The organism is Amycolatopsis sp. NPDC043887 (genome assembly GCF_056435665.1).
In genome coordinates this window covers 123523-178792 of record NZ_JBWKEB010000007.1, presented here as the reverse complement: position 1 = coordinate 178792, position 55270 = coordinate 123523, and the positions used below count along the sequence as shown (strand labels likewise).

The window sequence follows — 55270 nt, the reverse complement described above, 5'->3', positions numbered from 1 at the left end:
CCGTCCGCGCGGACCTCGGCGTAGTCGCGGACCCGGCGCAGCAACCTGTTCGCGATCCGGGGAGTGCCCCTCGATCGGCGCGCGATCTCGGCGCAGCCATCGCGGTCGATGGGGATCTCCAGGATCGTCGCCGCCCGCCGGACGACGAGTTCGAGTTCGCTGTCGCTGTAGAACTCCATCTGGCCGGTGAAACCGAATCGGTCACGCAGCGGACCGGTCAGCGCACCGGATCGCGTCGTGGCACCGACCAGTGTGAACGGCGCGATCTCCAGCGGGATGCTGGTGGCGCCGGGCCCCTTGCCGACGACGACGTCGACGCGGAAGTCCTCCATCGCGAGGTACAGCATCTCCTCGGCCGGGCGGGCGATGCGGTGGATCTCGTCGATGAACAGGACGTCGCCGGGCGCCAGGTTCGACAGCATCGCGGCCAGGTCGCCCGCGCGTTCCAGCGCTGGTCCGGAGGTGATGCGGATGGCGGCGTTGAGTTCGGCGGCGACGATCATCGCCATACTCGTCTTGCCCAGCCCCGGCGGACCGGAGAGCAGGACGTGATCAGGCGGGACACCCCGGCGTCGCGCGCTTTCCAGGACGAGTTCGAGCTGTTCACGCACCCGTGGCTGGCCGACGAACTCTTCCAGCTTGCGAGGGCGCAGCGTGGTCTCGACCTCGCGTTCGCCGGTCTGCGGCAGCGCCGAAAGCGTCTCGTCGTCGGCGTCGAATTCCGTCACGGCCTCATAGTCCATGTGGCCGGTTACCGCTTACGCCCGAGGGTGGCCAACGCGGCGCGCAGCACGGACGAGGTCGTGTGGCCTTCGCCCTCGCCGAGCACCTTGTCGACGGCCTGTTCGGCCTGTTTGGCCGGGAACCCGAGACCCGCGAGCGCCTCGACGACCTCGCCCCGCAGCGCGCCGGGCGCGACGACCGCCGGGGAGCCGTCCGTCGGCCCCGCGAGCGCGGTGACCTTGTCCCGGAGTTCGAGCGTGAGCCGCTCGGCGCCCTTGCGGCCGATGCCGGGCACCTGGGTGAGCACGGTGATGTTGCCTTCGACCAGCGCGGAGCGCAGCTTGTCGGGATCGAGGACGGCCAGTGTCGCGAGCGCGAGCCGCGGACCGATCCCGGAGACCGTCTGCAGCAGGCCGAACAGTTCGCGGGCGTCCGCGTCGGCGAAACCGAACAGCGTCAAGGAATCCTCGCGGACCACGAGCGCGGTGTGCAGCATCGCCTCCTCGCCACGGCGAAGCGTCGCGAGGGTGGCGGGGGTGGCCTGCACGGCGAAGCCCACTCCCCCGACCTCGATCACGACGTGGTCGAGACCGATGGAGAGGATTTCACCGCGTACCGAGGAGATCATCGAGCCGCTCCCTGCGTCTTTGCTTGTTTGGCCGCGGCGGCGAGCCTGGCCTTGTGGTTCTTGGCGATCTCGGCGGCCCTGGCCTCGGCTTCGGCGAGCCGGACCCGCATCGGTTCGCGCCACAGATGGCAGATGGCGAGCGCGAGCGCGTCCGCGGCGTCCGCCGGATGCGGTTTGACCTCGAGGCCGAGCAGCCGCATGACCATACCGGTGACCTGCGCCTTGTCCGCGCGGCCGGAGCCCGTGACGGCGGCCTTGACTTCACTTGGGGTGTGGAACACGACCGGCAGCCCGCGTTTGGCCGCGGCGAGCGCGACGACACCGCCCGCCTGCGCGGTGCCCATCGCGGTGCGCACGTTGTGCTGCGCGAAGACCCGCTCGACGGCGACGGCTTCGGGCTTGTAGCGATCCAGCCACCGCTCGACGGCATCGGAAATCCCCAGCAGGCGTACGGAAAGATCGGCGTCCGGCGGGGTGCGCACGACGTCGACGGCCACGGCGCGGACGGTGCGGCCCGTGCCGCCGTCGACCACTCCGAGCCCGCACCTGGTCAGACCGGGGTCGACCCCGAGTACCCGCACGCGTTTCCCTCCGCCGCTCCAGCGAACATCCGTTCGAGGCTGAGGCTACCCGGAGCCACCGCCGGGCAAGATGAGGACATGCCGAGCCTCGACGAGTTCACCGTTCATCTGGGTCTCCAGCCGCTGCCCGTGGAAGGTGGCCGCTGGGCACAGAGTTGGCGCGACGAGACCGCTTCGGCGATCTACTATCTGCTGGCGCCTCCGGAAACGTCGGCGCCGCACCGGCTGGACCGGCTGGAGATCTACGCGCACCACGCCGGGGCGCCGGTGCGGATGCTGCTGTTGTTCCCGGACGGGCGGATCTCGCGGCCGGCGCTGGGGCCGGACGTCGCGGCCGGTCAGCGTCCGCAGGTGGTGGTGCCCGCCGGGGTGTGGCAGGCGTCGGTGAGCACCGGTGAGTGGAGCCTGGTCGGGACGGTGGTGGTACCGCCTTATACGGACGACTGCGTGGAGTTCCGGTCCGCGGCGGCTTTGGCCGCTGAGTGGCAGGAGGCGGCTGAGGATCTGGCGCCCTGGCTGGAGCACCCCTGAAATCCGTGAAGGCCTCCTTCACTACCTTCAGGGTAGGTAAGGAGGCCTTCACGGACTTGCGATCAGCACGCGCAGTGGTGACTCAGGGGCCATCGACGCCCGGCTTCCAGCTCTCCGGGTCACCGGATTCGGTCAGCACCGGCTGGTACCGCGCGAAGCCCTCGGGCGCGTCCGGATGCCACGGGAAGTGCCCGTCCGGTGTGGCGACGATCAGCTGCAGCGCCGGGAAGTCCCCGTCCGGGTAGATCAGGAACGCGCTCCCGAAGTACTCGGGATAGTGCCCCTTCGCGACCCGTTCGAAGACCACCGGCGCGCCCTCGAAGAAATCGTCGTACTGCTTGCCGACCTCGAAGATCTCGCCGGCGGCCGCGCGGTCCACGTAGGCGTCGAGCAGGACCGGCCCCATGTTCCCGGGCAGTCCGATCACGACCGCTTCCGCGACGTTGTGCAGCGCCCAGGCGCACGCGGTGAAGCAGAAGGCCGCTTCCTCCTCGTCGCCTTCGACGGCGATGACCGCGTTCCCTCTCGCCTTCGCCTGCGCCTCGATCCACTGGATGAGTTCGGTTTCTTCGGCGGTGAGGGCGTCGGCTTCGGAGGTCGTCACGCGCGACATTGTGCCCCACGCGAGCGCCCGCACCTAGCCCCGGGACCGATTTTCCGCGGCATGGCGGGAAAATCGATCAGCCGACTTCCGCCATGACCTCGTCCGACACATCGAAGTTCGCGTACACGTTCTGCACGTCGTCGCAATCCTCGAGCGCGTCGATGAGCTTGAAGACCTTCTTCGCGCCCTCGACGTCCAGCGGGACACTGACCGACGGCAGGAAGGTGAGATCCGCGGACTCGTACTCGAAACCGGCTTCCTGCAAGGCTTTCCGGACCGGGACGAGGTCGGTCGCCTCGGAGACGATCTCGAAGTTCTCGTCGAGGTCGTTCACCTCCTCGGCACCCGCATCGAGCACGGCCATGAGGACGTCGTCCTCGGCCGCGTCACCCTTGGGCATGATCACGACGCCCTTGCGGTTGAACATGTAGGCGACCGAGCCCGGGTCGGCGAGCGAGCCGTTGTTCCGGGTGAGCGCGGTCCGCACCTCCATGGCGGCGCGGTTCTTGTTGTCGGTGAGGCATTCGATCAGCACGGCCACCCCGTTCGGGCCGTAGCCCTCATAGGTGATGGTCTGCCAGTCGGCGCCACCGGCCTCTTCACCGGCGCCGCGTTTGCGGGCGCGCTCGATGTTGTCCTGCGGGACCGAGTTCTTCTTGGCCTTCTGGATGGCGTCGTAGAGCGTCGGGTTGCCGTCCGGGTCGCCACCGCCGGTCCGGGCCGCCACCTCGATGTTCTTGATCAACCGGGCGAAGAGCTTGCCGCGCTTCGCGTCCAGGTTGGCCTTCTTGTGCTTCGTGGTGGCCCACTTGGAGTGGCCGCTCATCTCTCCTCCATCTACTCCTGTGCCCGCCGCTGAGCACAGTGTCGGTTTTGCTTAAGCCTGCCGCACGAGGTCGACGAACAGCCTGTGCACGCGTTCGTCCCCGGTGAGTTCGGGGTGGAACGACGTGGCGAGTACCGCCCCCTGCCGGACCGCGACGATCCTAGCGGCCGCGTCGTCCGAGCCCGGCATTTCGGGGACACTGGCGAGTACCTCGACCCCGTCGCCCGCCTTTTCGACCCACGGGGCCCGGATGAACACAGCATGCACCGGGCCGCCTTCGACGCCGGTGAAGTCGAGGTCGGCTTCGAAGGAGTCCACCTGCCGCCCGAACGCGTTGCGCCGGACGACGACGTCGAGCCCGCCGAGTTGCCGCTGATCAGGCCGCCCGTCGAGGGCTTGGCGGGCGAGCAGGATCATCCCGGCGCAGGAGCCGAACGCGGGCATCCCGTCCGCGATGCGCTCGCGCAGCGGCTCCAGCAGTTCGAAGGTCTCCAGCAGCCTCGACATGGTGGTCGACTCGCCGCCCGGCAGCACCAGACCGTCCACTTCGGACAGTTCGCTCGCGCGGCGGACCGGCAGCGCACGCGCGCCGGCGCGTTCCACCATCGCGGCGTGCTCCCGCACGTCGCCCTGCAGTGCGAGCACGCCGACCACCGGCCGTGCCCCCGTCGCGATCGCCACCCGACCTCCCGAAAGACCTTCCCCTTAGCTTAGGCGCCTCGAGGAAGGACCAGGTCAGGGGACCCCGGCCAGCCGCAGCAGGGCGGCGGTCGCGGCCGCCGCGACGACGACCAGCGCGAACGGCGCTTTGCGCCAGGCGAGCACGCCGCCGACCAGCACCCCGGCGGGCCGGGCGTAGCCGGCGAACTCGTGTCCCTCGGTGAGCGCGGCGACCGCGACCAGCGCGGCCAGCAGGACGACGGCCGAACGCGCCATCAGTTTCTCGGCCTTGGGCGACACGGTGAACCGCGCCTTCAGGACCGGTCCGGCGAACCGGAAGGCGAAGGTCCCGGCCGCGAGCACGCCGCCGGCGATGATCAGGTCCAGCGGGTCCATCAGTGCACTCCCTCGGGTTCACGTTCGGCGGGTTCCTTCGCGGCCACTCCGGCCAGCACGCCGACCAGCGCGAGCAGCACCGGCAGCCCCGCGGGCAGGAACGGCGTCGTGGCCAGCGCGACGGCCACGCCGACGAGCACCGGCAGCCGGGCGGCACGGTCGCGCAGCGACGGCAGGACCAGCGCGAGCAGGACCGCCGGGAAGGCCGCGTCGAGACCGAAGGCGTCGGTGTCGCTGATCGCAGTCCCGGCGTAAGCCCCGGCGAGGACGCCGACGTTCCAGCACACGAACAGCCCGATTCCGCACACCCAGTACGCCGCCTTGCGCCGCTCCTCGTCTCGCTGGGCCAGCGCGAACGCGACCGATTCGTCGATCATCAGGTGGCTGCCGACGATCCTCGACGACCATCGTTTGCCAAGGACGTCGCCGATCGCGAAGCCGAACGGCAGATGCCGCGCGTTGGCGAGCAGCCCCGCCGCGACGGCCGCGACCGGGCTGCCCCCGGCGGCGATGATGCCGACGAACATGAACTGCGAGGCGCCCGCGAAGACCAGCACCGAAAGCAGCATCGGCGCCCAGATGGGGAAGCCGGAGCCCACCGCGATCGCGCCGTAGGAGATGCCGACAATGGTGTCGGCGAGGCAGACCAGCCCGATGTCGCGGAGAAGATCGCGCCCCAGGACACGAGTGGTTGTTCGCCATATCGAACGCATAGCGTCATACAATGAACGAACGCAGCCGTGTTCGTCAAGGCGAACGCAACGACCGATGGAGCGAACGCATGTCCCCGACCGCGTCCGACGGCGCACCACTGGACGTCATCGCCATGTCCCTGCGCCGGGAACGCGCCCGCACCGGGCTGTCCCTCACCGAGGTCGCCAAACGCGCCGGCATCGCGAAATCCACGCTCTCGCAGCTGGAGTCCGGGACCGGGAACCCGAGCGTCGAGACGATCTGGGCGCTGTGCGTCGCGCTCGACGTCCCGTTCTCCCGTGTGGTCGAACCCGAACGCCCCCGCGTGCAGGTCATCCGCTCGGGCAGCGGGCCGACGGTGTTCGCCGAACACGCCGACTACGCCTGCACGCTGCTCAGTTCGTGCCCGCCCGGCGCCCGGCGCGACGTATACCTGATCCGCGCCGAGCCCGGGAAACCGCGACTCTCGGATCCGCATATGAGCGGCATCGTCGAGCACATCGTCCTCAGCGCGGGCCGCGCCAAGGTCGGGCCGCTGGACGAGCCGGTCGAACTGCTGCCCGGCGACTACATCTGCTACCCCGGCGACGTCCCGCATATCTTCGAGGCGCTCGAACCGGGCACGTACGGCGTGGAGATCGCCGAGTACACCTGATCAGGCGGGCTCCTCGGCCTTCTCCTCGGTGACATCGGCAAGCTTCCAGCCGCCCTTCCGCCGCAGAACCAGGACGTAGTACGCGATCGACAGCAGGGCGACGCAGGCCGTGACGATCAGGCTCGGCCGTCCCACCGCCGGGTCGAGCAGGTTCTGGTAGACCACGAACACCAGCACGGCCAGTGCCAGCACCGGCGCGACCGGGAACCACGGCATCCGGTACTCGGCGTGCGCGGTGGCGCCGGTGCGCCTTCCGACGATCGCGCCGAGACAGAGCGCCGCGTAGACCGCCACGATCGACGTGCTCGTCACCACCAGCAGCAGTTTCGGGTCGACGAAGCAGAGCAGCGCGGCGACCAGTCCGGTGCCGACGGTGGCCACCCACGGCGTCCCGAACTTCGGGTGCACCGCGGCCAGCGCCCGGTTGACCGGCCGGGGCCACGCGCGGTCGCGGCCGCTGCTGAACAGCATCCGCGAGCTGATCAGCACGATCGCCAGCACCGCGTTGATGATCGCGAGCGCGACGGTCAGCCCGAGCACCGTGTCGAGGGTTCCGCCGCCACGCGAATCGATGAAGTAGGACAGCATGTTCCCCGAGGCGAACAGCGCGTTCAGGTCGGGCGCGCCGAGCAGGACCGCGGTCACCGGGACCAGCTCGGCGAGCACGGTGATGCCCAGCGCGAGCAGGATCGCCCGGGCGATCCCCCGCGAGGCGTCCTGCGTCTCCTCGCCGAAGTACACGGCCGAGCCGTAGCCGTTGTAGGCGAAGATCGCGACCGACGTGGCGATCGCGATGGCACCGACGGTGGCCGGACCACCGTCCGAGGCGACCGGATGCGCCAGCAGATCGGCGAACGACCGCGCCGGGTTCAGCAGTCCGAGCGCGCTGACCACGATCAGCGCGAGGATCTCGATCGCCAGGAAGATCCCGGTGACCCAGGCGTTGAGCTTGATGTCGAACACGCCGACGACGGCCGCGACCACGCAGGTCACGGCGGCGATGACCGAACCGGGCACGCCGGGCAGGAGCACGCCGAGGTAGGTGCCGACGCCGAGCGCGATCACCGCGACGATGAGCACCTGCGTGATGATCATCAGACCCAGTACGGCGAACCCTGGCAAGCGGCCGAGAGTGCGGGTGACGATCGCGTACTCGCCGCCCGCCAGCGGGAACGCCGACGCGAGTTCGGCGTAGACGAAGGCCATGAAGACTCCGACCACCGCGGCCGCCACGAAGCTGTAGAAGGCGCCCGTCCCGGCACCGGAGATCACCCCCGGCGCGATGATGAACACCGACGAGGCGGGACTGATCGCGGAGAGCGTGATGAGCAGCGTGCCGAGGGTGCGCAGACCGCGGCGCAGGGCGGGAGTGGACACGGCCGACCTCCTACAAGGTAGGTTCCTTGAATCTCCTTCGAAAAACCGTTGAGCACGCATCAAAGGCCCTCCACCGTGTGACGTCAAGAGCTGATCGCGCGCAGCTCTTGTGTTTTTCGAACAAGATTCGAAGAATGAACGCATGGCGAGACCGAGCAAGGCAGCGGAGCGGCGTACCGAGTTGATCGAGGTGGCCAGACAGGCCGTCCTCGAACGCGGCGTGCTGAACCTGCGGTTGAGGGACGTCGCCGAGGGCGCGGGCCTGTCGCCGGGTTCGGTCCTGTACTACTTCCCCACCCTCACCGCTCTGCTCCAGGAGGTGCAGCGCGAGGCGGTGGCGCGGTTCTGTTCGGCGAGAGAGCAGGCCGCGGGCGCGAAGACGACCCCGTCCGGCCGGCTGCTGGCGATGATCCGCAGCGGCCTGCCCACCGGCCCTGACGACGAACTCTGCGTACTCCTCTACGAGTTGGGCACGATCGCCCGCCGTGATCCCGTGTACGCCGCACGGCACATCACGCTCTACGAGCAGCAGGTCCGGATCTACACCGGCATCCTCGAAGCGGGCGCCGCCACCGGCGAGTTCACGCTGACCGCGGACGCGGTGTCGATCGCGCGGAACCTCGTCGCACTGGAAGACGGCTACGGCCTGCACCTCACGCAGGCCGTGCCGACGCTGGAAACCGCCACCGCCGAAGCGATGCTGCTCTCCTACGCCCGCACAGCCACCTCGAACCCCTTGGAGGACCGTCCATGACCCGCGCCCGCGATCTGGGTGTCCCGCTGCCCGGCCGGACCGGCGAGCACAACGCGCTCACCGACGTCCCCGGCGTCGAGATCGGTTTCACGACCCTCGTCGAAGGCGAATCGGTGCGCACCGGCGTCACCGCCGTCCTGCCGCGCGGACGCGTGGATTTCGCCGTGCCGTGCGCGGCCGGGACGTACGCCCTCAACGGCAACGGCGAGATGACCGGCACCGCGTGGCTGGCCGAGACGGGTTCGCTGACCCTGCCGGTGCTGATCACCTCCACGCACGCCGTCGGCGCGTGCCATCGCGGCACGATCGACTGGGTGGTACGGGAACGGCCCGACGTGGCCGCCGAATGGCTGCTGCCGGTGGTCGCCGAGACCTGGGACGGCTATCTGAACGACAGCACCGCACCGACTATCCACAGTGGACACGCCATCGCCGCGATCGACGCCGCGCGCACGGGTCCGGTCAGCGAAGGTTCTGTCGGCGGCGGTACCGGGATGACCTGTTACGGCTTCAAGGGCGGAACCGGCACGGCCTCCCGCGTCGTGTCCTACGGGGACGACGAGTACACCGTGGGAACGTTGGTACAGGCCAACTTCGGCTCACGTCGCGAACTCACCGTCGCGGGCGAGCACGTCGGCGTGGAACTCGGCGCCGACAACCCGATGGAGGCGGACTGGGCGGCGCCGTCCGGCGCGGGATCGGTGATCGTGATCGTCGGTACCGACGCTCCCCTGCTGCCCGGCCAGTGCACCGCGCTCGCCCGCCGTGTCCCGCTCGGCCTCGCCCGCACCGGCACCGCGGGGTCGCACTTCTCCGGCGATCTCTTCCTGGCGTTCAGCACGGCGAATCCGGGAGCGCTCACCAGCCGGTTCCCCCGGACCGAGGAGGCCGAGTACGAAAGCCTGCGGTTCGTCCCGTGGGGCAGGCTCGACCCGTTCTTCGAGGCCGTGGTGCAGGCGACCGAAGAAGCGGTGCTGAACGCCCTGTTCGCGAACGAGGAGATGACCGGTCACCGCGGCCACCGGGTCCCCGCACTGCCGACGGGGCGGTGGCGCACCACCAATTGACAGGTAAGGCAGACGTGTCGTGATGAAGCCGGCGACAGGACCGGCACTTCAAGAACCTGGCGCGACTTGACTGTCCACAAGGGACATAGAACCAGGTTCAGGCGTCCGTTTTGGGCACTTCGCGCAGGGTCGTGAGTGGCAATGAGGGTTCTAACCCGAAACGCCACTCACGACCCCTGCACCGAACTCCGCATAGGGGAATCAATCGGACATTCGGTCGCCAGAGGCTGTCCCCTGTGGACACTCAGGCGAAGAAGCCGTTCACCGCGGAAGCTCGATCACGCCATATTCGCCTTACCGCGCAAATAGCTAGGTCCCGATCAGCACCTTCGCGGGGGCCCGCGCGAGATCCAGCCGGACCCGCGAGGCACAGATCTCGTCGGAAAGCGAGTCCAGCAGTTCTAGCGCGCGGCGCAGGCAGGACATCGCGCTCCGCCGGTCTTCGCGCCGCAAGTACAACTGGCCCCGCCTGCGCAGGATGAGCGCCGTGCGGTGCGGGTCGTTCAGCTCGGCGCACAGCCGTCCGGCTTCGTCCAGCGCCGCCTCCGCCTCGTCGAGCAGGCCGAGCTCCGCGCTCGCGACGGCGTACGAGGTATGGGCGTGCGCCATGCCGAGGACGTCACCGATCTCGCGGAAGAGCGCCAGTGCCCGCCTCGCGGTCGCGCGCGATTCCTCGGGCCGTCCGGCGGCGCGGGCGAGGACGCAGAGTCCGGTCAGCGCCCTGGCCCGCCCGGCGGAGTCGCCGATCCGCTCGCTGATCCGGCAAGACTCGGCGAGCGCCTCACCCGCCGCACTGAAGTCGTCCCGGTACAGGTCGATCTGGCCGATCCCCCTCAGCAGCGCGGCTTCCCCGCGGGCGCACCCCGACTCCCTCGCCGCGGTGAGCGCGCACCGATGGCACCGCGACCATTCCGCATACAGTCCATTGTGGTCGAAGTAAGACCCGGTCACGACGGCGAGTTCCCAGGCGAGCTCGCCCAGTCCGGCATCCGCCGCGTGCGAGACGGCGGCCTCCAGCGCGGGCAGTTCGCATCGGAACCACGAAAGCGGTTCAGTCACCAGCGTTTCGTCGAGCGAGGTCCGGGTCGCGCCGCCGGGCTCGGGCCGCAGAACGCTCCGGGACAACCGATCCGCGGCCTTCTCCGCGAGCCAGAGCCAACCGCCGAGCACCCGCTCGATCGTCTCCGCGCGTACCTGTTCCTGCTCGGCCGCGACCTGCTCGACGGCGAACGCGCGCAAGAGGTCGTGCAGGCGGTAACGGGGTGCGCCGGTGGCCCGCGGAACCGGCTGGACCATATGCCGATGCCGCAGGTCTTCGAGCGCGCGGGACGTCGCCTCTGGCTCGCCGCCGTCCGCCAGCGCCGCCGCCCAGACCGGGAAATCGGCCGAGGGCAGCAGACCGAGTCTTCGGAACTGCCGCTGCCGGTCCGGCGTCAGTTGCCGGTACCCGAGGGACAGGCTGCCGCGGACGGCCAGATCCCCGGTGCGCAGCCAGTCCAGCCGTCGCCGTTCGACGGACAGCTCGCCCGCGACGTCGGCGAGCCGCCAGCCCGCACGGTCGCCGATCCGGCTGCCGGCGATCCGCAAGGCCAGCGGGAGCCCGCCGCAATGGTCGAGAACCTGCCGGGCGGCGACGGGGTCTTCGTCGATCTCGGTGAGCTTCGAGAGCAGGGCCTCCGCGTCCTCCGGTGGCAGGAGACCGACCGGGACCTTGCGGCCGAGTTCGAGTCCGGCCAAGGAGAACCGGCTCGTGACGATCACCGCGCAGCCGCCGGACGCGGGAAGCAACGGGCGCAGCTGCGCCTCGCCGGCTGCGTCGTCCAGGACCAGCAGCACGCGACGGCCGTGGACCAGGCTGCGGAACAGGCAGGCGCATTCGTCGACGTCGGCCGGGATCTCGTCGGCGGGAACGCCGAAGGCACGCAGGAAACCGGCGAGTACGGCTTCCGGCGGCCTCGGCTCGTTCGTGGTCCCGCGCAGGGCCGCGAACAGCCGCCCGTCGGGGTAGTCGTCCGTGACCCGGTGCGCGAGCCGGATCGCCAGCGAAGACTTCCCGACCCCGCCCGCGCCGGTCAGCAGCAGCACGGGCGGGGTGTCGCGGCCGCCGTCCTTGCCCAGTTCCCCAAGCAGGTCCGCGATGAGCGCGTCCCTGCCGACGAAGTCCGGGATCCCCGGCGGCAACTGGCTCGGCACAGCGGGTTCCTGGTACGCGGGATACTCGCGGGTGGCTCTGCCCTGACCCTCACGCAGGATCTCGCACTGCAACGCGCGAATCGACGGCGAAGGCTCGACGCCGAGTTCGTCGACCAGCCTGCGGCGCCATCCGGCGTAGACGTCGAGCGCCTCGGCCACCCGGCCGGCGCGGGCGAGCGCGGTCATCAGCTGCCCGCAGACCCGTTCACGGAACGGGGCCGCGGCGAGCAGGTCACGCAGCCCGGGAACGAGCCTGTCGTGTTCGCCGAGCCCGAGTTCGGCGTCGGCCTTGTCTTCCAGCACCGAAAGGCGCTCTTCCTCCCAGTGCGCGACGACCTCGGCCGCCGCCGGGATCCCGGCGAGCACCGGCCCGCGCCAGAGTCCGAGCGCGTCCCGGAACCGTTGGGCCGCCTCGAGATGGCAGCCACGGGCCAGCAGTCCGCGACCCTGGGCGGTGAGGCAGGTGAACCGGCCGGCGTCGGTCTCCTCGGGCCCCGCGTCGAGAAGATATGCCGCCCCCCTGGTGAGAATCGGCGTTCCACCGGTCGACGCGCGCAAAGCCCTGCGAAGACCCGATATCAGACCCTGGACCTGAACTTTCGCCGAAATCGGTGGCGTCTCGCCCCAAAGCTCGTCGATTATCCGGTCGAGGGGCACCGGGCGTCCAGCCTCGATCAGCAGGAGCGCGAAGACCCGGCGCGCCTGCGGTGGGCCGAGTGGCAGGTCTGCGCCCTGCCACTCGGCCGCGGGTTCACCGAACAAACGATAGAAATGATTCTTTTCCTTCACCGTTTCTCCCCCAGTATTCGAGACACCCATTCCCGAGAGTGTCACAAATATCCGAGGGTGGCGTCCGGCATTCGAAGGAACGTCCTACTCAGCAGGCACTGGCCGAGGTGTAAATTCTCAACGAACTCGCCTGGTCGTTGTCGGCGTTGCCCACGTACGACGATCGGGCTCCCGCCTGCATGCAGCGACTGGTCCCGCTACCGATGTTGTAGTACCAGCGGGCGTCGACTCCGCGTCGGTTGTGCCAGGACGACATCTGGTCGTTGAATCCGTAATCGACCAGATTTTTCAGCCCCGGGTCCCGGAACTGCAATCGCCGTCCGCCGAAGTCGCGATGCTCGTACAGGCACACGTAGTTCGCTTGGCAGTTGCTGGCCGCGCTGGGCGACAGCGACAGAGTGGTCTCCCCACCGTTCCAGACGATCTGGTCCCCGACGACCTTCCATCCCGGAGCGAGCTTCGCCACGTCGACTCCGGCAGACTTCAGGGCGGCCGCCCCGTCTGTCGCGGCCGAAGCGGGTGTCGCGACGAGTGCCGTCGCGATCGCGGCGGCGCCCAAGGCCGCGGAAACGAACCGAAGTTTGCGCATTTGTCCTCCTTGATCCGGGCGTGCCCTCCGCACGCCGGGATCAAGGTCCCGTGATCCGCTACCCGATGCTTAAGCGGTCGAAAAGGGAACGAGGTGCGTCCGCTTAGATCCGCAGGTGACCGGTCAGACCCAGTCCGCCTCGATGCCGCGGGCGCGCAGCGTCTCCAGCGCCTCGTCGTTGCCCGTGTAGAGCAGGGTCATCGACTTCAGATGGGGAAAATGCTCGACGTCGGCGAACTCGTCGACGTCGAACAGGGAGTCTTCGCCGTCCCAGTTCGGCGCGATCTGAAGGTAGATCTCGTTGCCGCCGTCCATCTCGATCTCGGTGATCTTCTCCGCGAACTCAGCGGGGACCTCGAGCGCCGCGAAGTAGGCCAAGGCCTCAGGGACCGCCTCGACGCTGCCGGCGTCGTAGGTGAAGCCCTTCTCGGCGGCGTACTGCCCCAGGTCGAACTTCGGCAGGAGTTCCTGGTTGTACATCAGCTCTTGGACGACCGCGAGCTTGAAGTTGGGATCGGTGAACCGGATCGACTGACTCATGTCCGGACCTTATAAGCCGGCCCGTCCGCATGGTCCGAAATCGCCGAATCCCCAGCGCCCGGTGATCACGATCTCGTCCACCTGATCCCCGGCCAGTCCTGGTTGCCCGATGGGGCAAGGTCCGCCCGGTCGGATCGGCGGGACCGCCGGCCAAGCGGCCGCGGCACTGAGGGGCTCGACTCTCCTCGGCCTCGAAACCGATCCTGGCTCCGGCTATGATCGACTCGTGGTGCGATTCCACGGTGCGGCCGTACAGTCGGCCGGTTCCGCCGACGGGGTGGAACGACCCGGCGCGATTCCGGGACCAGGCGGTGACACCCCGCGTCCCCTTCGTCCGGCCGTCGCCGGACTTCCCGGGGTACGGCGTCAAATGGGGTGATGATTCATGTTCACTGGGCGAATCGGCGAGCTGGGTGCCGTCGAACAGATCAAGGGCGACGTGCTGCGTGTGCGGGCGCCGAAGAGCGCAAGCCGCGTCCGCGATGGCGGATCGGCATGCGTCAACGGGGTACGGCTCACCGTACGGCCGGTCGACGATGCCTTGGAGGCGGTGCTCTCCGCGGAAACCCGTCACAGGTCGACGTTCGACACGCTCGCGGCCGGGGACGCAGTCAACGTCGAGACGCCGCTTCAGGTCGGCGATCCGCTGGACGGCCATTTGGTACAGGGTTACGTCGACGCCGTCGGCAAAGTGATCCGGATCGACGACGAAGGCGGCTCCCGCCGGATCTGGCTCCGGCCGCCGCAGCGTTTGCTGGACAGGCTGCTCGCGAAGTCCCCGATCGCCCTCGACGGTGTCAGCGTGACCATCGCCGAGGTCCTGCGTGACCGGATCTCGGTCGTGCTGCTCCCGATGACCCGCTCGGCCACCACACTCGGCGATCTGAAAGCCGGAGACCGGGTGAATCTGGAACTCGACCTGGTCGGCCGTTTGGTCGAGAAGGCACCACCTTCGGCTGTGGGTAAGGCTTTGCCCCAGCTGCCGTGGGCCGGTCACGTCGACGGACGCGCCGGTGTGGAGAAGGTGCTGCGCCAGCTCGCCGCCGGTGGCGGTGTCGTCGTGTGGGATCCGGAGACCGAGGGCGAGGGCGACGTGATCTTCGCCGGCGCGCGGCTCCGCCCGGAGTCGTTCACCTTCCTGCTGACCAAGGTCTGCGGCTTTCCGGCGGTGCCGTGCGCGCCGGAAGTGCTGCGGCGCCTCGAGATCGCGCAGATGCCCGGCGAAGGCGACCGGCAGGGAACGGCGTGGTCGATACCGGTCGACCTGGCCACGGGAACAGGAACCGGCGTTTCCGCTGCCGAACGTGCCGCCACCGTGCGGAAGCTGGCCGCCCCGGACGCGACGGCCAAGGACTTCCTGCGTCCTGGACACGTGTTCCCGCTCGCCGCGCGGCCAGGCCTGCTCGCCGAGCGGTCCGGGCACACGGAGGCGACGGTCGCGTTGTGCACCGCCGCCGGCCTTCCCCCGGTCGGCGTGTGCTGCGAAGTGATGAACCCCGACGGCACGATGGCAGGCAGCGCCGACCTCGAAGTCGCGGCACTGCGCTGGGGAATGCCCATGGTGGATTTGGCCGACCTGAAAGCGTGGCTTTGATGACCGCACTGACCCTCGAAGACGCCCGGAAGGGCCTTGCCTCGCAACCGTTCAGCGTTCTTCTCGGGGCCCGGGTTTCCTCATTCGGTAACGGTGCCGCGACCCTGGAACTCGACATCCGCGAGGACCTGTTGCAACAGAACGGATATCTCCACGGCGGCGTACTCGCCTACGCCGCGGACAACGCGATCACCTTCGCGGCCGGGACCACACTGGGTCCGGATGTCCTCACCGGCGGCTTCAGCATCAACTATCTGCGCCCGGCACAAGGAATCCGGCTCGTGGCGGAAGCGCGGGTCCTGCACAGCGGCCGACGGCAGGCCACCTGCCGCTGCGACCTCTACGTGATCAGCCAGGACGGGACCACGACACTCAGTGCCGCGGCACAAGGCAGCGTGCTGACCAGAAACGGCCCCACCCCCTGATACACGCGGAACGGCCCGGCGCTCATCGAGGAGCGCCGGGCCGTCCCGTACAGAAGCCGAGTCTTTACCAGCCACGCTCGGAAAGGCGGTGCGGCTCGGGCACGTCGTCGACGTTGATCCCGACCATCGCTTCACCGAGACCGCGCGACACCTTCGCGATGACGTCCGGGTCGTCGTAGAAAGTGGTGGCCTTGACGATCGCCTCGGCGCGCTGCGCCGGGTTGCCGGACTTGAAGATGCCGGAGCCGACGAACACACCTTCGGCACCGAGCTGCATCATCATCGCGGCGTCGGCCGGGGTCGCGATACCGCCCGCGGTGAACAGCACGACGGGGAGCTTGCCCTTCTCCGCGACCTCCTTGACAAGGTCGTACGGGGCCTGAAGTTCCTTTGCCGCAACGTAAAGCTCGTCCTCGGGCAGCGAGGAGAGGCGACGCAGCTCCGCGCGGATCTTGCGCATGTGCGTGGTCGCGTTCGAGACGTCGCCAGTGCCGGCCTCGCCCTTGGAGCGGATCATCGCCGCGCCCTCGTTGATCCGGCGCAGCGCCTCGCCGAGGTTGGTCGCACCACAGACGAAGGGCACGGTGAAGGCCCACTTGTCGATGTGGTTCTCGTAGTCGGCCGGGGTGAGCACCTCGGACTCGTCGATGTAGTCGACGCCGAGCGACTGAAGCAACTGGGCCTCGACGAAGTGGCCGATGCGGGCCTTCGCCATGACCGGGATCGAAACGGCCTCGATGATGCCGTCGATCAGGTCCGGGTCGCTCATCCGGGCGACGCCGCCCTGCGCGCGGATGTCCGCGGGAACCCGCTCGAGCGCCATCACGGCGACAGCGCCGGCGTCCTCGGCGATCTTCGCTTGTTCGGCGGTGACCACGTCCATGATCACACCGCCCTTGAGCATCTCCGCCATCCCGCGCTTGACCCGGGCCGTGCCGGTGAGCGAGGTGCTGGCCGTGTTCGTGGAGTCGTCAGACACTGCTGGACCTTTCGGAAAGCGCACGAGGTGGGGTGACGCCTCCGAGCGTAGGCCGGTTTTGGACCTCTGAAGCAGGCCAGTTCGCGGCGATTTCAGCAGTCCACTGGGTGATCTGGCCCGCATTTGGTCCTCTGGATGCGGTACTTGCGCGCTCAAGTACCGCATCCAGAGGACCAAACGCGAACGGGAGCTAGCGGGCCAGGCCCTGTTCGAAGGCGAACAGGCCGTCCGGGTCGTACTTCCGCGCCACCCGGCGCAGGCGCGGCAGGCTGTCGCCGTAGTACGCCTTTGCCCACTCGGGCATCTCTGGGTCGATGTAGTTGACGTACCCGGCCCGCCCGTATTCGCGGCCGAGTTCGTCCCGGACCCGGCCGATCACCTGGCGCGCGTACGCCTCGCCGCCCTCCAGGCCACGGATGATCTGGACACTGCCCAGCGCGGACCGGTGCGGGAAGCACGACTCGCTCGACGGCACCCGCGCGATCGCGCCGCCGTACGCGTCCACGATCGAGTACAGATGGGGATCGCTGCTCAGCAACGTCGCGAGCGCGTCGGGGTCGGGCACCGGATGGGTCAGCATCCGCGAAGTGGCCACATATTCCCCGCGCTGCGCGACCGCGGCCGGGAAGGCGGACTCCTGCGCGTAGGTCCGCATGGTGGCCAAGTGGCCTTGCTCGGCCACTTCGCGTTTGAGCGGCTGGATGCCGACGCGGCGGACCAGATCGTCCAGCAACGGGTTCACGTGCGCGGCGGAGCCCACGAAACAGCCACCGCAGTTCGCGGCCGCGGCGCCGAGGCCCATCCCCGACCACAACTCGTCCGGCATCGCGGGCTGCCACTCCTGCCAGGCCGCGACCAAGGCCGCCAGCGCGGCCGGAGGGAAGACCAGGTTGAAGTTCGTCAGCGTCCTGGCCGCCGCCGTGCGGAAGGTGAACGACGTGACGATGCCGAAGTTGCCGCCGCCACCGCCACGCAACGCCCACAGCAGGTCCGGCGCGGTCTCCTCCGACACCGGGCGTACCTCGCCGTCCGCGCCGACGAAGCGGACAGATTCCACATTGTCGCAGGTCAGCCCGTACTTACGGGCCAAGACGCCGATCCCGCCGCCGAGGGTCAACCCGGCGATTCCGACCTGGGGACAACTGCCGGCGGGCAGCGCGCGACCCGCCGCGGCCAAGGCCTCGTACACCTGGCCGAGCCGCGCGCCCGCCCCGATCGCCGCGCGGCCGCCGGGCAGGATCTCGACCGTGTTCAGCCGGGACAGGTCGACGACCAGCCCTTTGTCCACAATGGAATAGCCGGCGTAACTGTGCCCACCGGAGCGGGCCGCGATCGAAATCCGCTGCCTGGCCGCGAAATCGACGCAGTGTCGCACGTCGTCCTCATTCGCGCAGACCGCGACACCGGCGGGCAGCCGATGGTCGTAGAGGCTGAAGAACCCGAGCCTCTTTTCGTCGTACCCGGGGTCGCCGGGCCGGACCAGCTCACCCGCCAACCGGGCGCGCAACCGTTCCCACTGACCACCGCCCCCGGGAGGCTCCGCGGGCACCGCCGCCATCACCGGGACCGCCCCCGCCAGCCGCAACACCGTTCGCCTGTCGAGCTCCATCGCTCATCCCCCACCGTCGGATTCGCCTCCGGGTGTCCGCCATCGAGCATAACGGCGCGTCGACATTCGGGGGTTCCCTCGCCGGCCGCCTTGCCGCGACGCCTCTCGCGGGTGTGTGATCGAGGACACATCTGTACGCGGCATCGTGTGGTGAGGAGACCGGCATGGCCGACAAACAGAGCAAGAACGGAGACTCCGGGGCCGCCGTCGCTGTGGACGACCCGGCGAAGGTCCGCAACGTCGTCCTGGTCGGCCCGTCGGGATCAGGCAAGACGACACTCGCCGAAGCGCTGCTCGCCGCGTCCGGCACGGTGACCCGGGCGGGCTCGGTCGTCGAGGGCACCACGGTATGCGACCACGACCCCGCGGCGGTCCGGCAGCAGCGGTCGGTCGGCCTCTCGGTCGCGCCGGTGCTGCATCACGGCCACAAGATCAACCTCATCGACACCCCCGGATACGCCGATTTCGTCGGCGAGCTGCGCGCCGGGCTTCGAGCCGCCGACGCCGCGCTGTTCGTGGTCTGCGCGGCGGAAGGCGTCGACGCGGCCACGATCGCGGTCTGGGAGGAATGCGCCGCCGTCGGCATGCCGAGGGCGGTGGTCGTCTCCCGGCTGGACCATCACCGCGCCGACCCCGAAGGCGAGATCGCGGCCTGCCAGGAGGCTTTCGGCGCCGGAGTCCTGCCGCTGTACCTGCCCTCGCGTGACGGGCTCGTCGGGCTCATCACGCGCCGCTACTTCGACTATTCGAATGGTTTCCCACCCCAGGTCGGCGAGCCGGACGAGGCCGATTTCGCCCGGATGACCGAGGCCCGCAACGAACTTATCGAAGGGGTCATCGCCGAGAGCGAGGACGAGTCACTGATGGACCGATACCTCGCCGGCGAGGAGATCGCCGAGGACACGCTGATCGCCGACCTCGAAACCGCGGTCGCCCGCGGCTCCTTCCATCCGGTGATCCCCGTGTGCGCGACCACCGGGGTGGGACTCGCCGAAATCCTCGACGGGATCGTGCGCGCCTTCCCCTCGCCGCTGGAGCACGTCCCTCCGGAGGTCACCTCCCCCACCGGCGAACCGCACGCCGGACTCCGGGCCGATCCCGACGGCCCGCTGGCGGCCGAGGTGGTCCGGACCGCTGTCGACTCCTACGTCGGCAGGGTGTCGTTGGTGCGAGTGTTCTCCGGGACGCTTCGCCCCGAACGGCCGGTGCACGTCTCGGGCCACGGGCTCGCCGAACGAGGGCACGAGGATCACGACGCCGACGAACGGGTCGCGCATCTGTACTCGCCGCTCGGAGCGAACCTGCGCGAAGTCCCGTATTGCGTCGCGGGCGACCTGTGCGCGCTCACCAAGGTCGGCTCGGCGGAAACGGGCGACACCGTTTCCTCACCGGACGATCCGCTGATCATGAAGCCCTGGGCGATGCCGGAACCGCTGCTGCCGGTCGCCGTCGTCGCGAAGACCCGCAGCGACGAAGACACTTTGGCGCGCAACCTTTCCCGGCTCGTCGCGGGTGATCCGACGCTCCGGCTGGACCGCAACGCCGAGACCAACCAGCTCGTGCTGTGGTGCATGGGCGAGGCCCACGCCGACGTCGTGCTGTCGCGGTTGCGCGCGGGAGGCGCCGACGTGGACACCGAGCCCGTCCGCATCAGCCTGCGTTCGACCTTCGCCGGTCCGGGCCACGGGCACGGACGGCACGTCAAGCAGTCCGGCGGCCATGGCCAGTTCGCCGTCTGCGACATCGAGGTCCAGCCGCTGCCGAGGGGGTCGGGCTTCGAGTTCGTGGACAAGGTCGTCGGCGGCTCGGTGCCGCACCAGTTCATCCCGAGCGTCGAAAAAGGGGTCCGGGCCCAAGCTCAGCGAGGGATCGTCGACGGCCATCCGCTGATCGACATCCGGGTGACACTCGTCGACGGCAAGGCGCACAGCGTCGACTCGTCGGACGCCGCGTTCCAGACGGCGGGCGCGCTGGCGCTGAAGGAGGCCGCCGCGGCGGGCAAGATCGCGCTGCTCGAACCGCTCGAAGAGGTGGCGATACGGCTTCCGGACGAGCATCTTGGCACCGTGCTGGGCGATCTCTCGTCCCGGCGCGGCCGCGTGCTAGGTACCGAATCAGGTGAAGGCGGACGCACGGTCATCCGCGCCGAGGTCCCCGCGGTCGAGCTCCTGCGCTACGCGATCGACCTGCGTTCGCTGACCTCGGGCACGGCGACGTTCACCCGCAGGCATGCCCGGTTCGAGCCGATGCCGGAAGGGGCGGTGGCCTACTGACGCCGCGTTTAGTCCTCTGAATGCGGTACTTGCGCATGCAAGGACCGCATTCAGAGGACTAAACGCTGGCCTACTGAAACTCGAAGCCGCCCGGTCGCCCGTTCCGGTCGGCCAGCAGACCGGCCAGGGTGGCGACGGCGATCTCGGGCGGCGTGCGTGAGCCGATGTTCAGCCCGACCGGGCGATGGACCCGGGCGATCTCGTGGTCGGGAACGTCCAATGCCTTGAGCGCGGCGACGTGCGGGCCGGCGTGGCGCGGATTGCCGAGTACGCCGACCCACCTGGTGGGGCGGTCCAGCACGGCCTTGAGGACGTCGCCGAGCTCGGGCCGGTCGTGATCGGTGACGACGACGTCGGCGTCCGGACCGAGGTCCGGCACCGTCGTGAGGGCGTCCAAGCCGTCCCCGACGTCGGTCACCCGTGCGCCGTCCGGCTCGAACAGCAACGTCTTGAAGCCGAGGTCCTTGCCGTAGCGCAGGAGGAACGACGCCACGGGCGTCGCGAACACCGCCACCAGCAGCCGCTCGCTCATGGGCTCGTCCTCCTACAGCTCGGGTTCGGCGATCTCGAAGTATTCCGGAAGCCGGGCGGTCCCCGCGAGGCCGAAGTACCGGACCTTCCGCCGCCGCCTCAAGTGCAGGGTGTCCCGGACGGCGTCGTTGTGCACGCGCCGCGCGATGACGACGCGGTGTTCGGCGTCGGTCAGCTCCTCGGCCAGCGGCGTCGGCAGGGCCGCTCGGTCGACGCGTGCCAGCCGCAACGTCAGCTCGCTTTCCTCGGCTTCGCGATCCGGCCTCGGCGCCCGCTCGGCACGCTCGGCCAGCGCGCGCAGCTCCTCGTCCCCCAGGATCGCCGCGGCCGCCCTGGCGACGACGGCGCGCCGCGCGAGGGCGGCGTCGAGCGCCGCCCAGCCCGCATCCGTCCGGACGTGCAGCCTGTCCAGCCTGTTCGCCGTCGCGAGCAGGAAAAGCCCGCCCAGTACGACGATCGCGGCCACGAGACCACCGATCCACACCCAGGTCGTCATCGGCTGAACTCACGTTCACCCGCGCCGACGCGCCGGGGATCGGCGGCGATCGCGGTCTCGTAGACCCGCAGCACCTGCGTGGTGACCACGGACCAGTCGAACATCGCGACGCGTTCCCCGGCGGCCGCCGCCAGCGACACCCGGCGGGCCGGGTCACCGAGCAGTTCGCGGAGGCCGTCGGCCAGCGCCGCGGCGTCGCCGGTCTCGGTCAGCATTCCGGCCTTGCCGTCGTCGAGCACCCGCCGGAACGAGTCCAGCCCGCTCGCCAGCACCGGCGTGCCCGCCGCCATCGCCTCGGTCAGGATCATCCCGAAACTCTCGCCGCCCGTGTTCGGCGCGCAGTAGACGTCGACGCTTCGCAGCGCCCGCGCCTTCGTCTCGTCGTCGACCTGGCCGAGCAGGTCGATATGCGGCGCCAGCTCAGGGCCGGCCTCGCGGCGGAGCTGATCGGCGTCGCCACGGCCGACGACCAGCAGGCGCAGCTCCTCGAACTCCGGCAACAGCATCCGCAACGCCTCCAGCAGTACTCCCATGCCCTTGCGGGGCTCGGTGTACCGCCCGACGAACCCGACCGTGCCTCCCGCGCGCGGGTAGCCGTCCAGCGGGAGCGCGCGGGAGAAGAAGTCGACGTCGACGCCGTTGGGCACCTCGACCGCATCGCCGCCGGCGTGTTCGACCTGGACCCTGCGGGCCAGCGCCGAAACCGCGATCCGCGCGGTGATCTTCTCCAGCAGCGGCCGCAGCACCGGCTGGAACGCCGCCAGTGTGCGCGAACGCGTCGTCGCGGTGTGGAAGGTCGCCACGATCGGGCCGTCCGCGACCTTCAGCGCCAAGAGGGAAAGACTCGGCGCGGCAGGCTCGTGCAGGTGCAGGACGTCGAAGTCACCGTCGCGGATCCACCGCCGCACCCGGGCGTAGGACACGGGGCCGAACTGCAACCGCGCGACGGAGCCGTTGTACGGGATGCCGAGCGCCTTCCCCGCCGGGACGACGAAATCCGGGACGTCGGAATCCTCGTCCGCCGGAGCGAGGACGGAGACCTGATGCCCGCGTGCCAGCAACGCCTTCGCGAGATCGATGACGTGTCCCTGCACGCCGCCCGGTACGTCGAACGAGTACGGGCAGACGATCCCGATCTTCATGACCCGCGCCTGAGCCATCGGCTCAGCTCGCTTCGCCGAGGGTAGCCTGTTCCCCGGCTTCGAAGTCGGAGAGCCAGAACTTCTGCATCATGTGCCAGTCGGCGGGATGCGCGGCGATGTCCCCGGCGAAGATGTCCGCCAGCGCCTGCGTGGCCGCCGGCACCTCGGACCGGTTCGTCACCCGGATCCGCGGATGCAGCCTGATCTGCCAGCCGTCCTCGGTGAACCAGCAGCCGGCCGGGATCAGCGCGGCACCGGTGGTGGCGGCCAGCCTGGCCGGCCCGCCCGGCATCCGGGTCTGCTCGCCGAAGAACTTGACCGGCACGCCGGAATTCGTCAGGTCCCTGTCCCCCACCAGGCAGATCGCCTTGTTCTCCCGCAGCCGCTTGAGCAGCACGCGCATCGCGGAGCTGTCGCCGGTCAGCGGGACGATCTCGAAGCCGAGCGATTCCCGGTAGGACACGAACCGCTGGTACAGCGATTCGGGTTTCAGCCGCTCCGCGACCGTGGTGAAACCGCCGAGATAGTCCGCGAGCCAGACGCCCGCGGCGTCCCAGTTCCCGCTGTGCGGCAGCGCCATCACCGCGCCGTTGCCCTCGGCGAGGGCGGCGTCGAGGTTCTCCACGCCGGTGATCGACTGGGCGACCTTGCGGCTGACCTCCTTGTGGTCCATCGAGGGCAGCCGGAACATCTCGTGCCAGTAGCGGGCGTAGGAGCGCATCGCACGGCGGGTCAGCTCGTCGAGTTCGACGCCGTCGGCCTGCGGCACCACCCTGGCGAGATTGCGCCGCAGCTGGCGGACGCCGCCGCCGTCCCGCCGGACGGCCAGATCGGCGCCCAGCCCGAAGGTCACCGCGCCCGCCGACTCCGGCAGCCAGCGCGCGAGCCGCCACCCCGCCGCGTAGCCGAAGTCACTGAGCCGCTGGGAGAACCCGCTCATGCTCCGCCCTCCGCGGCGGGTGGCCCGGCCGCTTTGGCGGCCCTCGCCGCCTTGGCCACCGCGGCCGTCCGCTGCAGCAGGGTGATCACCGAAAGCACCGCGAGGAGCCAGAGCGAGATGTCCACGGTGTACGGAACGCCCAGACCGTGCAGCCCGGTTCCCACGAGGGCGATGATCAGGCGTTCCGCGCGTTCGACGAGCCCGCCGTCCGCCTCCAGCCCGGAGGCCTCGGCGCGGGCCTTGACGTACGAGATGACCTGCGCGAGCACCAGGCAGATCAGCGCGGCGGCCGCGGCAGGGCGGTTGTCGTCGTGGACGAAGCACCACCACGCGATCGCGGCGAACAACGCGCCGTCGACCAGCCTGTCACAGGTCGCGTCGAGGACCGCCCCGAACGCCGTGCCGTACCCGCGGGCGCGGGCCATCGCGCCGTCGAGCAGGTCCAGCATCGCGAAGCCCCAGACCGTGAAGGTGCCCCACAGCAGCATGTCGTTGGGAAAGAACCCGAGCGCGCACAGCACCGCCCCGGCCGTGCCGATGACGGTCATCGCGTTCGGGGTCAGCCCGGCGCGCACGAGCACCTTCCCCATCGGGTCGGTGACGCGGGAAACGGAGGCGCGCGCGAAAATGTTGAGCATCGGTTCTTCAGGTGCACCTAAGCAGCAGGGTCGGGTGGCCTCCCGAAGCCTATCCACCCGCACCGACACTCGTCGTCGCGCCCGCCCCCGGACCGGGTTCCGGTCAGTCCGCTTTGGCCAGTTCGGCCGAGTCCTCGAGGTCCGCGAGGGTCTCTTCCCGCATCGCCAGTTCCGCCTCGGCGGCGGCGCATTTCGGCGACAGCCGCCCCAGGACGGCGGCGCTGATCTCGCCGAGCGCCTTCACCTGTTCGGGGGTCAGCGGGTCGAAGAGACTCTCGCGGACGGCCTCGACGTGCCCGGGCGCGGCCTCCTCCAGCGCGGCGAAACCCTCCGGGGTCAGCACCGCCCAGGAACCGCGCTTGTCGGTGGGACACGACTCACGGCGGACCCAGCCGTTCGCCTCGAGCCGCGCGACCGCGTGCGAGAGCCTGCTGCGCGACGCTTTCCGTGCGTCGGCCAGTTCGCTCATCCGTAGCCGCCGGTCCGGCGCCTCGGACAGGGCGACGAGCACTTCGTAGTACGTGTGGGGCATGCCCGCCTCGTGCTGAAGCTGGCCCTCCAGGTGCGCTTGCAGCATTCGCGTGGCCGCGGAGAAGTCGCGCCAGACTTTTTGCTCCTCGTCGGAGAGCCATCGGGGTTCGGACATGCCACCCATTCTACCCCTGGTTGAACGCTCAACCAAATTGCGCTACAGTCATGGTTGAGCGCTCAACCAGACGAGGGTTCACCACGAACGCACCCAGACTTTTTGGAGATCGACTCTCATGACCACCACCGAGATCCCGGGCTACGTCGCAGGCAAGTGGACGATCGACACCGCCCACTCCGACATCGCCTACACCGTGAAGCACCTCGGCCTGGCGAAGTCCCGGGGCAACTTCACCGCCTTCACCGGTGAGGTCGTCACCGCCGACAACATCCTCGACTCGTCGGTCACCGTCGAGATCGACGCCTCGTCGGTCGCCAGCGGTGTCGACGGGCGCGACACGCACCTCAAGTCCGAGGACTTCTTCCACGTCGACGAGCACCCGGTCATCACGTTCCGCTCGACCGGCATCCGCGAGGACGGCGGCGACTACGTCATCGACGGCGAGCTCACCTGGCGCGGCAAGACCGTCCCGGTCTCGCTCGAGGCCGAGTTCAACGGCATCGGCACCAACCCGGCCAACGACAACGCCACCACCCTCGGCGTCTCGGCCACCGCGACCGTGAACCGTCGCGACTTCGGCATCGGCCCGGAGGGCAACGCCTTCCTGTCGGAGAAGGTCAAGATCGACATCGAGCTGCAGGCCGCGCTCAACGCCTGAAGCCCACCCGTTCCGGGTGACCACGGCGGCACGTGAGGACCACGGCGGACCGTGTCGTGAGTGGCGATTCGGGTTATTGAGGGGTACGGCAAACGTGCCGGGCGCGGTGGGCGGACAGCTCGCGGCCTTTCGCGACATGTACCCAGGCCGTGAGGCTCACCAACGCGTAGTGAAGGCCTCCTTCCCTACCCTGAGGGTAGGGAAGGAGGCCTTCACTACCGCCTGCGCCGACCTCTCGCACTACCCATCCCCGCTGACGTTGCAAAAGTGGCTTTCGCAACCTGCCCCCTTGCCCTACTCCTGAATAGAACCCTACTTGCCACTGACGACCCCCTCGCCAAACCGGGCACATGGGCCTTGAAGCAGACATTTCATCGCCGGAAAGCGTCCCTTGTGGACACTCAGAGCGCAGCTGACTCCTGCCGGCCAGTCCAGAACCACGCCGCGAAGGCCGCTTCTCTGCCCTTGACCCAGCGAAGGGGCGCCACCCAGGGACCCACCCGCTTCCGCCCAAGTACATGAAGGCCCCCTTCCTCGCGTCTGGCGCAAGGAAGGGGGCCTTCATGTACTTAAGATCGATCTACCAGGCACCCGAAAGCAGTTGCCGCGTCTCCCCCAGCAACTGCGGCAGCACCTTCGTATGCCCGATCACCGGCATGAAGTTCGCGTCGCCGCCCCACCTCGGCACCACGTGCTGGTGCAGGTGCGCGGCGATCCCCGCGCCGGCGATCACGCCCTGGTTCATCCCGATGTTGAACCCGTGCGCCGACGAAACCTCCCGGATGACCCGCATCGCGTGCTGGGTGAACTCCGCCACCTCGACGGTCTCTTCCGCCGTCAGATCCGTGTAGTCCGCGACATGGCGGTACGGCACGGCCATCAGATGGCCCGGGTTGTACGGGTACAGGTTCAGCACCACGTACACGGTCTTCCCGCGCGCGACGATCAGCGCGTCCTCGTCGCTCTTCTCGGGGAGATGACAGAACGGGCAGCCCTCGTCGGGTTTCTTGGACCCCTGCACGTAGGCGAGCCGATGCGGGGTCCACAGGCGCTGCAACGCGTCCGGGACCCCCACACCGTCCTGTCCGACGACTTCAGGGCCATCGGGGCCCGTCACCGGAGTACCGCCTCCAAGCCCGCCACGGTCGGCGAAGCGTTCTCGCGGCGCTGGACCCAGCCGGCGATCGCCTCGACCGCGTCGGCCACCGGGACGCCGTTGATCTGGCCGCCGTCACGGAACCGGAACGACACCGCGCCCGCCTCGACGTCCTTCGCGCCCGCCAGGAGCATGAAGGGCACCTTCTGCGTGGTGTGGGTGCGGATCTTCTTCTGCATCCGGTCGTCGCTCGCGTCGACGTTGGCCCGGATCCCCTTGGCCCGCAGCGCCTTCTCGACCCCGCGCAGGTGCTCGACCTGGTCCTCGGTGATCGGGATGCCGACCACCTGGACGGGCGACAGCCACGCCGGGAACGCGCCGGCGTAGTGCTCGGTCAGCACGCCGAAGAACCGCTCGATCGAACCGAACAGCGCGCGGTGGATCATCACCGGACGCTGACGGCTGCCGTCGGCGGCGGTGTACTCCAGTTCGAACTTCTCGGGCAGCATGAAGTCCAGCTGAATGGTCGACATCTGCCAGGTGCGGCCCAGCGCGTCCTTCGCCTGCACGGAGATCTTCGGCCCGTAGAAGGCGGCGCCACCGGGATCCGGCACGAGCTCCAGGCCGGAGTCCACGGCGGCGGTGCGCAGCACCTCGGTCGCCTCGGCCCAGACCTCTTCGGAACCGATGTACTTCTCTTCGTTCCGAGTGGACAGTTCGAGGTAGAAGTCGTCGAGACCGTAGTCGCGCAACAGGTTCAGCACGAAGTCCAAAAGGGACTTCAGCTCACCGGGCACCTGCTCGAGGGTGCAGAAGATGTGCGCGTCGTCCTGCGTCATGCCGCGCACGCGGGTCAGGCCGTGGATCACGCCGGACTTCTCGTAGCGGTACACGGAGCCGAACTCGAACATCCGCAGCGGCAGTTCCCGGTAGGAACGCCCGCGCGAACGGAAGATCAGGTCGTGGAACGGGCAGTTCATCGGCTTGAGGTAGTAGTCCTGGCCGGGTTTGCGGACCGAACCGTCCTCGTTGTGCTCGGCGTCGAGGTGCATCGCCGGGTACATGCCGTCGCGGTACCAGTCGAGGTGACCGGAGGTCTCGAACAGCGCGCCCTTGGTGATGTGCGGCGAGTAGACGAAGTCGTACCCGGCTTCGACGTGCCGCTGGCGCGAGTAGTTCTCCATCTCCTGCCGGATGATCCCGCCCTTGGGGTGGAACACCGGCAGCCCCGAGCCGATCTCGTCGGGGAAGGAGAACAGGTCCAGCTCGACACCGAGCTTGCGGTGGTCGCGCCGCTCGGCCTCGGCGAGGCGCTCCAGGTAGACGTCCTGCGCCTCGGTGGATTCCCACGCGGTGCCGTAGATCCGCTGCAGCTGCGGATTCTTGTCGTCGCCGCGCCAGTACGCGGCGGCGACGCGGGTGAGCTTGAACGCCGGGATGAACTTGGTGGTCGGCACGTGCGGGCCGCGGCAGAGGTCGCTCCACACGCGCTCCTTGGTGCGCGGGTCGAGGTTGTCGTAGATGGTCAGCTCGCCGCCGCCGACCTCCATCACTTCGGAGGTGTCCACATCGGACTTGATGTCGACCAGTTCGAGCTTGAACGGCTCGTCGGCGAGTTCCTTCTTCGCCTCGTCGACCGAGTCGAAGACGCGACGGGAGAACTGCTGCGCGCCCTTCACGATCTGCTTCATGCGCTTTTCGAGCGCCTGCAGGTCTTCCGGGGTGAACGGGGTGTCGACGGCGAAGTCGTAGTAGAAGCCGTCCTTGACCGGCGGCCCGATGCCGAGCTTGGCCTGCGGGAACTGCTGCTGCACGGCCTGGGCGAGCACGTGGGCGGCCGAGTGGCGGATGACGCTGCGGCCGTCCTCGGTGTTCGCCGCGACGGCTTCGACCTCGGCCTCGGACTCCGGGGCCCAGGAGAGGTCGCGGAGGTTCCCCTCGGCGTCGCGCACGACGACGATCGTGTCCGGCCCCTTGGTCGGCAGCCCGGCTTCGCGGACCGCGGTGCCCGCCGTAGTGCCCGCCGGTACCACCACGCGAGGGGCGGTTGCGGCTGCTACTGACGACGGCTGGGACACGATGGACTCCTTAGTTCAATCAACTCGGATATGCGTGATGCTAGTCGTCACCCGAGACAGGGTTCACACGCATTACCCCTAACAGCACGAAGGCCTCCTTCCCATCGGAAGAAGGCCTTCGCGTGTCGAGGAACGAGGTCAGACGGTCTCGACGACCTCGTCGAAGTCCAGCCGCGGCAGGCGGTCGAACCAGGGGTTGTCGCCCGGCTTGCCGACGTTGATCACGACGAGGGACTTCCACGGCTTGTCCGCGAAGAACTCCTTGTCGATGCCCTCGGCGTCGAAGCCGGTCATCGGTCCGGCGGCCAGGCCGGCGGCGCGGACACCGATGATGAAGTAGCCGACCTGCAGCAGCGCGTTGAGCTTGGCGGTCTCGACGCGGCCCGCCTCGTCGGCGAACAGGTCCTTGGCGCCCGGGAAGTGCGGGAACGTGCGCGGCAGGTTCTCGTGGAACTCGGTGTCGGCGGCCAGCACGACGGTCACGGGCGCGGCCTCGGTCTTGGCACGGTTGCCCTCGGACATCAGCGGGGCGAGGCGCTTCTTGCCCTCTTCGGTGCGGATCACCAGCGCACGCAGCGGCTGATTGTTCATCGACGTCGGGGCCCATTTGACCAGCTCGTAGATCGCGCGGATCTGCTCGTCGGTCACCGGCTCGTCGCTGAAGCTGTTCGCGGTGCGGGCCTCGCGGAACAACAGGTCCTGAACGTCCTGCGGGAGGTTCAAGGCTTCGGTCGGCTCAACGCTGGTGGTCATGGGTGGATCTTCCTTCCGTACGCGTCCTGTACCCATCCCAACCTAGTTGAGCGCTGAACTATTTCTCGCTCAACTATCTCTGCGCGTGGGTCCGGTCACAGAAAAGCGTCAGTAGGCGCCTCGCCCCTGCACCACGGCACGGAAGGTCTTCCAAAGGATCACCAGGTCGAGGGCGAGCGACCAGTCCTCGACGTAACGCAGGTCGAGGCGGATGCTCTCCGCCCAGCTGAGGTCGCTGCGGCCGCTGACCTGCCAGAGCCCGGTCAGCCCCGGCTTGACGAGGAGACGGCGGCGCGCGTCGGGGGCGTACTTCGCGGTCTCCTCGGGCAGCGGCGGGCGAGGGCCGACGAGCGACATGCGCCCGCTCACGACGTTGAACAGCTGCGGCAGCTCGTCGAGGGAGTACCGGCGAAGGAGACCGCCGACCCGGGTGACCCTCGGGTCCTTCCGCATCTTGAACAACGGGCCCGCACCTTCGTTGTCCGCCTGGAGTTCCTGCTTGAGCTTGTCGGCGTTCGTGACCATCGTGCGAAACTTCAGCATCGTGAAGGCGTGGCCGTCGCGGCCGACGCGGCGCTGCCGGTAGATCACCGGGCCGCGGTCGTCGAGCTTGATCGCGACCGCGATCGCCAGCAGCAACGGCGAAACGAGAGTGAGGAGCAGGGCCGAACCGATTCGATCGAGCGCCTCCTTCACCAGCCGGCGGCCGCCGGTGAACATCGGCGCGGTGACCCGCAGCAGGGGCATGCCGAGCACGCCGGAGACGTTCAGCCGGGGACCGGCGACCTCCATCAGCATCGGCGCGACCACCATCTCGGCCGAGGTGCCTTCGAGATCCCAGGCGAGCCGCTGCAGGCGTTTCGGGTTCCAGTGCTGATCGGCGGTCACGGCGACCACCCGGTAGCCGCCGCGGCGGACATGGCCCGCGAGATCGTCGAGCTTCCCGACGATCGGCACGCCTTCCACCTCACCGCTCCCCCGTTCCGCACCGGCACCGGAATACGTGCAGACGGCTTCCACCCGCCAGCCGACATGAGGATCGGCCTTGGTGCGCGCGATGAGGTCGGCGACCGTGTCGGGACTTCCCGCGGCGAGCACTGGCAGGAGGCATTCACCGAGCCGCCTGCGCCGGTGCAGCACCTGTCTCAGCGCGTACCGCTGCAGCAACATGAAGACGGAGATCATCGGGACGACGATGAAGACCCACGGCTGCACGGCGAGCGCGCCGAAGAGCAGGCCGCCCAACGCGACCAGAACGGCGGTGGTCACCAGGCCACGCCCCAGCGTCCGGTACTCCTCCGCCCCCTCGCCCAGCACCCGCGGACTCCAGGCGCGGCAGACCGACAACCCGAACAGGAAGGCCGCGGCGGTCCCGAGCGCGTGCATGTCGTGTGGATCGGATCGATCGATCAAGAAGGCGCTCATCACGATGAGCACGAAAGCGGTGAAAACGTCACTACCGACGACCCATGCTCGGTACCGCGATTCCCACGCCGCGTAAGGCGGCCGCGCCGACGTCGTGCCGACCGCGACGGCTGCCCCCGCACCCCGTTGCGGGGGCAGCGGGATCGACTGAAGGTCGATGTGCTGCGGCGTCCCGTTGACGGTGGACGACGGCCGCACCGACTCTTCCATCAGACCTCCCGGAGTGGGGATTCCCGAACGCCGGATCAACACGCTGAGTAAATAAGAGCGATCTCGAAGAGTGATCGATTCTCGAGCTCTCTCAGCGGCCGATGGGGCGACACACGCCAAGGTATCGGCCACTCTCCGGCCATCGTTACAAGGATTTCCAGCCACAGCCTTGGCGGGCATCCGGCAAATGAATGCCGCGTTGATAACAACATGATGACGATGCGTAATAGACCGTATCCACCGAACAACTACTCAAAGTAGTCACGAATTCCCTGATTCGCGGCCACTTGGAGCACCGCGGCCCCGATCGGCCGATCAGCCCAGAAAACTCCACAGTGGACGGTTCGCGCGAGTCGACCTCCGGGCGGTCCTTTGTGGATTTCACGCCACCGGCGGGCGGCCACTCGCCAGGCGCGGCCACCGCGAGCCGACCTACCTTGTCAATCGGTCACCGGAGTGGCGTTTCGTCACATCACGTCAGCATCACGGCGGCCCCGTCGCGGCGGCCGGACGGGCGAGCCATCAGGCCATGTCCACATCACCTTCCCCATGGTCTGGACCTTTCGGCGGACACTTCGTGCCGAGGATCACAAAGATGTCTCAATGGTCCGACCATGCGACATTTCCACGGCGTGACGCAAGATATCCGATGAGTGTCCACACCGGCCGGAACGAGGTCCTTCGGAGATCTTCGAACCGTGGCGCCCCGACGGCCCGCGGCCACGCCGAGAGATTCGGCGGCACCGATGGCGCGGCGCGGGACGGCAGAAGTACCGCCCCCACATAACCCGCGTCCGACCTGGGGATCGAATGCCGCCGGACAGCTCACCCCGAGAATGAATCAAGGCCCCGGACCATCGGTCCAGGGCCTTCATCCGGTGGGCGATACTGGGATCGAACCAGTGACCTCTTCGGTGTGAACGAAGCGCTCTCCCGCTGAGCTAATCGCCCGCTCGCGGTGTTCCGGAGACTCTACCCCACGACTTTAGGGCGCCTGCAAACGGGTGGTTCCGTCCGACCACACTCCGCTCACCAGCAAATACGGAGCGAACAACCGCGAGCTAGCCGGGGCTTTCCCGGCAGGGGGCCGCCCGCGACGCGTTTCGACATTCGTGCGACGGTGCTATCGCGTGACGACTAAACCGCGCAGTATGTACATGTGGACTGCCTGCAGGACGCATGTAGGGCTGCGCGTCGCGCGGGTGATGATGGGGTGACGGAGGATGGCCCCGGGGTCTGATGACCCCGTCCGGGTGATCTGCGGCAAAACCGCGTTCCGATCAGCCGGCCGATGCGTCACATCATCGCCACTCGGTTCGACCGGGCCGGGAAGGAGACGAAGGGTAGGACGATGCGCAACGATCACGTGACGCTCCGCTCGACGGCGGTGTTCGACCTCCTGGCGCCGCGGACCCCCGCGGTTCCGGTCAAGGTGGAACTGCGATACGACACACGCGACCCGTACGCGGTCGTGGCCGCCTTCCGCACCGGCCGCGCCGGCTGGGTCGAGTGGGTCTACGCGCGCGACCTCCTCGCGGACGGCCTCCTGGCCGACGCGGGCGACGGCGACGTACGCATCCGCCCCTCCGTCGAAGACCCCGAGTCCGTCCTCATCGAACTGAACTCGCCGTCCGGGCACGCCATGTTCGAGGCGTCCGCTCAGGAGCTGGCCGACTTCCTCGACCGGACCTACGACGTCGTGCTCCCGGGCAACGAGCACCTGTGGGTCGACGTCGACGACGCCCTGACCCACCTGATCCCCAACGATCTGGCCTGATGACAGCCTTGCGAACAGCAAGTGGCACCCCGGTTGCAGGGCCGTTTTCGGGATCGGATAGTGTTCACACACACCACGGCGACGAGGTGAGGAACAGAACCACGAGGTTCTGAGCTTCAGCCGGACCGAGGATGTGCGGATGTAGCGCAGCTGGTAGCGCATCACCTTGCCAAGGTGAGGGTCGCGGGTTCGAATCCCGTCATCCGCTCGGAAGGCCCTCTCGGGCCTGACACGGTGGAGTGGCCGAGAGGCGAGGCAACGGCCTGCAAAGCCGTGTACACGGGTTCGAATCCCGTCTCCACCTCGCGCGATTAGCTCAGCGGGAGAGCGCTTCCCTGACACGGAAGAGGTCACTGGTTCAATCCCAGTATCGCGCACCATCTGTTTTCGCAGGTCAGAAGCCCTGCTCCTCCTCGGAGGGGCGGGGCTTCAGTCGTTCAATGGCGATGAAAAGGCGATGGCCTTCGGAGCCGTCTCCAACTGCCCATCACGGAACGTGGCGTGCAGGTGCGGGAACCACTCCCCCAGCTTCGTCCGCTCACTCGGGGTCAGCGCGACCAACGAGCCGATCACCGGGTCTCGAGCGCTTGCAGGATCTGACGTCGCATCAGCGGAGTCACATGGTCATAGACTCTCGCGATGCCCTTCATCTTCTGACCCAACCGCGCCCGACGAGCGACTTCGGGGATGCCGTCCTCGGCCAGCCAGGTGCTGTGACTGTGCCGTCCCTCGTGAAAGGTGAAGGTCGGAATGATCGGCTGCACCACTTCGGCCGACCGCGTGTGTTCAGCGTCGCTGCCGTCCCAGACCGGACGCCAGTGACGGTTGCGGAAGTTCGACCGCCGCAGCGGCGCGCCCTCAGCGCTGCAGAGCACGAACGGGAAGCTGTGGCTGTCGATCAGCTCTTCGTAGAACACCGCGATACTCGGCGGCAACTCCACGCTCCCAGTACCAGCCGGAGTCTTGGTTCGGCCCTTCTTCGCGCGGCCGCCCTGTCGGCGCGGTGTCACCGGACGAGTCGGTCGCGGGCCGAGATCAGCGAGCCGCGAGGTGTCGACCCGGCGCCCGCCTTTGAAAAGGCGAAGGTTGGGTCTCCGGCCGCCATCCCCGATGGGTCGACGGCTTGCCACCGCTGCTCGTCCCCATCCCAGTGATCGAAGACGGCCAGCAGAAGACCCAGCAGTTGCCGTTCGATCCTGCGCGTATCCGCCTGTATGCCTACCGCCACACCTACGCCCAACGGCACGCCGACGCCGGAGTTGCGGTCGATGTCCTGCGGGCACTCATGGGTCACCGCCAGATCGGGACCAGCCAGCAGTAATACCGCGTCGGTGAACAACGTCGCCGTGCGCTGCCGAGCGGGTTACCACGATGCAGTTCGACCGGCACGGCCACCGGATCTGGCGCCAAGCCAAAGCCCTGCTCGACTCCGAACGCGGCCGGCGGTGACGACTGCCCCGTGCGGTTCCGCTGTGTCGGCTGCGCCCACTTCAGCACCGACATCTCCTACCTCCCAGACCTCGAAACCTACCTGGCCGACTTGCTGCGCAGTCGCGAACGCTTGCTGGCCACGGTCAAGGTCGACGACTGGGCCAAGGCAGAAGCGATGCCCACCGACTCCGAGATCAGTCGAGTGCGCCTACTGATCGCCCGGGTCAAGGCCGATGTGGACGGTCTCACCGAGACTGAGCGCTTCCAGATCGAAGACGCCTCTCGATCGTTCGACGCAACCGCAGCACAGTCGTCGCGCTGGTGATGCCACGAGCTCGCCGGCCACTACCCGGCGTCCGACCGGAGCGCACCGCATGAGCAACGCGATGACCCACGGCAGGCGAGCCGACTCGGCACGCCGCCGGCAACGCGTCCTCAAGGCCCTCAACACAACCATCGCGTCGGGCGAGGAGATCAGCGTTTCCGCCCTTGCCCGGCAAGCCGGAGTGGACAGGTCGTTTCTCTGTCGCCACCCCGACCTGCTCGCGCAAATATATGCAGCACAAGCAGAACCCACCGAGATCACCGGTGGTCCGAGCGTGACGATGGGCAGGCGTCACGGGTCCGGCAGCTGGAGAAGAAGCTGTCCGAGCTCATGGGTGACCACGCCTGGCGCAAGTCCGGACTCGGCGCACCCGATGACATCGACCAAATGAAGCGGCGCATCACCGAACTTGAACAACAAGTCGTTGACCTCAAAGAAGACCTGGCCGAACGGGACCAAGAACTCGACGCCGCGAGAGGAGCAAACCGTGACCTCATCAACCAGCTCAACCGCACCGGACATTGATGCATGGTGCCTCACAGAGCGGAGGCTGCCCTTTGTGCGTTTTCAGACTGCTAGGAACACACCGAAGCGAGGTGTGCGAGGAGCAGGGCAGTTGTAGTCTCGGCGGCCTGTTCGGGAACGTTGTGCCCGATGCCCGCGAGGTTCTCCAGCCGGTATGGTCCGGTAACCCAGTTCCTGGTCGCGTCCACGCCCGACGGTGCGACCATGGGATCGTTCGTGCTCGCGATGAAGAGCGTGGGTACCGCAACCCGCTGCTCGTAGCCTGTGAAGTCGTTGGCCCTGTACCAGTTCAGCGCCGCGGTCAGGGCACCCGGCTGGGAAAGCCGCCGGAAATACTCCGCGCACTTCTCCGGCGCAACACCCGGCAGCTGGGGCGGCCCCGATGCGAGAATCGAGTTCTCCGGGATCGGAGCGGGCTGCCGGAAGAACTCCATGTACTTGGAGGCCTCCTGCTGCGCGGGATCGGTCCGCAGGGCCTCGGCGAAGGCACCGAGATGCGGCACGGAAACGGCGGTCAGCGACCGCACCCGGCGTGCGTACTTCGCCGCGGCAATCCAGGCGACCGCAGCACCCCAGTCGTGCCCGACCAGGTCGAAACTGTGCCAGCCAAGGGCATCGGCCATCGCCCGAACATCCCCAACGGCATGATCCAACTGATAGTTCTCGATCCCGGTAGGCCGTACGCCCGGCGAGTAGCCCCGCTGATCAGGCGCCACCGCTCGGTATCCGGCAGCAGCGAGCGCGCGCAACTGATGGTCCCACTCAATGCCGAATTCAGGGAAGCCGTGCAACAAGAGCACTTTCCGGCCATGCCGCGGCCCGGCGGCAACAGCGTCGAAAGTGCCGCCGGGAGTGGGAATCCGCAACGGCGTGATCCGCGGCAGCTCGGCTGCAGATGCCGTGTCCGCGATACCGAGAGACGCCGCAGCGACGGCAGCCGTGGCACTCAATTTGATGAAGTCACGACGAGAAGGAGAGATCGACATGCGGCCAGCCTGTCGAACGAGCGAGACGGACACCATCGGGGATGCCCCCGATGTCCATCATCGGGGATACCCCGATGGCCCGCTGGGCTAACCCCACCAATGGCCGGATTGCGTGCACACGACGGTGTCGAAGGACGACTCCGGGAACGGCAGGGCTTGTGTGTCGGCCTCCCGCAGGTCGACCTCGAGCCCGAGTTCCCTCGCCCGGGCTCCGGCGATCTCCAGCATGCCGGGGCTGAGGTCGACACCGGTCAGCCGCACCCCGGCCGGGTAGCAGGGAAAGTTGAGCCCGGTGCCGACCGCGACCTCCAGGACCTCACCGCTCGCCTGCCCGCACACCCACTCACGGCCACCGGCGAACTGCAGCCGTTCCATCACGCCGATGTCCCGGTCATAGCGTCCCGCGTACCGATCCCACCGCCTGCGCAACTCGGCATCGTCAAGCTTCACCGCCATCTCCTCCCAATTTACTGAACCGACTTCACTATGTAGGCTATACACGAATTGGGGAAGGGGTGACATGGCCGAGGACGCGGTCGGAGCGTTTGACAAGGCTTTCGAGCTGGCGGCGCGGCTGGGTGAGGCGATGCGGGTAGCCCTGGCCGACCGCGGCCTCACCTCCAGCCGCGCGGAGGTGATCTACGTACTCGCCCGGGACGGGGAACTGGTCCAGCGGGCCCTCGCCGACGCTTTGCGGTGCACACCCCGCCACGTCACCGGACTCGTCGACCAACTCGAGCAGGCAGGTCTGGTCCGCCGGCGGCCGCACCCGCGAGACCGGCGGGCGACGTCGGTGGCCCTGACCGCCGAGGGTGCCGCGACCGCGCGCTGGATGACCGCGAGCCGACACGACGCGGCGCGCGCGATCCTCGGTGACATACCGGAAGCCGACCTCGCGGCGTTCGTCCGCGTCGCGGACCTCATCCTGCACGGCGTCACCGCCCCCTCCACGTCGTGAACACCTACGACGTCGCCGTCATCGGCGGCGGCCAGGCCGGGCTCGCCATGGGACGGGAACTCGCCGAAGCCGGGCTCGGCTTCGTGATCCTCGACGAGGGCGATGCCGTGGGGCATACGTGGCGCGACCGCTGGACGTCCCTGCGGCTGTTCACACCCGCCCGCTACGCCGCACTCCCCGGGCTTCCGTTTCCCGCGGACCCGGAGTCCTATCCGGGCAAAGACCAGGTGGCGGACTACCTGACCGCCTACGCGGCCGGGATCGTCCCCGGCGGCCTTCCCGTCCGATCCGGCACCACGGTCACCGCCATGACCCGCGCAGGTCACGGCTTCGATCTCACCGCTACGACCGGTCCGGTCCGGGCACGCCAGGTCGTGGTGGCCACCGGGCCGTTCCAGAAACCGGCTATCCCCGCGTGCTCGACCGGGTCCGCCACCGAGGTTCTCCACCTACACAGCAGCGCCTACCGTGATCCCGCACCGTTCCGGGGCAGGCAGGTGCTGGTCGTCGGTGGCGGCAACTCCGGTTTCCAGATCGCCGCCGAACTGGCCGCCGCCCCCTCGGCCGGGCCGGTCACCCTGGCGATCGGGACACGCAACGCCTTTGTCCCGCAACGGATCCTGGGCCGCGACCTGTTCTGGTGGCAGACCCACACCGGCCTGATCACCGCACCCGCCACCTCACGTCGCGGCCGCTGGATGCGCCGCGGCGAAGGCACCGTCATCGGGCACCACCGCAAGTCCCTGGCCCGGCACGGCGTCACCTTCCGGTCTCGGCTGCTCCAAGCACACGGTCACACCGCCGTCTTCGCCGACGGACGGTCCGCCGAGATCGACGCTGTCGTGTGGGCGACAGGCTTCCGGCAAGACCACACCTGGGTTCACATCCCGGAAGCCCTCGACGGCGGACGCCTGCGCCATGACGGCGGCCTCACTCCGGTCGACGGCCTGTACGTTCTCGGCCTGCCGTGGCAGCGCACCGCCGGGTCGGCGCTGCTCGGTTTCGTCGGTCATGACGCCGCCCACCTGGCCCGGCACATCCGCGAGCAGCACCGGCGCCGGTTTGCGCGGCCCGTTCGTATTCGTTGATCAGGCCTCCGAGAAGCGGCTGTCGCCTGATCCGCTGAGAGCTGAGGTCCGCCACGGGGGTGGGTCGGCTGTGGTGGGCGAAGCTCGCGCGCCCGGTGCGGCCGTCGACCGTTGTACTACCGGACGTACTCGGCGAGCACGGCGCGCAGATGCCGCTCGCCCAGAATCGACATCCGGTCGGTGAGCTCGGTTCTGGCCGTGAGCACGAACCGTTCGGCGTAGCAGTTCGCCCGCGGGCAACGCGGAGGAACCCTTACCGCCTCGATACCGACGTCGGCCAGAACAGCGTCGAACGACACCGCGAACTGGCCGGCCCGATCACGGATGAGAAACCTGAACTCGTCGCCTCGATCACCAAGATCCAGCATGAGATCGCGAATCTGCTGAGTAGTCCACCGGCCGTCCGGATTCGTTGTCGTGCCCAGGACGTGGACGTAGCGGCTGCCGACCTCCAGCACGAAGAACACATAGATTCTCCCAGCGCTCCTCGGGCCGAGGTCCGCCCAAGTCCGAGCTGTCCTGGACTCCGCCCGCCGCCATCGATCCGATCGGCGCGCACCCAGCCAGGCTCCCGACGGATTCGCCACGTTCGAGGACGTCAGCGCGGCGAGCCGAGCCCGCAAGACCACGCCTGTTCGAATTCCTGGACAGCTGAACCAATTCAGGTCGGTCTCGGACTTTCAGTGGGTGCGCGCGACGCCGGCCAGGCCACGCGACCGGGCGGCGTCCTTGCCGGCGCCCGCGATGTCGGGGTGCCATTGAGGTAGCCACACCAGACCGGGCTCGACCAGCTCCAAGTCTCCGAAGAACTCGGCGATCTGCTCACGCGACCGCATGATCGCCGTGTGGTTGGTCCGGCGCCCGTACTCCTGCGCCACCTTCTTGCCCGCGTTCTGCGTCTCGACATCCTTCGGCGCGACATGAATATGCGACACCGCCAGGAAACTGCCCGGCGGCAGCATCGCGCGGTGGAACCCGAGCGCGGCGTGCGGATTCTGCTCGTCGGGCATGAAATGCAACAGGGCCACCAGCAGCAGCCCGATCGGCTGCGTCCGGTCGATCAGGCCCGTGTCGAGCACCCGATCCCACAGCAGACGCCGGTCGAAGAAATCGGCGTCCAGCGCGGCATGCCGGTTCGGGTCCGCGGTCTGCTCCAGCAGGATCTGCGCGTGCGCCCGGGCGATCGGCTCGTTGTCGATGTAGACCACCCGGCATTCACCCGGTGCCACCTCATCGGCGACCTCGTGCACATTGCCCTGCGTCGGCAATCCGGAGCCAATGTCCACGAACTGCCTGACCCCGTGCCCGACCATGAAACGGACAGCCCGGCCGAGGAACGCCCGATTCGCACGGGCGAAATCCCGGATCTCCGGCAGCACCGCGAGCTGCTGCTCGGCGAACGCCTGATCGACGGCAAAGTTGTGCGACCCGCCCAGCAGGTAGTCATAAACCCGCCCCACCGAGACCTTGTCCACCGACGCAGCCACACGGGCATCCTCATCCATGCTCATCGTGTACCCCAAGAGTTTTTCACCGAGGCGCATCAGTACCGGCACACTACCGGGTCCGGAACGGCTCGACGCCCACCGCCGGAGCGTCCACCACGTGCCACAGGTTCTCGTCACCCATCGACATGCCGCAGTTCGAGCAGCGGTTTCTGCACCGCGCCCAGCATCTGCCGATCGCCGGACGCCTCCCGGAACACCGGTACGGCCCGGTGAAGGTGCGGCCCCGCGGGGAGACCGGCGAGCCCGCACCCACGATCACGACGTCGGTTCATGCCCGGCCATCGGCGACGTCTCCCGCTCGCAAGGCATAGCGCCGCTCGGCGTAGGCGAGGTCGTCCCGCCAGAGACGCGCGGACGCACGGCGCATCAGGGGCCGCAGAGCCGGTGCGATCCGGGCGGCCTTGGCGAAACCGGGCCGGTCGGACGTGGCTATCGTCGCCTCGATCACGGCGGTACGCGGTCGTCCGTCGGGGCCGTTCCCGAGCGGCGTGGCATGGGTTTCGACCACGCTGCCCGCGCCTTCGCCGTCGACGATGGTCATCAGCACCGTGCGCGGCTCGGGGCAGGTGAACTCGGCGATCACCGGCACGCCCAGTTTCCCGGCGAGCCGGAAGGTCACTTCGACGACGAACTTGTCCTCGGCGCCGGTGACGTCGTTCCCTTGTGGAGCCGACAGGACCTTCAGCCGGGTGAACGAGTACGGATGGAACCACGCTCCGTGCCAAGGATCGAGCCGGTTCGCGACAACGTCCACCGGTTCGCAGGTCCCGGTCAGCGTCGCGACCGCGTCGATGGTGACGTCGCCTCGCGGACGGACGGGCACGATCGGCCGCTCCGTGGGGCTTTCACCACCGAAGCGGTCGAGGCGAACCCAGGCGAGCACTCCGTCGTCATGGGACGGCAGCCGTGACCAGCCCGGCCGCTCGGGCCCGATCCGCAATCCGTGCCACCGGCAGACCAACTCTCCACAATGGACACGAGCCTGGTCGAGCGGAGCACCGAGATGCGGGCAGGCACCCGGGCCGATGACCAGGTCACCATCCGGACCACGCCAGGCCACCAGTTCCCGGCCACCGGCGCGCAGACCCAGTGGCTGATCCGCGCCGATCTCACGACTGGCCGCGACGACGAACCAGTTGCCCGCCGGACGGGCGTCGGCGCGTTTGACCGCGGCGTCGATCAGCGCGGGGCGGCATTCGCGGTAGGTCGGTTCCTGCCGGGCCCAAGCCGGTTCCCGGAACGGCTGGACCGGCCACTTCGCCGGCCAGCGCTCGACCACCTGCCGCCTGAGATCCACCGGAAACCCTCCTGCCGCGCGTCCTCTGCCGGAACGATCCATGCCCAGCAATCCTCAGGCACTTGAAGCGATCTCGCAACGGTTCAGGTTCTGAAGCGGGCGGCGGCGACCTCCAGCGCGGTGGTCAGATCGTTGACCCAGGGCGCGCCACGAACGTTGAGGCCCTCCCAGCCGGGACCGGCGACGACGACCTCGGACCCCTGCCGCTGCAGACGCTCACACAGCAGGACGTCGACGGTACTGGCGGACATCGACCACAGGACCACCAGCACCGGATCCATTCTGGCCGCCAGACCGGCCAAGGTCTCCGCGGGCACCATTTGACCGAGGTAGACGGCGGGGACACCGATCTCCGCCAGGGACGCCCGGAGAACCTCGACCGGCAGGCTGTGCCGCTCCTCCGGGCAACAGGCGATGAGTACTCCGCGTTCAGACGGCGCGGTGGTGAATCGGGCGACGTAGCGTTGCAGTGCCAGGGAAACCTCGGTGGTGAGCGCCCATTCCGACTCGAAACACACGTCACCCCGGGACCAGCGGCCTCCGAGGCCACGCAGGATCGGCAGCAACACGTCGGCCCACGTCGCCGCCGCGCCGACCGCGTCGAGGGTCTCGTCCAGCAACGCCGCGATGGAAGCGAACTCGAGGTCTTCCGCGGCCTGCTCGAGTTCGTCGACCAGCCTGTCGACGGGTACGTCCGGGACCGTCTCACCGGTACCGGAGAACGCCGCCGCGGCCGCCTCGCGGGCGGGAATCCCCCGGTCGATCAGCCGCTGCATATGCTGCAACCTGCGAACATCCGCGTCCGAGTAACGGCGATGACGCCCGCCTGCGCGAAGGGTGGGGCCGACCCCGTAACGCGAATCCCAGGTCCGGAGCGTGACCGGCGAGACGCCCAGCATCTCGGCGACCTTGCCGGGGGTCCACGAACCGCCGGCTCGGGGGCCGCCAAGGCCGCTCATCTCGTCGACGTCCATCCGTTCCACATTTCCGGTGCCAGTGCTCGCTCACAGGGCTATCACTGCGGGCAGCTTACGAGGTCACCGGACGTGGGCAGGCGCATACCGTCCCCGGAACGAAGAACGCCCGGCGGCGCCACGGAGGGGCCCAAGGGAAGGACCGGTCCACACCAGGCGCCGCCGGGCATCCGGAGCCAGGCGCGAGGGGCGCCGGGCTCCTGAGGGTGGCGGGGACCGGGCCACTCTCGTCCGCGAGACGGTCTTTCTTCGATCCGCGAGCGATCCGGGTTTGAGCCGGGAAATCCCGGGAAACCCAAGATTTCCTTGCCCTATCAGCCGACAGCGCTCGAGTTGCGGGCGTACCGCCGGATCCAGTAGACAAGGTACACCAGACGTGAAACGGTTATGAAACGAAATCACCGGATCGGCGGAGGGAAGGCGATGGCGTCGACAATGGCGGCGGGAACAGTGCCGTCGAAGGAGGCGCAGGTCGCCTGGCTGGACGCTTTGAGCGGGCGTTGTCTTGCCGAAGCCCACGGTTTCGTCGCAGCACGGGCCGCCGAGCACTTTTCCGGCCGTGGCGAGGGCGAACTCGCGGAAACCGTCCTCCCTCAGTTCCTCGCCGGAGGGAAATTCCTCCGGCCGATGTTCGCCTATGTCGGCTGGCGATGCGGAGGCCCGGAATCGGACGCCGCTCTACGGGCCGCGTCGAGCTTGGAATTGCTCCATTGTTTCGCGCTGGCGCAGGACGACGTCATGGACGCCTCGGCGCTGCGGCGGGGCCGTCCCGCGCTGCACGTGCGGTTCGCGCGGTGGCATGCCGAACAGGGGTGGAGTGGCTCCGCCGACCGGTTCGGCGAATCCGCGGCGACGCTCGCCGGTGACCTTTTCCTGGTCTGGTCGGAGCAGCTGCTCCGGGAGTCCGGTTTGGACGCGGAAACGCTGTCGCGCGGCTGGCCCAGGTACGACGCGATGCGCGCGGAGCTGGCGGTGGGCCAACTCGCCGATCTGGTGAACGACGCCCGGACTCTTCCCGGCTGGGACGCGCTGCTCGACGTGCTGCGCCGGAAGTCCGGCAACTACACCGTCCGCAGGCCGCTGGAGTTCGGCGCGGCGCTGGCGGGCTGCGGTCCGGACGTCATGGCCGCCCTCGCCGAGTACGGCGGCCTGGTCGGCGAGGCGTTCCAGTTCAAGGACGACCTGCTCGGTGTCTTCGGTGATCCCGAGGTCACCGGCAAACCCGCCGGCCAGGACCTCCGCGATCGCAAGGCGTCCAGCGTCGTGGTGCTCGCCGCGGAGATGGCCGACCGGCGGCAGCGTGACGAACTCGGCGAACTGCTGAACCTGACCACGGTCGACGACGACGCGGTGGCCCGATGGCGCGAACTGATCACGGCGACCGGCGCACGCGAACGCCTCGGCGAACTCATCCGGGAACGTGCCGACAAGGCGCTCGCGGTCATCGACCCAGCCGTCGTCCCCCGACAGTCCGCGGACGCGCTGGCCGTCCTCGCCACCCGGTGCACGGAGCGCGACCAGTGAAAACGGTGCCCGGCCGGACGGACCGGATCGTCGTCGTGGGAGCGGGGTTGTCGGGGCTGGCGGCCGCGTTGCACCTGGCGGGTCGCGGTCGCGAGGTCACCGTCCTCGAACGCGACCCGGGCCCCGGTGGCCGCGCGGGGCGCGTCGAACGCAAGGGCTATCTGCTCGACACCGGCCCGACGGTGCTGACCATGCCGTCGATCCTGCGGGACACCTTCGGCGCCGTGGGCGCCGAACTGGACAAGGAACTGCCGCTCACCCGGCTCGACCCGGCCTACCTGGCACAGTTCGCCGACGGCAGCACCCTGCCCGTGCACACCGACGCCGCGGCGATGACGGACGCGGTACGCGAGTTCGCCGGGCCTGCCGAGGCCGCGGGCTACCTCCGGTTGCGCGACTGGCTGACCCGGCTCTACCGCACCGAGTTCGGCCGGTTCATCGACTCGAACATCGACTCACCGCTGGGCATGCTCAACCCGGATCTGGCCCGTCTGGTGGCGCTGGGCGGATTCCGGCGGCTGGACCCGAAGATCGGGTCTTTCCTGTCCGACGAGCGGCTGAAGCGGGTGTTCACCTTCCAAGCGCTCTACGCGGGCGAGTCGCCCATGCGGGCGCTCGCGCTGTACGCGGTCATCTCCTATATGGACACTGTCGGCGGCGTGTACTTCCCTCCCGGCGGGGTCGCGGCACTGCCCCAGGCGCTCGCCCGGGTCGCCGCCGAGAACGGCGTCACCTTCCACTACGGCGACCCCGTGCGCACGCTCGAACGCGACGGCAGCCGGATCCACGCGGTCCGCACTGCCGCCGGCGAACGCCATCCGTGCGACGCCGTCGTCCTCACGACCGAGCTGCCCGAGAGCTACCGGCTGCTCGGCCGAGCTCCGACGCGGCCTGTTCCGCTGCGGCCCGCGCCGTCGGCGCTGATCCTGCACACCGGCGGCCCCGATACCCGGCCCGATGTCGGGCACCACACCATTTCCTTCGGACACGGGTGGCGCTCGACCTTCGACGAACTCATCACCACCGGCCGCCGCATGAGCGACCCGTCCCTGCTGATCACCCGGCCGACCGCGACCGATCCGGGCCTCGCACCGCCGGGCCGTCAGCTCTACTCGATCCTCGCGCCGGTCCCGAATCTCGACCGGGGCCCCGCGGATTGGGCCGCCGAAGCCGGACCGTACGCGGACGAGATCCTCGCCGTCGCGCGGCAGCGGCTCCTGCCGGATTTCGAACCCGAGTTCACCGAGGTCATCAGCCCCGCCGACTGGGCCGACCGCGGGCTCGTGGCCGGAACCCCCTTCGGCTACGCCCATTCCTTCGTCCAAACCGGACCGTTCCGGCCCCGAAACCTCCCACGTGGCACCGAAAACGTCGTCCTCGCCGGAGGTGCGACGGTGCCGGGAGTGGGCGTGCCGACCGTGCTGATCTCCGGCAGGCTGGCCGCCGACCGGATCACCGGCGTGCCCGGACGCCGCTCGCGCGTCCTCGACCTGACCACGGAGGCGAGCCGATGACCCGACGCGAACTCGACGCCGCCGAAATCCACGACCCGAGCCTGCGAGCCGCGTACACCTGGTGCCGCGACATCAACGCCCGGCATGGCCGGACGTACTTTCTGGCGACCCGCATGCTGACCCCAGCGCAACGGCCCGCCGTCCACGCGCTCTACGGATTCGCGCGATGGCTGGACGACATCGTCGACGAGCCCGACGCGGACGCCACCCCGGAGTCCCTGGCCACACGACTGTCCGAAGTGGAGGATCGGTTTCTCGCCGAGCTGACCGCGGGGACCAGTGACGATCCCCTGCTGGCGGCGGTGATCGACACGGCGGCCAGGTACGAGCTGGAGGAACCGCTCTTCCGCGACTTCTTCACGTCGATGCGGATGGATCTGAGCGTCACCGACTACGCCACCAGACACGATCTCGACGATTACGTGCGCGGCTCGGCGGAGGTGATCGGCCTGCAGGTGCTCCCGATCCTCGGCGCCGTGGCTCCTCGCGAAGAGGCGGCACCGCGCGCCGCCGCGCTCGGCAAGGCCTTCCAGCTGACCAACTTCCTCCGCGACGTCGCCGAGGACTTCGCGCGCGGCCGGGTCTATCTGCCCGCCGACGAACTCAAGGAACACGACGTCGACCGCGAACGGCTCTCCTGGTGCGCCGAGCACGGCCGAGCCGACGTCCGCGTGCGGGCCGCGATCAAGGAACAGATCGCGGTGACCCGGCGCGTCTACGCCGAAGCGCGGCCGGGAATCGCGATGCTGCATCCGGTCTCACGCCCCTGCGTGGCCACCGCCGCGACCCTGTACGGGGAGATCCTCGACCGGATCGAAGACGCCGGCCACGACGTCTTCGCCGGCCGGGCGACGGTGTCCCGGCGCCGCCGGCTCGGGGTCGCCTGTGGCGCGCTCGCCCGTTCACAGTGGGCTCGGACGCGGCATCCCGCCCCCGCTCCCCCGTCGGCGGTGGGTTGAGTGGGCAAGGTCGAATACCTGGTCGTACTGGCGGCATGCGTCCTGGTGACGCTCCCGTTGGAAATCGCGGGCGCCCGCGTCTACCGGCAGCCGAAACGCCTCGCCCGCGCGCTGCTCCCGGTGGCCGTGGTCTTCCTCGTCTGGGACGCGCTGGCGATCGCCGGTGAGGTCTGGAGTTACGCGCCCGAATTCGTCACCGGCGTCCGCGCCCCGTTCTCCCTTCCGCTGGAAGAGATCCTGTTCTTCGTCGTGATCCCGATCTGCGGGGTGCTGACCTACGAAGCGGTCCAGCTCACCCTCACCGCGGTCCGGCGCCGAGGGAAACAGGTGGTCCGGCGATGATCCCTTGGGGTTACACCGTTCCGGCCGTCGTCTCGGTGATCGTGGTCGTACTGTTCGAGCTCGCCGTGCTGAAGACCGGGCTGTTCCGCAAACCCGCCTACTGGCTCACCATGGCGATCGTCACCGGCTTCCAGATCCCCGTCGACGGCTGGCTGACGAAGCTGTCCTCGCCGATCGTCCTCTACGCGCCCGAACACATCACCGGCTGGCGGTTTCCCTGGGACATCCCGGTCGAAGACTTCCTCTTCGGCTTCGCGATGGTGACCGCCGTACTGCTGCTGTGGGAACGAGCCCGAGCACAAGAGGAGGCGCGATGAACGCCATGGCGCGGGACGGTTTGCCGCGCGATACCGTGCCTTCGGCCTTCGACACCGAAGCCCGGTTCTACGACCGCCTCGTCGGCGCGAATCCCGGCTACCACGAACACTTGCGCCTTTCCGCCCGGCGGCTCGCCGCTCCTGGACCGCGGGTGCTGGACGCCGGCTGCGGAACCGGCGCGTCCACGGCGGCCCTCCTGTCCATGCTGCCGAACGCCCGGATCACCGCCTTCGACGCGTCCGGCGAGATGCTGGAGCGAGCCCGGAGCAAGACCTGGCCCGACAGCGTCGAATTCGTGCACACACCGGTCGAGGAGCTGGCCGGGATCCACGGTCCGTTCGACGGCATCCTGGCGGCGTACCTGCTGCGTAATCTCATCGACCCGACCACGCAGCTGCGACGGCTTCGCGGGCTGCTCCGGCCGGGTGGGCGGATCGCGGTGCACGAGTACTCCGTCCGCGATTCCCGGCGCGCCCGCTGGGTCTGGAACGCCGTCTGCGCGGGTGTGATCATCCCGCTCGGGAAGCTCACCACCGGCGACGCCACGCTCTACCGTCATCTCCGCCGCAGTGTCCTCGAGTTCGACGGCGTCACCTCACTCGCCCGGCGCCTCACCGACGCCGGCTTCACCGGCGTCCACACCGCGACCGTCGGCGGCTGGCAGCGGGACATCGTCCACACCGTCGTCGGCACCGCGCCCTCGGAGACGGTGTGACCGGCCCCAGGGACCCCCGCCGCGTCACCCGGCCGGCCCCGCCAGGGCTGGCCGACGCCGGACTGCTCGGACGGCGTCCCACCGCCGCGATCGTGGGCGGCGGCATCGCCGGGCTCACCGCGGCTACCGGACTGGCCGAACGCGGCGTCGCCGTCACCGTCTTCGAACGCGAGGGCCATCTCGGCGGCCGGGTCGGTGGTTGGCGGGAACAGCTGGCGGACGGCACCGCGGTGACCATGAGCCGGGGTTTCCACGCGTTCTTCCGCCAGTACTACAACCTGCGCGCCCTGCTCGCGCGCACCGATCCGCGGCTGGACCGGCTCACCCCGCTGACCGACTACCCGCTGCTGGACGCACACGGCCGCATCGACACCTTCGCCGGGCTTCCGCGCACCCCGCCGTGGAACGCGGTGGCGTTCGCCTGGCGTAGCCCGACCTTCACCCGCAAGGATCTGCTGCATCTCAGCGGCCGCGAGGCGTTGCCGCTGGCGACGGTCAGTGTGCCGGAGATCTACCACCGGCTCGACCGCACCGACGCCTCGACCTTCCTCGAAGCGATCAACTTCCCGCCCGCCGCCAAGCACCTCGCGTTCGAGGTCTTCTCCCGCAGCTTCTTCGCCGACCCGCGCGACCTGTCGGCCGCCGAGCTGGCGACCATGTTCCACCTGTATTTCCTGGGCTCCAGCGAAGGCCTGGTCTTCGACGTACCGACCGAGCCGTTCCCCCAAGCGCTCTGGGACCCGCTCGCGAGCTATCTCACCGGCCGCCGCACCGACATCCGCACCGGCACGACGGTGACCGGCCTCGGCCGGACCCCGGAAGGTTTCGCCATCGAATCAGGCGGCCGGACAGAGAACTTCGACGGCGTGGTCCTCGCCTGCGACGTCTCCGGGCTGCGCGAAATCGTCGCCGCTTCACCGGGTATCGGCACCGAGGCCTGGCGAGCCGACGTCGGCGGTTCGCGTACCGCCCCGCCCTTCCTGGTCCGGCGGCTCTGGCTCGACCGCCCGGTCGAGTCGCATCGTTCACCGTTCCTCGGCACCGGAAGCATCCCGCCGCTGGACAACATCAGCCTGCTCGACCGGTACGAGGGAGAAGCCCGGCGCTGGGCCGCCCGCACCGGCGGATCGGTCGTCGAACTGCACGCCTACGCGGCCACCACCGAGGACTCGAGCGGGTTGGAAAAAGCACTGGAAAGCCGCCTCCACGAGATCTACCCGGAGACCCGGGAAGCTCGCGTCGTCGGCGAGATCACGTTGTGGCGCGAAGACTGCCCGCTGTTCGGCGTCGGCGACTTCGCCCGACGGCCCACGGTGGAAACCCCGGACCCCGCCCTCGCGCTCGCGGGCGACGGCATCCGGATCGACCTCCCGGTCGCCCTCATGGAACGCGCGGCCGCCACCGGCTGGACCGCGGCGAACACCCTTCTCGGGCACTGGGGCCTTGCCGGGCACCCGATCCGGTCGGTCCCCAACCACGGCCGGATCCGTCTGCTGAACCGGCTGGCCGCCTCGAAGTCCGACTGAACGCCTATGGCGCGTCTGATAGTCCTCTGCGGTGGCGAGCGGGAATCAGTGTGGTGCCTTCGCGATGCGGAGCGAAGCCCCCGTACTGGACCGTGCTCGGGCCTTGCGACAGCGCCCCGCGGCTCTCCCGGGTGGCAGTGCCGGAGCATGACTTTCGCCGTTGACTTGGCGGAGTGATCTGGCTGCACCGCAGAGGACGCCGTGCCCTGGCTCCTTGGCCGGGATGGGTGTCGGCGAGGCACTGACATCGGACCCCGGAGCGCCGAGGGCACGAGTTCGTGCCCGTTCTGTCAGCCACACGACTCGAACTGCTCGGCCTCACGCTCGGCGATCGCACCACGCACGGCGGTCGCGGTGAAGGCCAACGCGGCGGCGGCGACAGCGGCCAGAGCGGCCAGGCCCAGTGCGTACGAGCCCAACGCGCCGTACAGGGCGCCCATCACCAGTGGCGGCACGAATCCGCCCAGACCACCTGCTGCGCCGACGATCCCGGTGACCGAACCGACCTTGTTCCCCGGTGCCAGCAGCGCGACGAGCGCGAAGACCGCGCCACTGCCGGCGCCGAGCGCGGCGGCCATGGACAGGAAGGTGATCGTGCCGACCGGCATCAGGGCCGGGGTGAACGCCGTGACCGCGGCCGCGGCGGTGACCACCACGAAGACTCCGGCCAAGACCCGCACCGGTCCGATACGGTCGGACAGCCACCCGCCCACGGGGCGCATCAGCACGGCCAAGAGCACGAAGCCGGCCATCCGGTTGGCAGCGTCGGCCTGCGTAAGCCCATAGGCAGCCTTCAGATAGGCGGGCAGATAGACGGAAAACGCCACGTAGCCACCGAAGGCGACCGCGTACAGCGCCGATGCCTGCCACGTGATGGGCAGGCGAGCCGTGTCGGCCAAGCGGCGGACGGCGGACTCGGTCGGCACCGTCCGGCCTGGTGCGTCCCGCAGCAGCAGGAACGCGGTGACGGCGTAGAGGGCCAGTACGACGGCGGTGAGCACGAACGGTGTCGCCGCTCCGCCGGCGTCCACGAGCGGCACGGTGGTCAAGGCACTGATCGCGGTACCCCCCATGCCCGCCCCGAACACGCCGATCGCCAGTCCACGTCGCTGTGGCGGGAACCAGGCGTTGACGAACGGCACCCCCACGGCGAACGCGGTACCGCCGATGCCGAGGAAGAATCCGCCGACCAGCAGGGCCGCCAGCGAGGTATCCCCCACCAGGCCGAGGAAGAGCACCGGCACGATCGTCGCCGCCGAGACCAGCGGGAACATCACGCGTCCGCCGTACCGGTCGGTCAACGCACCAACGGGGATCCGCCCGACCGAGCCGACCACGACCGGGACGGCGACCAGCAGCGCCTGCTGGAACGCGCTCAGCCCGAGGTCCTCTTTGAACAGTGGGCCGAGTGGGCTCAGCAACGCCCACGCCCAGAAGTTCACCGCGAAACCCACGGTCGCGATCGCCAGCATGAGCATCCGCCGACCGGCCGGTGGTCCGCCGTCGTTCTCGTCCTTGTTGCCCATGGCCGGATCCGTACCCGGCGTTGTCACGTGCGTCGTCATGTCGCCTCGGACGTTCTCGTCGTAAGTAGTGGACAGCTCAAGGATGCGAACCGAACCGGCGGATCGACAGAGATCGACGGTCCCGTCCTCGCGGGCCGAACGTCCCTTTCGGCGGAATCGCCGTCCGGCTTTCCTTGACGGCGTGGACGAAACACCTCGGACCGACCTCGCGCCACCGACCGCGGCGCGCCCGCGAGGGCCGTTGTTCGTGAGGGCCAACGCGGTGGTGCTGGGCTGGGTGGCCGTCGCCGTCGTGCTGTCGGCCGCGCACCAAGTGCTCGGCTTGCCGGGCTGGGTCGCGCTGCACGCCCTGCTGCTGGGTGCGGTCACCAACGCCATCTTGATCTGGTCCGAACACTTCGTGGTGACGCTGTGCCGCGCACCGGCCCCACCCGTCCGACGGGTGGCGGCCGGACTGATGGCACTGAACCTTTTCGTGGTCACCGTGCTCACCGGAGTCACCACGGACGTATCCGTGGTGACCGGTGCCGGTGCCGGTGCCGCGGGCGTCTGCGTGATCGCCGCCGTGCACACCGTTTTCCTGGTGCGTACCTACCGAAAGGCGCTTCAGCGCCGGTTCGGCCACCTCATCGGCTTCTACGCCTCGGCGAGCGTCGCGCTACTGGCCGGCGCCGTCACGGGTGCGGCGCTCGGCACCGGGGCCGCGACCCCGATCTGGTACTCGCGCCTGTGGGGTGCGCACGTCCACCTGACTTTGTTGGGCTGGGTGGGATTCGCGGTGCTGGGCACCCTGTTCACCCTGTGGCCGACCACGCTCGGCACCCGGATCGCCGACGGCACCGCTTCGGCGGCGCGTCGCGCGCTCCCGGTGCTGGCGGTGGGACTGGTCCTCACCGTGGACGGCATTCTCGCGGCGAGCCAATGGCTGACCCTCGCCGGTCTCGCGTGCTACGCCGCCGGTGTCACTGTTGCGATGATCCCGCTCGTTCGTGCGCTCGGCACCCGCCGTCCGCGAGGTCCGGCTGCTTGGATGCCGGCCGCCGCCATCGGCTGGACGGCCGCGTCCTGGCCGCGAAGCTGATCCTGTTCACCCTGGTCATGGCCGCGGCGACCGTGCACGGCATCGCGCAGGCCAAGCGACGGCCCGCCGCCGCACGAGCCGCGTCCATCACCACGCTCGTCGGCTCGCTCGGCGTGATCCTGCTCACCACCGGCCTGGTCGAACAGTAGCCCGCCGGATGGCCCGGCAGGACGGGACCGAAGGTCCCTCCGTGCGGGACGTTCGCCTGGTGATCGGCGGGCCGCTCTCGCCGAACATAGGTGATGCCTTACCGGTCACCCGCCTCGGTCCCGGTGTCCGGATCACTCGAAGGAGCCGCGTCCCCGTGTCTTCCCATCCTGCCCCTGCGAACGACCACGTTCCCGGCCACGGGCCGCTGCTCGGTGCCCGTCGTTTCCTGACCAAGGAGACGGTCGGTGACCACGGCCGGACCCTCCACCAGATCGATTCCGGTGCCTGGGAGTCGTTCTACCGCGACCGATGGAGCTACGACCGGGTCGTGCGGTCGACCCATGGCGTCAACTGCACCGGTTCGTGCTCGTGGAACGTATTCGTCAAGGACGAGCTGATCACCTGGGAGCACCAGGCGACCGACTACCCGACCACTGGCCCGGACAGCCCGGACTACGAACCCCGGGGTTGTCCGCGCGGGGCGTCTTTTTCCTGGTATGAGTACTCGCCTTCCCGAGTCCGGCACCCCTACGTACGGGGCTCGCTGATCACGATGTTCCGGGCGGGGCTGCGGCGGTTCGGCGATCCGGTCGAAGCCTGGGCCGACATCGTCGAGGACCCGCGCAAGGCAGCCGTCTACAAAGGACAGCGCGGTCGCGGCGGGTTCGTGCGCGCGTCGTGGGACGAGGTGACCACCTTGGTCGCCGCCGCGCATGTGTACACCACCAAGGCCTACGGGCCCGATCGTGTCGTCGGGTTCTCACCGATCCCGGCGATGTCCATGGCGTCCTTCGCGGCGGGCACCCGCTACCACGCGTTGCTGGGCGGCACGCTGCTGTCGTTCTACGACTGGTACGCCGATCTGCCGATCGCCTCGCCCCAGGTGTGGGGCGACCAGACCGACGTCCCCGAGGCCGGCGACTGGTGGAACTCCACCTACCTGGTCATGTGGGGCTCCAACATCCCGGTCACCCGCACCCCGGACGCCCACTTCCTCGCCGAGGCCCGCTACCGCGGCACCAAGGTCGTCGCCGTCAGCCCCGACTACGCCGACAACGTCAAGTTCGCCGACGACTGGCTCGCCCCTCGGCCCGGCACCGACGGTGCGCTGGCGATGGCCATGGGCCACGTGATGCTCACCGAGTTCTTCCGCGACCGCCAGGTCCCCTACTTCACCGACTACGTGCGGTCCTACACCGACCTGCCCTTCCTGGTGACGCTTCGCGAACGGGAACCGGGCGTCTATGTCGCGGACCGGTTCCTCACCGCCGCGGACCTCGGCGACGAAGATCCTGGCGCTCGACACAAGACCGTTTTGCTCGACGACACGTCCGGTGCCCCGGTGGTGCCGGGTGGGTCGCTGGGATTCCGCTACCGCCCTGAGGGCGAAGGCCGGTGGAACCTCGACCTCGGCGACGTCGTGCCCGCGCTCGGCGTGCTCGATCACGCCACCGGACAGGTTCCCGTGGACCTCGCCCGGTTCGACATCGGCGAGACCGAGGGCGGCGCCACCATGCGCCGCGGTGTTCCGGTCAAGCGCGTGGGCGACCACCTCGTCACCGGCGTCTTCGACCTCATCATGGCCCAGTACGGCGTCCGTCGCGGCGACCTGCCCGGCGAATGGCCGACCGGGTACGACGACGCCGACGCCCCGCACACGCCCGCGTGGCAGGAGCGGCTCACCGGTGTTCCCGCGGCGATGGCGGCCAAGATCGGGCGCGAGTTCGCCCGCAACGCCGAGCGCAGCCGCGGCCGTTCCCTGATCGCGCTCGGCGCGGGCACGAACCAGTGGTTCCACTCGGACATGACCTATCGCGCCTTCATCGCGCTGGTCACGCTCACCGGCTGCCAGGGCGTCAACGGCGGCGGCTGGGCGCACTACGTCGGCCAAGAGAAGGCGCGGCCGATCACCGGGCAACAGCACATGAGCTTCGCCTTCGACTGGCAGCGACCGATGCGGCACCAGGCGAGCACCCCGTTCTGGTACCTGCACACCGACCAGTGGCGCTACGAGAAGGTGCCCGCCGACGAGCTCGCTTCGCCGCTGGGACAGGGACGGCTGGCGGGTATGGCGTTCGCCGACACCGTCGCGGCAGCTCAGCGCATGGGCTGGTCGCCGGGCCATCCGGCGTTCGACCGCAACCCGCTCGACCTCACCGACGAGGCCGCGGCCGCGGGCGTGAGCACGAGCGAGCACATCGTCTCAGAGCTGCGCGCGGGACGGCTCAAGGCCGTCGCCGACGACCCGGACGACCCCGCCAACTTCCCCCGCTGCCTGACCTTGTGGCGGGCGAACCTGCTCGGCTCCTCCGGCAAGGGCAACGAGTTCTTCATGAAGCACCTGCTCGGCGTGGATTCGCTGGCGTCGGCCGACGAGTGCGGTCCCGAGGAGCGTCCCCGTGACGTGGTGTGGCGGGACGAAGCGCCCACCGGCAAGCTCGACCTGCTCACCGCGATCGACTTCCGGATGACCAACACCGGCCTGCATTCCGACGTCGTCCTGCCCGCCGCCACCTGGTACGAGAAGCACGACATCTCCACCACCGATATGCACCCGTTCGTGCACGCGTTCTCACCCGCCGTCGCCCCGCCGGGTGAGGTGCACACCGACTACGACGCCTTCCTCTCCATCGCCGACAAGGTCAGCGAGCTGGCGGTCACCCACCTCGGTACCCGCCGCGACGTGCTCGCCGCGCCGCTGCAGCACGACACGCCCGACGAGCTCGCGACGCCGTCCGGCCGGGTCCGGGACTGGAAGCGCGGCGAGTGCGAACCGGTGCCGGGCGTGACGATGCCGAAGCTGGTCGAGATCGAACGTGACTACACGCTCATCGGCGCGAAGATGCGTGCCGTCGGCCCGTTGCTGGACAAGCTCGGCACCACGACCAAGGGCATCACCGTCGACGTCACCACCGAGCTGGAGTACCTGCGCCACCAGAACGGCGTCGTGCCCGACGGCCCGTTCGCCGGCCGTCCGTCACTGTCCACAGCGGACCGGATGTGCGAGGCGATCCTCGCGCTGTCCGGCACGACCAACGGCCGCGTTGCCCACGAAGGCTTCCAGCAACTGGAAAAGCGGACCGGTCACCAGTTCACCGACCTGATCGAGGGCCACGAAACCGATCACGTCACGTACGCGTCCACTCAGGAGGCGCCGCAGCCGGTGTTCACCAGCCCGGAGTGGTCCGGCTCGGAAAAGGGCGGGCGCCGGTACTCGCCGTTCACCATCAATGTCGAACGGCGCAAGCCGTGGCACACTCTCACCGGCAGGCAGCACTTCTTCGTCGAGCACGACTGGGTCGCCGAACTGGGCGAGCATCTGCCCGGCTACCGGCCGCCGTTGAACATGGCCCGGCACTTCGGAAAGCCCGGCGAACTCGCCGACGGCGGCGTGACCGTCCGGTTTCTCACTCCGCACGCGAAGTGGTCGATCCACTCGATGTACCACGACAACGAACTCATGCTCGCGCTCTCCCGCGGTGGTCCGGTGATCTGGATGAGTGTCGAGGACGCCGCCAAGATCGGTGTCGCCGACAACGACTGGGTCGAGGCCGTCAACCGCAACGGCGTGATCGTGGCCCGCGCCGTCGTCAGCCACCGGATGCCCGAGGGCACGGTGTTCCAGTACCACTCCCCCGAACGCA

Annotated in this window: 58 protein-coding genes and 4 tRNA genes (2 of these 62 running past the window's edge); 27 read left to right on the top strand and 35 right to left on the bottom strand. The window is 69.0% G+C overall.

From position 1 onward, the window contains the following. The 3 genes in view from ruvB to ruvC are tightly spaced (at most 8 nt apart) and all read right to left on the bottom strand, a layout consistent with a single transcriptional unit that may run on beyond the window. Positions 1 to 743: the 5' portion of a Holliday junction branch migration DNA helicase RuvB gene (ruvB, locus tag AC069H_RS20145; protein WP_478225944.1), read on the bottom strand. It extends 334 nt beyond the left edge of the window; the window shows 743 of its 1077 coding nt (coding positions 1-743); it begins with the start codon at positions 741 to 743; its stop codon lies off the left edge, out of view. Between the two features lie 8 nt (positions 744 to 751). Beyond that, positions 752 to 1351 (bottom strand): Holliday junction branch migration protein RuvA, encoded by a 600-nt coding sequence (gene ruvA, locus AC069H_RS20140; protein ID WP_125683140.1) that lies wholly within the window; start codon positions 1349 to 1351, stop codon positions 752 to 754. Further along, a complete protein-coding gene (ruvC, locus tag AC069H_RS20135) occupies positions 1348 to 1932 on the bottom strand; it encodes a crossover junction endodeoxyribonuclease RuvC (RefSeq protein WP_340681463.1) in 585 nt (194 codons plus the stop codon). Before ruvC ends, ruvA begins: the two co-directional genes overlap by 4 nt. A gap of 78 nt (positions 1933 to 2010) precedes the next feature. Here ruvC and AC069H_RS20130 point away from each other — a divergent pair, with 78 nt between their 5' ends. Then, positions 2011 to 2463: a cupin domain-containing protein gene (locus AC069H_RS20130; RefSeq protein ID WP_478233383.1), complete on the top strand. Its 453-nt coding sequence runs from the start codon at positions 2011 to 2013 to the stop codon at positions 2461 to 2463. An 82-nt stretch (positions 2464 to 2545) separates the two neighbouring features. Here the strand turns inward: AC069H_RS20130 and AC069H_RS20125 are convergent, their stop codons facing one another. From AC069H_RS20125 to AC069H_RS20105, 5 genes are all read right to left on the bottom strand, one after another. Then, positions 2546 to 3076, bottom strand: coding sequence for a DUF4262 domain-containing protein (locus AC069H_RS20125; RefSeq protein WP_478233382.1), 531 nt, complete (start codon positions 3074 to 3076; stop codon positions 2546 to 2548). Between the two features lie 67 nt (positions 3077 to 3143). Next, positions 3144 to 3893, bottom strand: coding sequence for a YebC/PmpR family DNA-binding transcriptional regulator (locus AC069H_RS20120; protein ID WP_470226705.1), 750 nt, complete (start codon positions 3891 to 3893; stop codon positions 3144 to 3146). Positions 3894 to 3944: 51 nt separating this feature from the next. Further along, positions 3945 to 4574: a pyridoxal 5'-phosphate synthase glutaminase subunit PdxT gene (pdxT, locus tag AC069H_RS20115; protein WP_125788094.1), complete on the bottom strand. Its 630-nt coding sequence runs from the start codon at positions 4572 to 4574 to the stop codon at positions 3945 to 3947. 54 nt (positions 4575 to 4628) lie between these two features. After that, the gene (locus AC069H_RS20110; RefSeq protein ID WP_005159089.1) at positions 4629 to 4949 is read right to left on the bottom strand and encodes an AzlD domain-containing protein; all 321 of its coding nucleotides are present in this window, start codon (positions 4947 to 4949) and stop codon (positions 4629 to 4631) included. Then, on the bottom strand, positions 4949 to 5662 hold the full coding sequence (locus AC069H_RS20105) for an AzlC family ABC transporter permease (RefSeq protein ID WP_148116051.1): 714 nt from the start codon (positions 5660 to 5662) through the stop codon (positions 4949 to 4951). The genes AC069H_RS20110 and AC069H_RS20105 overlap by 1 nt, the downstream gene beginning before the upstream one ends. A 68-nt stretch (positions 5663 to 5730) precedes the next feature. Here AC069H_RS20105 and AC069H_RS20100 point away from each other — a divergent pair, with 68 nt between their 5' ends. Then, entirely contained in the window at positions 5731 to 6297 is a 567-nt protein-coding gene (locus AC069H_RS20100; protein WP_034308044.1) for a helix-turn-helix domain-containing protein, read from the top strand. Here AC069H_RS20100 and AC069H_RS20095 read toward each other — a convergent pair whose 3' ends face one another. Then, positions 6298 to 7674, bottom strand: a complete 1377-nt coding sequence (locus AC069H_RS20095) for an APC family permease (RefSeq protein ID WP_478225939.1) — start codon at positions 7672 to 7674, stop codon at positions 6298 to 6300. Between the two features lie 142 nt (positions 7675 to 7816). Between AC069H_RS20095 and AC069H_RS20090 the strand changes: the two genes are divergently transcribed. Further along, entirely contained in the window at positions 7817 to 8428 is a 612-nt protein-coding gene (locus AC069H_RS20090; RefSeq protein WP_478233381.1) for a TetR/AcrR family transcriptional regulator, read from the top strand. Then, the gene (locus AC069H_RS20085; RefSeq protein WP_478233380.1) at positions 8425 to 9495 is read left to right on the top strand and encodes a DmpA family aminopeptidase; all 1071 of its coding nucleotides are present in this window, start codon (positions 8425 to 8427) and stop codon (positions 9493 to 9495) included. Before AC069H_RS20090 ends, AC069H_RS20085 begins: the two co-directional genes overlap by 4 nt. A gap of 309 nt (positions 9496 to 9804) precedes the next feature. On the opposite strand, the gene AC069H_RS20080 is transcribed toward AC069H_RS20085, so the two are convergent. From AC069H_RS20080 to AC069H_RS20070, 3 genes are all read right to left on the bottom strand, one after another. Continuing rightward, entirely contained in the window at positions 9805 to 12477 is a 2673-nt protein-coding gene (locus tag AC069H_RS20080; RefSeq protein ID WP_478233379.1) for an AfsR/SARP family transcriptional regulator, read from the bottom strand. Between the two features lie 88 nt (positions 12478 to 12565). Then, entirely contained in the window at positions 12566 to 13066 is a 501-nt protein-coding gene (locus AC069H_RS20075) for a peptidase inhibitor family I36 protein (protein WP_478233378.1), read from the bottom strand. Positions 13067 to 13189: 123 nt separating this feature from the next. Then, positions 13190 to 13606: a DUF6892 domain-containing protein gene (locus AC069H_RS20070; RefSeq protein ID WP_478225934.1), complete on the bottom strand. Its 417-nt coding sequence runs from the start codon at positions 13604 to 13606 to the stop codon at positions 13190 to 13192. Positions 13607 to 13991: 385 nt separating this feature from the next. Between AC069H_RS20070 and AC069H_RS20065 the strand changes: the two genes are divergently transcribed. Together AC069H_RS20065 and AC069H_RS20060 are read left to right on the top strand one after the other, a co-directional pair. Then, positions 13992 to 15200 carry a riboflavin synthase gene (locus tag AC069H_RS20065; protein ID WP_478225933.1) on the top strand — a complete coding sequence of 403 codons (1209 nt, stop codon included), beginning with the start codon at positions 13992 to 13994 and terminating at the stop codon, positions 15198 to 15200. After that, on the top strand, positions 15200 to 15625 hold the full coding sequence (locus tag AC069H_RS20060) for a PaaI family thioesterase (RefSeq protein WP_478225932.1): 426 nt from the start codon (positions 15200 to 15202) through the stop codon (positions 15623 to 15625). Before AC069H_RS20065 ends, AC069H_RS20060 begins: the two co-directional genes overlap by 1 nt. A 64-nt stretch (positions 15626 to 15689) precedes the next feature. On the opposite strand, the gene pdxS is transcribed toward AC069H_RS20060, so the two are convergent. Beyond that, a complete protein-coding gene (gene pdxS / locus AC069H_RS20055; protein WP_478225931.1) occupies positions 15690 to 16604 on the bottom strand; it encodes a pyridoxal 5'-phosphate synthase lyase subunit PdxS in 915 nt (304 codons plus the stop codon). Between the two features lie 190 nt (positions 16605 to 16794). Then, positions 16795 to 18213: an FAD-binding oxidoreductase gene (locus AC069H_RS20050; RefSeq protein WP_478233377.1), complete on the bottom strand. Its 1419-nt coding sequence runs from the start codon at positions 18211 to 18213 to the stop codon at positions 16795 to 16797. Between the two features lie 164 nt (positions 18214 to 18377). Here AC069H_RS20050 and AC069H_RS20045 point away from each other — a divergent pair, with 164 nt between their 5' ends. Next, a complete protein-coding gene (locus AC069H_RS20045) occupies positions 18378 to 20486 on the top strand; it encodes an elongation factor G-like protein EF-G2 (protein WP_478233376.1) in 2109 nt (702 codons plus the stop codon). Between the two features lie 70 nt (positions 20487 to 20556). Here AC069H_RS20045 and AC069H_RS20040 read toward each other — a convergent pair whose 3' ends face one another. The 6 genes from AC069H_RS20040 to AC069H_RS20015 form a co-directional block, all read right to left on the bottom strand. After that, a complete protein-coding gene (locus AC069H_RS20040; protein ID WP_478233375.1) occupies positions 20557 to 21018 on the bottom strand; it encodes an XdhC family protein in 462 nt (153 codons plus the stop codon). A gap of 12 nt (positions 21019 to 21030) precedes the next feature. After that, entirely contained in the window at positions 21031 to 21513 is a 483-nt protein-coding gene (locus tag AC069H_RS20035) for an NUDIX hydrolase (protein ID WP_478225927.1), read from the bottom strand. Beyond that, a complete protein-coding gene (locus AC069H_RS20030; protein WP_219153844.1) occupies positions 21510 to 22655 on the bottom strand; it encodes a glycosyltransferase family 4 protein in 1146 nt (381 codons plus the stop codon). Before AC069H_RS20030 ends, AC069H_RS20035 begins: the two co-directional genes overlap by 4 nt. Positions 22656 to 22677: 22 nt before the next feature. Next, positions 22678 to 23595 carry a phosphatidylinositol mannoside acyltransferase gene (locus AC069H_RS20025; RefSeq protein WP_478233374.1) on the bottom strand — a complete coding sequence of 306 codons (918 nt, stop codon included), beginning with the start codon at positions 23593 to 23595 and terminating at the stop codon, positions 22678 to 22680. Further along, complete coding sequence (gene pgsA, locus AC069H_RS20020; RefSeq protein WP_125683102.1) at positions 23592 to 24233, bottom strand: phosphatidylinositol phosphate synthase; 642 nt, start codon at positions 24231 to 24233, stop codon at positions 23592 to 23594. The genes AC069H_RS20025 and pgsA overlap by 4 nt, the downstream gene beginning before the upstream one ends. A gap of 103 nt (positions 24234 to 24336) precedes the next feature. Next, the gene (locus AC069H_RS20015) at positions 24337 to 24879 is read right to left on the bottom strand and encodes a MarR family winged helix-turn-helix transcriptional regulator (RefSeq protein WP_478233373.1); all 543 of its coding nucleotides are present in this window, start codon (positions 24877 to 24879) and stop codon (positions 24337 to 24339) included. Between the two features lie 118 nt (positions 24880 to 24997). On the opposite strand from AC069H_RS20015, the gene AC069H_RS20010 reads away from it, so the two are divergent. Then, entirely contained in the window at positions 24998 to 25540 is a 543-nt protein-coding gene (locus tag AC069H_RS20010) for a YceI family protein (RefSeq protein WP_034307837.1), read from the top strand. Positions 25541 to 26120: 580 nt separating this feature from the next. On the opposite strand, the gene AC069H_RS20005 is transcribed toward AC069H_RS20010, so the two are convergent. The 5 genes from AC069H_RS20005 to AC069H_RS19985 all read right to left on the bottom strand — a co-directional run bounded on the left by AC069H_RS20005 (position 26121) and on the right by AC069H_RS19985 (position 32053). Further along, a complete protein-coding gene (locus AC069H_RS20005; RefSeq protein ID WP_478233372.1) occupies positions 26121 to 26657 on the bottom strand; it encodes an HIT family protein in 537 nt (178 codons plus the stop codon). Continuing rightward, positions 26654 to 28672 carry a threonine--tRNA ligase gene (gene thrS, locus AC069H_RS20000; protein WP_478233371.1) on the bottom strand — a complete coding sequence of 673 codons (2019 nt, stop codon included), beginning with the start codon at positions 28670 to 28672 and terminating at the stop codon, positions 26654 to 26656. Before thrS ends, AC069H_RS20005 begins: the two co-directional genes overlap by 4 nt. A gap of 180 nt (positions 28673 to 28852) precedes the next feature. After that, positions 28853 to 29467 carry a malonic semialdehyde reductase gene (locus AC069H_RS19995; RefSeq protein WP_125683095.1) on the bottom strand — a complete coding sequence of 205 codons (615 nt, stop codon included), beginning with the start codon at positions 29465 to 29467 and terminating at the stop codon, positions 28853 to 28855. Between the two features lie 108 nt (positions 29468 to 29575). Continuing rightward, on the bottom strand, positions 29576 to 31102 hold the full coding sequence (locus AC069H_RS19990) for a sugar transferase (RefSeq protein ID WP_478233370.1): 1527 nt from the start codon (positions 31100 to 31102) through the stop codon (positions 29576 to 29578). 879 nt (positions 31103 to 31981) lie between these two features. Continuing rightward, positions 31982 to 32053: transfer RNA gene (locus tag AC069H_RS19985), tRNA-Val, on the bottom strand. Between the two features lie 400 nt (positions 32054 to 32453). On the opposite strand from AC069H_RS19985, the gene AC069H_RS19980 reads away from it, so the two are divergent. From AC069H_RS19980 to AC069H_RS19965, 4 genes are all read left to right on the top strand, one after another. Beyond that, positions 32454 to 32879, top strand: coding sequence for an SsgA family sporulation/cell division regulator (locus AC069H_RS19980; protein ID WP_005159130.1), 426 nt, complete (start codon positions 32454 to 32456; stop codon positions 32877 to 32879). A 135-nt stretch (positions 32880 to 33014) separates the two neighbouring features. Continuing rightward, positions 33015 to 33087, top strand: a tRNA-Gly gene (locus AC069H_RS19975). A 25-nt stretch (positions 33088 to 33112) separates the two neighbouring features. Beyond that, positions 33113 to 33183 (top strand) — tRNA-Cys (locus tag AC069H_RS19970). 1 nt (position 33184) lies between these two features. Further along, positions 33185 to 33259: transfer RNA gene (locus tag AC069H_RS19965), tRNA-Val, on the top strand. 189 nt (positions 33260 to 33448) lie between these two features. Here AC069H_RS19965 and AC069H_RS19960 read toward each other — a convergent pair. Both AC069H_RS19960 and AC069H_RS19955 read right to left on the bottom strand, forming a co-directional pair. Beyond that, the gene (locus AC069H_RS19960) at positions 33449 to 33820 is read right to left on the bottom strand and encodes a hypothetical protein (RefSeq protein WP_478233369.1); all 372 of its coding nucleotides are present in this window, start codon (positions 33818 to 33820) and stop codon (positions 33449 to 33451) included. Between the two features lie 65 nt (positions 33821 to 33885). Beyond that, positions 33886 to 34218: a hypothetical protein gene (locus AC069H_RS19955; RefSeq protein ID WP_478233368.1), complete on the bottom strand. Its 333-nt coding sequence runs from the start codon at positions 34216 to 34218 to the stop codon at positions 33886 to 33888. A gap of 120 nt (positions 34219 to 34338) precedes the next feature. On the opposite strand from AC069H_RS19955, the gene AC069H_RS19950 reads away from it, so the two are divergent. Genes AC069H_RS19950 through AC069H_RS19940 form a run of 3 tightly spaced genes read left to right on the top strand, consistent with a single transcriptional unit; the run spans position 34339 to position 35160 of the window. Continuing rightward, positions 34339 to 34635 (top strand): hypothetical protein, encoded by a 297-nt coding sequence (locus tag AC069H_RS19950; protein ID WP_478233367.1) that lies wholly within the window; start codon positions 34339 to 34341, stop codon positions 34633 to 34635. Then, entirely contained in the window at positions 34544 to 35026 is a 483-nt protein-coding gene (locus AC069H_RS19945) for a DUF6262 family protein (protein ID WP_478233366.1), read from the top strand. The genes AC069H_RS19950 and AC069H_RS19945 overlap by 92 nt, the downstream gene beginning before the upstream one ends. Continuing rightward, positions 34966 to 35160, top strand: a complete 195-nt coding sequence (locus AC069H_RS19940) for a hypothetical protein (RefSeq protein WP_478233614.1) — start codon at positions 34966 to 34968, stop codon at positions 35158 to 35160. Before AC069H_RS19945 ends, AC069H_RS19940 begins: the two co-directional genes overlap by 61 nt. Before the next feature lie 50 nt (positions 35161 to 35210). Here AC069H_RS19940 and AC069H_RS19935 read toward each other — a convergent pair whose 3' ends face one another. Next, the gene (locus AC069H_RS19935; RefSeq protein WP_478233365.1) at positions 35211 to 36146 is read right to left on the bottom strand and encodes an alpha/beta fold hydrolase; all 936 of its coding nucleotides are present in this window, start codon (positions 36144 to 36146) and stop codon (positions 35211 to 35213) included. An 87-nt stretch (positions 36147 to 36233) separates the two neighbouring features. Then, a complete protein-coding gene (locus tag AC069H_RS19930) occupies positions 36234 to 36596 on the bottom strand; it encodes a class I SAM-dependent methyltransferase (RefSeq protein WP_478233364.1) in 363 nt (120 codons plus the stop codon). 70 nt (positions 36597 to 36666) lie between these two features. Between AC069H_RS19930 and AC069H_RS19925 the strand changes: the two genes are divergently transcribed. Next, the gene (locus tag AC069H_RS19925; protein WP_478233363.1) at positions 36667 to 37104 is read left to right on the top strand and encodes a MarR family winged helix-turn-helix transcriptional regulator; all 438 of its coding nucleotides are present in this window, start codon (positions 36667 to 36669) and stop codon (positions 37102 to 37104) included. Continuing rightward, positions 37101 to 38192 carry a flavin-containing monooxygenase gene (locus tag AC069H_RS19920; protein ID WP_478233362.1) on the top strand — a complete coding sequence of 364 codons (1092 nt, stop codon included), beginning with the start codon at positions 37101 to 37103 and terminating at the stop codon, positions 38190 to 38192. Before AC069H_RS19925 ends, AC069H_RS19920 begins: the two co-directional genes overlap by 4 nt. A gap of 116 nt (positions 38193 to 38308) precedes the next feature. On the opposite strand, the gene AC069H_RS19915 is transcribed toward AC069H_RS19920, so the two are convergent. The 5 genes from AC069H_RS19915 to AC069H_RS19895 all read right to left on the bottom strand — a co-directional run bounded on the left by AC069H_RS19915 (position 38309) and on the right by AC069H_RS19895 (position 41971). Then, positions 38309 to 38659 (bottom strand): hypothetical protein, encoded by a 351-nt coding sequence (locus AC069H_RS19915; protein ID WP_478233361.1) that lies wholly within the window; start codon positions 38657 to 38659, stop codon positions 38309 to 38311. A gap of 213 nt (positions 38660 to 38872) precedes the next feature. Next, complete coding sequence (locus AC069H_RS19910; protein ID WP_478233610.1) at positions 38873 to 39697, bottom strand: SAM-dependent methyltransferase; 825 nt, start codon at positions 39695 to 39697, stop codon at positions 38873 to 38875. A gap of 116 nt (positions 39698 to 39813) precedes the next feature. Continuing rightward, complete coding sequence (locus tag AC069H_RS19905) at positions 39814 to 39972, bottom strand: hypothetical protein (protein ID WP_478233360.1); 159 nt, start codon at positions 39970 to 39972, stop codon at positions 39814 to 39816. Continuing rightward, positions 39969 to 40997 carry a Rieske (2Fe-2S) protein gene (locus AC069H_RS19900; protein ID WP_478224479.1) on the bottom strand — a complete coding sequence of 343 codons (1029 nt, stop codon included), beginning with the start codon at positions 40995 to 40997 and terminating at the stop codon, positions 39969 to 39971. The genes AC069H_RS19905 and AC069H_RS19900 overlap by 4 nt, the downstream gene beginning before the upstream one ends. Positions 40998 to 41080: 83 nt before the next feature. Next, positions 41081 to 41971 carry a MerR family transcriptional regulator gene (locus tag AC069H_RS19895; RefSeq protein WP_478233359.1) on the bottom strand — a complete coding sequence of 297 codons (891 nt, stop codon included), beginning with the start codon at positions 41969 to 41971 and terminating at the stop codon, positions 41081 to 41083. 423 nt (positions 41972 to 42394) lie between these two features. Here AC069H_RS19895 and AC069H_RS19890 point away from each other — a divergent pair, with 423 nt between their 5' ends. From AC069H_RS19890 to AC069H_RS19860, 7 genes are read left to right on the top strand one after another with little or no spacing between them, the layout of a single operon-like run. Continuing rightward, the gene (locus tag AC069H_RS19890; protein WP_478233358.1) at positions 42395 to 43495 is read left to right on the top strand and encodes a polyprenyl synthetase family protein; all 1101 of its coding nucleotides are present in this window, start codon (positions 42395 to 42397) and stop codon (positions 43493 to 43495) included. Next, positions 43492 to 45009, top strand: coding sequence for a phytoene desaturase family protein (gene crtI / locus AC069H_RS19885; RefSeq protein WP_478233357.1), 1518 nt, complete (start codon positions 43492 to 43494; stop codon positions 45007 to 45009). The genes AC069H_RS19890 and crtI overlap by 4 nt, the downstream gene beginning before the upstream one ends. Further along, positions 45006 to 45968: a phytoene/squalene synthase family protein gene (locus AC069H_RS19880; RefSeq protein WP_478233356.1), complete on the top strand. Its 963-nt coding sequence runs from the start codon at positions 45006 to 45008 to the stop codon at positions 45966 to 45968. Before crtI ends, AC069H_RS19880 begins: the two co-directional genes overlap by 4 nt. Further along, a complete protein-coding gene (locus AC069H_RS19875) occupies positions 45969 to 46310 on the top strand; it encodes a lycopene cyclase domain-containing protein (RefSeq protein WP_478233355.1) in 342 nt (113 codons plus the stop codon). Further along, entirely contained in the window at positions 46307 to 46627 is a 321-nt protein-coding gene (locus tag AC069H_RS19870) for a lycopene cyclase domain-containing protein (protein WP_478233354.1), read from the top strand. The genes AC069H_RS19875 and AC069H_RS19870 overlap by 4 nt, the downstream gene beginning before the upstream one ends. Continuing rightward, positions 46624 to 47343 carry a class I SAM-dependent methyltransferase gene (locus AC069H_RS19865; protein WP_478233353.1) on the top strand — a complete coding sequence of 240 codons (720 nt, stop codon included), beginning with the start codon at positions 46624 to 46626 and terminating at the stop codon, positions 47341 to 47343. The genes AC069H_RS19870 and AC069H_RS19865 overlap by 4 nt, the downstream gene beginning before the upstream one ends. Then, entirely contained in the window at positions 47340 to 48869 is a 1530-nt protein-coding gene (locus AC069H_RS19860; RefSeq protein WP_478233352.1) for an FAD-dependent oxidoreductase, read from the top strand. Before AC069H_RS19865 ends, AC069H_RS19860 begins: the two co-directional genes overlap by 4 nt. 290 nt (positions 48870 to 49159) lie before the next feature. Here the strand turns inward: AC069H_RS19860 and AC069H_RS19855 are convergent, their stop codons facing one another. Beyond that, positions 49160 to 50395, bottom strand: a complete 1236-nt coding sequence (locus AC069H_RS19855) for an MFS transporter (protein ID WP_478233609.1) — start codon at positions 50393 to 50395, stop codon at positions 49160 to 49162. A 181-nt stretch (positions 50396 to 50576) separates the two neighbouring features. Between AC069H_RS19855 and AC069H_RS19850 the strand changes: the two genes are divergently transcribed. The 3 genes from AC069H_RS19850 to AC069H_RS19840 all read left to right on the top strand — a co-directional run. After that, the gene (locus tag AC069H_RS19850) at positions 50577 to 51476 is read left to right on the top strand and encodes a hypothetical protein (protein ID WP_478233351.1); all 900 of its coding nucleotides are present in this window, start codon (positions 50577 to 50579) and stop codon (positions 51474 to 51476) included. Beyond that, complete coding sequence (locus AC069H_RS19845; protein ID WP_478233350.1) at positions 51422 to 51625, top strand: hypothetical protein; 204 nt, start codon at positions 51422 to 51424, stop codon at positions 51623 to 51625. The genes AC069H_RS19850 and AC069H_RS19845 overlap by 55 nt, the downstream gene beginning before the upstream one ends. Positions 51626 to 51780: 155 nt before the next feature. After that, a protein-coding gene (locus AC069H_RS19840; protein WP_478233349.1) for a nitrate reductase subunit alpha crosses the window boundary here: on the top strand, positions 51781 to 55270 show its 5' portion. It continues 212 nt past the right edge of the window; 3490 of the gene's 3702 nt are visible here — the first part of the coding sequence; the start codon lies at positions 51781 to 51783; the stop codon falls past the right edge of the window.

Coding starts and splice junctions, on each gene's coding strand:
- AC069H_RS19870 (WP_478233354.1), top strand. CDS start 46,307: ATGATCCCTTGGGGTTACACCGTTCCGGCCGTCGTCTCGGTGATCGTG.
- AC069H_RS20120 (WP_470226705.1), bottom strand. CDS start 3,893: ATGAGCGGCCACTCCAAGTGGGCCACCACGAAGCACAAGAAGGCCAAC.
- AC069H_RS20065 (WP_478225933.1), top strand. CDS start 13,992: ATGTTCACTGGGCGAATCGGCGAGCTGGGTGCCGTCGAACAGATCAAG.
- AC069H_RS20110 (WP_005159089.1), bottom strand. CDS start 4,949: ATGGACCCGCTGGACCTGATCATCGCCGGCGGCGTGCTCGCGGCCGGG.
- AC069H_RS19865 (WP_478233353.1), top strand. CDS start 46,624: ATGAACGCCATGGCGCGGGACGGTTTGCCGCGCGATACCGTGCCTTCG.
- AC069H_RS20060 (WP_478225932.1), top strand. CDS start 15,200: ATGACCGCACTGACCCTCGAAGACGCCCGGAAGGGCCTTGCCTCGCAA.
- AC069H_RS19925 (WP_478233363.1), top strand. CDS start 36,667: ATGGCCGAGGACGCGGTCGGAGCGTTTGACAAGGCTTTCGAGCTGGCG.
- AC069H_RS19880 (WP_478233356.1), top strand. CDS start 45,006: ATGACCCGACGCGAACTCGACGCCGCCGAAATCCACGACCCGAGCCTG.
- AC069H_RS19895 (WP_478233359.1), bottom strand. CDS start 41,971: ATGGACGTCGACGAGATGAGCGGCCTTGGCGGCCCCCGAGCCGGCGGT.
- AC069H_RS20035 (WP_478225927.1), bottom strand. CDS start 21,513: ATGACGACCTGGGTGTGGATCGGTGGTCTCGTGGCCGCGATCGTCGTA.
- AC069H_RS19945 (WP_478233366.1), top strand. CDS start 34,544: ATGTGGACGGTCTCACCGAGACTGAGCGCTTCCAGATCGAAGACGCCT.
- AC069H_RS20100 (WP_034308044.1), top strand. CDS start 5,731: ATGTCCCCGACCGCGTCCGACGGCGCACCACTGGACGTCATCGCCATG.
- AC069H_RS19990 (WP_478233370.1), bottom strand. CDS start 31,102: ATGGAAGAGTCGGTGCGGCCGTCGTCCACCGTCAACGGGACGCCGCAG.
- ruvA (WP_125683140.1), bottom strand. CDS start 1,351: ATGATCTCCTCGGTACGCGGTGAAATCCTCTCCATCGGTCTCGACCAC.
- AC069H_RS20105 (WP_148116051.1), bottom strand. CDS start 5,662: ATGCGTTCGATATGGCGAACAACCACTCGTGTCCTGGGGCGCGATCTT.
- AC069H_RS20085 (WP_478233380.1), top strand. CDS start 8,425: ATGACCCGCGCCCGCGATCTGGGTGTCCCGCTGCCCGGCCGGACCGGC.
- AC069H_RS19995 (WP_125683095.1), bottom strand. CDS start 29,467: ATGACCACCAGCGTTGAGCCGACCGAAGCCTTGAACCTCCCGCAGGAC.
- AC069H_RS19905 (WP_478233360.1), bottom strand. CDS start 39,972: ATGAACCGACGTCGTGATCGTGGGTGCGGGCTCGCCGGTCTCCCCGCG.
- AC069H_RS20030 (WP_219153844.1), bottom strand. CDS start 22,655: ATGAAGATCGGGATCGTCTGCCCGTACTCGTTCGACGTACCGGGCGGC.
- AC069H_RS20125 (WP_478233382.1), bottom strand. CDS start 3,076: ATGTCGCGCGTGACGACCTCCGAAGCCGACGCCCTCACCGCCGAAGAA.
- AC069H_RS19980 (WP_005159130.1), top strand. CDS start 32,454: ATGCGCAACGATCACGTGACGCTCCGCTCGACGGCGGTGTTCGACCTC.
- AC069H_RS19890 (WP_478233358.1), top strand. CDS start 42,395: ATGGCGTCGACAATGGCGGCGGGAACAGTGCCGTCGAAGGAGGCGCAG.
- AC069H_RS19940 (WP_478233614.1), top strand. CDS start 34,966: ATGGGTGACCACGCCTGGCGCAAGTCCGGACTCGGCGCACCCGATGAC.
- AC069H_RS19855 (WP_478233609.1), bottom strand. CDS start 50,395: ATGGGCAACAAGGACGAGAACGACGGCGGACCACCGGCCGGTCGGCGG.
- AC069H_RS20070 (WP_478225934.1), bottom strand. CDS start 13,606: ATGAGTCAGTCGATCCGGTTCACCGATCCCAACTTCAAGCTCGCGGTC.
- AC069H_RS19910 (WP_478233610.1), bottom strand. CDS start 39,697: ATGGATGAGGATGCCCGTGTGGCTGCGTCGGTGGACAAGGTCTCGGTG.
- AC069H_RS20040 (WP_478233375.1), bottom strand. CDS start 21,018: ATGAGCGAGCGGCTGCTGGTGGCGGTGTTCGCGACGCCCGTGGCGTCG.
- AC069H_RS20015 (WP_478233373.1), bottom strand. CDS start 24,879: ATGTCCGAACCCCGATGGCTCTCCGACGAGGAGCAAAAAGTCTGGCGC.
- AC069H_RS20010 (WP_034307837.1), top strand. CDS start 24,998: ATGACCACCACCGAGATCCCGGGCTACGTCGCAGGCAAGTGGACGATC.
- AC069H_RS20045 (WP_478233376.1), top strand. CDS start 18,378: ATGGCCGACAAACAGAGCAAGAACGGAGACTCCGGGGCCGCCGTCGCT.
- AC069H_RS20025 (WP_478233374.1), bottom strand. CDS start 23,595: ATGAGCGGGTTCTCCCAGCGGCTCAGTGACTTCGGCTACGCGGCGGGG.
- AC069H_RS20090 (WP_478233381.1), top strand. CDS start 7,817: ATGGCGAGACCGAGCAAGGCAGCGGAGCGGCGTACCGAGTTGATCGAG.
- AC069H_RS19935 (WP_478233365.1), bottom strand. CDS start 36,146: ATGTCGATCTCTCCTTCTCGTCGTGACTTCATCAAATTGAGTGCCACG.
- AC069H_RS20130 (WP_478233383.1), top strand. CDS start 2,011: ATGCCGAGCCTCGACGAGTTCACCGTTCATCTGGGTCTCCAGCCGCTG.
- pgsA (WP_125683102.1), bottom strand. CDS start 24,233: ATGCTCAACATTTTCGCGCGCGCCTCCGTTTCCCGCGTCACCGACCCG.
- AC069H_RS20075 (WP_478233378.1), bottom strand. CDS start 13,066: ATGCGCAAACTTCGGTTCGTTTCCGCGGCCTTGGGCGCCGCCGCGATC.
- AC069H_RS20050 (WP_478233377.1), bottom strand. CDS start 18,213: ATGGAGCTCGACAGGCGAACGGTGTTGCGGCTGGCGGGGGCGGTCCCG.